47 protein-coding genes, 1 pseudogene and 1 riboswitch (1 of these 49 running past the window's edge) are annotated in these 57,671 nt (G+C 50.8%); of the genes and pseudogenes, 8 read left to right on the plus strand and 40 right to left on the minus strand.

Annotated features, from left to right (window positions below):
- Positions 1-888 (minus strand): ISAs1 family transposase (locus B5E84_RS12605; RefSeq protein ID WP_143469220.1); only part of this gene is annotated, 888 nt, incomplete at its 3' end.
- 202 nt (positions 889-1,090) lie between these two features.
- Between B5E84_RS12605 and B5E84_RS12610 the strand changes: the two genes are divergently transcribed.
- Positions 1,091-1,912 (plus strand): metallophosphoesterase, encoded by an 822-nt coding sequence (locus tag B5E84_RS12610; protein WP_087223287.1) that lies wholly within the window; start codon positions 1,091-1,093, stop codon positions 1,910-1,912.
- On the opposite strand, the gene B5E84_RS12615 is transcribed toward B5E84_RS12610, so the two are convergent.
- The 16 genes from B5E84_RS12615 to B5E84_RS12690 form a co-directional block, all read right to left on the minus strand.
- Positions 1,893-2,732: an alpha/beta hydrolase family protein gene (locus tag B5E84_RS12615; protein ID WP_087223289.1), complete on the minus strand. Its 840-nt coding sequence runs from the start codon at positions 2,730-2,732 to the stop codon at positions 1,893-1,895. The genes B5E84_RS12610 and B5E84_RS12615 overlap by 20 nt on opposite strands.
- Entirely contained in the window at positions 2,729-2,947 is a 219-nt protein-coding gene (locus B5E84_RS12620) for an acyl carrier protein (RefSeq protein ID WP_087223291.1), read from the minus strand. The genes B5E84_RS12615 and B5E84_RS12620 overlap by 4 nt, the downstream gene beginning before the upstream one ends.
- On the minus strand, positions 2,928-3,947 hold the full coding sequence (locus B5E84_RS12625) for an acyltransferase family protein (protein WP_087223293.1): 1,020 nt from the start codon (positions 3,945-3,947) through the stop codon (positions 2,928-2,930). The genes B5E84_RS12620 and B5E84_RS12625 overlap by 20 nt, the downstream gene beginning before the upstream one ends.
- 1 nt (position 3,948) lies before the next feature.
- Positions 3,949-5,370 carry a hypothetical protein gene (locus tag B5E84_RS12630; protein ID WP_087223294.1) on the minus strand — a complete coding sequence of 474 codons (1,422 nt, stop codon included), beginning with the start codon at positions 5,368-5,370 and terminating at the stop codon, positions 3,949-3,951.
- The gene (locus B5E84_RS12635) at positions 5,363-6,478 is read right to left on the minus strand and encodes a glycosyltransferase family 1 protein (RefSeq protein WP_087223296.1); all 1,116 of its coding nucleotides are present in this window, start codon (positions 6,476-6,478) and stop codon (positions 5,363-5,365) included. Before B5E84_RS12635 ends, B5E84_RS12630 begins: the two co-directional genes overlap by 8 nt.
- A gap of 1 nt (position 6,479) precedes the next feature.
- Positions 6,480-7,532 (minus strand): glycosyltransferase, encoded by a 1,053-nt coding sequence (locus B5E84_RS12640; protein WP_087223298.1) that lies wholly within the window; start codon positions 7,530-7,532, stop codon positions 6,480-6,482.
- On the minus strand, positions 7,533-8,618 hold the full coding sequence (locus tag B5E84_RS12645; RefSeq protein WP_162612862.1) for a glycosyltransferase: 1,086 nt from the start codon (positions 8,616-8,618) through the stop codon (positions 7,533-7,535).
- Positions 8,619-8,634: 16 nt separating this feature from the next.
- Positions 8,635-9,717: an EpsG family protein gene (locus B5E84_RS12650; protein ID WP_087223302.1), complete on the minus strand. Its 1,083-nt coding sequence runs from the start codon at positions 9,715-9,717 to the stop codon at positions 8,635-8,637.
- Positions 9,718-9,723: 6 nt separating this feature from the next.
- Positions 9,724-10,434, minus strand: a complete 711-nt coding sequence (locus B5E84_RS12655) for a YveK family protein (protein WP_087223304.1) — start codon at positions 10,432-10,434, stop codon at positions 9,724-9,726.
- The gene (locus tag B5E84_RS12660; protein ID WP_087223306.1) at positions 10,406-12,127 is read right to left on the minus strand and encodes a CpsD/CapB family tyrosine-protein kinase; all 1,722 of its coding nucleotides are present in this window, start codon (positions 12,125-12,127) and stop codon (positions 10,406-10,408) included. Before B5E84_RS12660 ends, B5E84_RS12655 begins: the two co-directional genes overlap by 29 nt.
- Positions 12,128-12,130: 3 nt before the next feature.
- Positions 12,131-13,576 carry a class I adenylate-forming enzyme family protein gene (locus tag B5E84_RS12665; RefSeq protein ID WP_087223308.1) on the minus strand — a complete coding sequence of 482 codons (1,446 nt, stop codon included), beginning with the start codon at positions 13,574-13,576 and terminating at the stop codon, positions 12,131-12,133.
- Positions 13,573-14,088, minus strand: a complete 516-nt coding sequence (locus B5E84_RS12670) for an acyltransferase (protein ID WP_087223310.1) — start codon at positions 14,086-14,088, stop codon at positions 13,573-13,575. Before B5E84_RS12670 ends, B5E84_RS12665 begins: the two co-directional genes overlap by 4 nt.
- Positions 14,075-15,094: a glycosyltransferase family 8 protein gene (locus B5E84_RS12675; RefSeq protein ID WP_087223312.1), complete on the minus strand. Its 1,020-nt coding sequence runs from the start codon at positions 15,092-15,094 to the stop codon at positions 14,075-14,077. Before B5E84_RS12675 ends, B5E84_RS12670 begins: the two co-directional genes overlap by 14 nt.
- A gap of 15 nt (positions 15,095-15,109) precedes the next feature.
- Positions 15,110-16,423, minus strand: coding sequence for a UDP-glucose dehydrogenase family protein (locus B5E84_RS12680; RefSeq protein ID WP_087223314.1), 1,314 nt, complete (start codon positions 16,421-16,423; stop codon positions 15,110-15,112).
- Positions 16,424-16,478: 55 nt separating this feature from the next.
- Entirely contained in the window at positions 16,479-17,930 is a 1,452-nt protein-coding gene (locus B5E84_RS12685; protein WP_087223316.1) for a sugar transferase, read from the minus strand.
- A gap of 307 nt (positions 17,931-18,237) precedes the next feature.
- Entirely contained in the window at positions 18,238-19,095 is an 858-nt protein-coding gene (locus B5E84_RS12690) for a tyrosine-type recombinase/integrase (RefSeq protein WP_087223318.1), read from the minus strand.
- A 324-nt stretch (positions 19,096-19,419) separates the two neighbouring features.
- Here B5E84_RS12690 and B5E84_RS12695 point away from each other — a divergent pair, with 324 nt between their 5' ends.
- Genes B5E84_RS12695 through B5E84_RS12705 form a run of 3 tightly spaced genes read left to right on the plus strand, consistent with a single transcriptional unit; the run spans position 19,420 to position 22,253 of the window.
- Positions 19,420-20,466 (plus strand): ABC transporter substrate-binding protein, encoded by a 1,047-nt coding sequence (locus B5E84_RS12695; RefSeq protein WP_087223320.1) that lies wholly within the window; start codon positions 19,420-19,422, stop codon positions 20,464-20,466.
- A 24-nt stretch (positions 20,467-20,490) separates the two neighbouring features.
- Positions 20,491-21,459: an ABC transporter permease gene (locus B5E84_RS12700; RefSeq protein ID WP_204248585.1), complete on the plus strand. Its 969-nt coding sequence runs from the start codon at positions 20,491-20,493 to the stop codon at positions 21,457-21,459.
- Positions 21,456-22,253, plus strand: a complete 798-nt coding sequence (locus B5E84_RS12705; RefSeq protein ID WP_087223322.1) for an ABC transporter ATP-binding protein — start codon at positions 21,456-21,458, stop codon at positions 22,251-22,253. The genes B5E84_RS12700 and B5E84_RS12705 overlap by 4 nt, the downstream gene beginning before the upstream one ends.
- A gap of 112 nt (positions 22,254-22,365) precedes the next feature.
- Here the strand turns inward: B5E84_RS12705 and spoVT are convergent, their stop codons facing one another.
- From spoVT to B5E84_RS12745, 8 genes are all read right to left on the minus strand, one after another.
- Positions 22,366-22,914, minus strand: coding sequence for a stage V sporulation protein T (spoVT, locus tag B5E84_RS12710; protein WP_087223324.1), 549 nt, complete (start codon positions 22,912-22,914; stop codon positions 22,366-22,368).
- Between the two features lie 89 nt (positions 22,915-23,003).
- Positions 23,004-24,512, minus strand: coding sequence for a Na+/H+ antiporter NhaC family protein (locus B5E84_RS12715; RefSeq protein WP_087223326.1), 1,509 nt, complete (start codon positions 24,510-24,512; stop codon positions 23,004-23,006).
- An 18-nt stretch (positions 24,513-24,530) separates the two neighbouring features.
- Positions 24,531-28,085, minus strand: coding sequence for a transcription-repair coupling factor (gene mfd, locus B5E84_RS12720; protein WP_087223328.1), 3,555 nt, complete (start codon positions 28,083-28,085; stop codon positions 24,531-24,533).
- An 11-nt stretch (positions 28,086-28,096) separates the two neighbouring features.
- Positions 28,097-28,663 (minus strand): aminoacyl-tRNA hydrolase, encoded by a 567-nt coding sequence (gene pth / locus B5E84_RS12725; protein ID WP_087223330.1) that lies wholly within the window; start codon positions 28,661-28,663, stop codon positions 28,097-28,099.
- A gap of 342 nt (positions 28,664-29,005) precedes the next feature.
- Positions 29,006-30,202 (minus strand): M20 metallopeptidase family protein, encoded by a 1,197-nt coding sequence (locus B5E84_RS12730; protein ID WP_087223332.1) that lies wholly within the window; start codon positions 30,200-30,202, stop codon positions 29,006-29,008.
- 253 nt (positions 30,203-30,455) lie between these two features.
- Positions 30,456-31,958: a cardiolipin synthase gene (gene cls / locus B5E84_RS12735; RefSeq protein WP_087223334.1), complete on the minus strand. Its 1,503-nt coding sequence runs from the start codon at positions 31,956-31,958 to the stop codon at positions 30,456-30,458.
- A gap of 207 nt (positions 31,959-32,165) precedes the next feature.
- Positions 32,166-32,855: a response regulator transcription factor gene (locus B5E84_RS12740; protein WP_087223336.1), complete on the minus strand. Its 690-nt coding sequence runs from the start codon at positions 32,853-32,855 to the stop codon at positions 32,166-32,168.
- Entirely contained in the window at positions 32,852-34,345 is a 1,494-nt protein-coding gene (locus B5E84_RS12745; RefSeq protein WP_087223338.1) for a sensor histidine kinase, read from the minus strand. The genes B5E84_RS12740 and B5E84_RS12745 overlap by 4 nt, the downstream gene beginning before the upstream one ends.
- Positions 34,346-34,758: 413 nt before the next feature.
- On the opposite strand from B5E84_RS12745, the pseudogene B5E84_RS21225 reads away from it, so the two are divergent.
- Both B5E84_RS21225 and B5E84_RS12755 read left to right on the plus strand, forming a co-directional pair.
- Positions 34,759-35,118, plus strand: a pseudogene (locus tag B5E84_RS21225) (SPFH domain-containing protein); the annotation flags it as partial.
- Between the two features lie 80 nt (positions 35,119-35,198).
- Positions 35,199-35,846, plus strand: coding sequence for an SPFH domain-containing protein (locus B5E84_RS12755; RefSeq protein WP_275533078.1), 648 nt, complete (start codon positions 35,199-35,201; stop codon positions 35,844-35,846).
- 180 nt (positions 35,847-36,026) lie between these two features.
- Here the strand turns inward: B5E84_RS12755 and B5E84_RS12760 are convergent, their stop codons facing one another.
- The 4 genes from B5E84_RS12760 to B5E84_RS12780 all read right to left on the minus strand — a co-directional run bounded on the left by B5E84_RS12760 (position 36,027) and on the right by B5E84_RS12780 (position 41,487).
- Positions 36,027-37,949 carry a leucine-rich repeat domain-containing protein gene (locus B5E84_RS12760; RefSeq protein ID WP_087223343.1) on the minus strand — a complete coding sequence of 641 codons (1,923 nt, stop codon included), beginning with the start codon at positions 37,947-37,949 and terminating at the stop codon, positions 36,027-36,029.
- A 14-nt stretch (positions 37,950-37,963) separates the two neighbouring features.
- Positions 37,964-38,698, minus strand: coding sequence for a hypothetical protein (locus B5E84_RS12765; RefSeq protein ID WP_087223345.1), 735 nt, complete (start codon positions 38,696-38,698; stop codon positions 37,964-37,966).
- Between the two features lie 325 nt (positions 38,699-39,023).
- Positions 39,024-40,289, minus strand: a complete 1,266-nt coding sequence (locus B5E84_RS12775; protein ID WP_087223348.1) for an SLC13 family permease — start codon at positions 40,287-40,289, stop codon at positions 39,024-39,026.
- A 43-nt stretch (positions 40,290-40,332) separates the two neighbouring features.
- Positions 40,333-41,487, minus strand: coding sequence for a 2-methylaconitate cis-trans isomerase PrpF family protein (locus B5E84_RS12780; RefSeq protein ID WP_087223350.1), 1,155 nt, complete (start codon positions 41,485-41,487; stop codon positions 40,333-40,335).
- 480 nt (positions 41,488-41,967) lie between these two features.
- Here B5E84_RS12780 and B5E84_RS12785 point away from each other — a divergent pair, with 480 nt between their 5' ends.
- On the plus strand, positions 41,968-42,933 hold the full coding sequence (locus B5E84_RS12785) for a LysR family transcriptional regulator (RefSeq protein ID WP_087223396.1): 966 nt from the start codon (positions 41,968-41,970) through the stop codon (positions 42,931-42,933).
- 218 nt (positions 42,934-43,151) lie between these two features.
- Complete coding sequence (nagB, locus tag B5E84_RS12790) at positions 43,152-43,895, plus strand: glucosamine-6-phosphate deaminase (RefSeq protein WP_087223352.1); 744 nt, start codon at positions 43,152-43,154, stop codon at positions 43,893-43,895.
- 289 nt (positions 43,896-44,184) lie between these two features.
- Here the strand turns inward: nagB and fsa are convergent, their stop codons facing one another.
- From fsa to atpF, 11 genes are all read right to left on the minus strand, one after another.
- The gene (fsa, locus tag B5E84_RS12795; protein WP_087223354.1) at positions 44,185-44,838 is read right to left on the minus strand and encodes a fructose-6-phosphate aldolase; all 654 of its coding nucleotides are present in this window, start codon (positions 44,836-44,838) and stop codon (positions 44,185-44,187) included.
- Positions 44,839-44,892: 54 nt separating this feature from the next.
- Complete coding sequence (metK, locus tag B5E84_RS12800) at positions 44,893-46,080, minus strand: methionine adenosyltransferase (RefSeq protein ID WP_087223356.1); 1,188 nt, start codon at positions 46,078-46,080, stop codon at positions 44,893-44,895.
- A 118-nt stretch (positions 46,081-46,198) separates the two neighbouring features.
- Positions 46,199-46,336: riboswitch (SAM riboswitch) on the minus strand.
- Between the two features lie 74 nt (positions 46,337-46,410).
- On the minus strand, positions 46,411-47,703 hold the full coding sequence (locus tag B5E84_RS12805) for a UDP-N-acetylglucosamine 1-carboxyvinyltransferase (RefSeq protein WP_087223357.1): 1,293 nt from the start codon (positions 47,701-47,703) through the stop codon (positions 46,411-46,413).
- 234 nt (positions 47,704-47,937) lie between these two features.
- The gene (locus B5E84_RS12810) at positions 47,938-50,412 is read right to left on the minus strand and encodes a hypothetical protein (RefSeq protein ID WP_087223359.1); all 2,475 of its coding nucleotides are present in this window, start codon (positions 50,410-50,412) and stop codon (positions 47,938-47,940) included.
- Between the two features lie 17 nt (positions 50,413-50,429).
- The gene (locus tag B5E84_RS12815) at positions 50,430-51,359 is read right to left on the minus strand and encodes a nucleotidyltransferase family protein (protein WP_087223360.1); all 930 of its coding nucleotides are present in this window, start codon (positions 51,357-51,359) and stop codon (positions 50,430-50,432) included.
- A 1,167-nt stretch (positions 51,360-52,526) separates the two neighbouring features.
- On the minus strand, positions 52,527-52,925 hold the full coding sequence (atpC, locus tag B5E84_RS12820; RefSeq protein WP_087223362.1) for an ATP synthase F1 subunit epsilon: 399 nt from the start codon (positions 52,923-52,925) through the stop codon (positions 52,527-52,529).
- A gap of 11 nt (positions 52,926-52,936) precedes the next feature.
- Positions 52,937-54,328, minus strand: a complete 1,392-nt coding sequence (atpD, locus tag B5E84_RS12825) for a F0F1 ATP synthase subunit beta (RefSeq protein ID WP_087223364.1) — start codon at positions 54,326-54,328, stop codon at positions 52,937-52,939.
- 18 nt (positions 54,329-54,346) lie between these two features.
- Positions 54,347-55,204 (minus strand): ATP synthase F1 subunit gamma, encoded by an 858-nt coding sequence (gene atpG / locus B5E84_RS12830; protein WP_087223366.1) that lies wholly within the window; start codon positions 55,202-55,204, stop codon positions 54,347-54,349.
- Positions 55,205-55,218: 14 nt separating this feature from the next.
- Complete coding sequence (atpA, locus tag B5E84_RS12835; RefSeq protein WP_087223368.1) at positions 55,219-56,721, minus strand: F0F1 ATP synthase subunit alpha; 1,503 nt, start codon at positions 56,719-56,721, stop codon at positions 55,219-55,221.
- A gap of 68 nt (positions 56,722-56,789) precedes the next feature.
- The gene (gene atpH, locus B5E84_RS12840) at positions 56,790-57,338 is read right to left on the minus strand and encodes an ATP synthase F1 subunit delta (protein WP_087223370.1); all 549 of its coding nucleotides are present in this window, start codon (positions 57,336-57,338) and stop codon (positions 56,790-56,792) included.
- Positions 57,326-57,671, minus strand: partial view of a F0F1 ATP synthase subunit B gene (gene atpF / locus B5E84_RS12845; protein ID WP_087223372.1) — the 3' portion only. It continues 170 nt past the right edge of the window; 346 of the gene's 516 nt are visible here — the last part of the coding sequence; its start codon lies off the right edge, out of view; the stop codon is at positions 57,326-57,328. The genes atpH and atpF overlap by 13 nt, the downstream gene beginning before the upstream one ends.

Consider the following 57,671-nt stretch of genomic DNA (forward strand, 5'->3'; position numbering starts at 1 on the left):
CCAATGACCCCTTACGGCTCGCGCGGCGTCTTCTATCTCTGTTGACAGGCTGCTTATAAAATATCTTTCCTCTATTTGCTCCTTCCCGTCTGCCCCCTTTATCGTGTTCCGCGTCAATAAAATGCTTTTCAGTCCTGGCCATGCCTTTTTCTGGCTTAACCAACCTATATCTTCTGTCTGCCAGTACTCCCTCTTTTCGACTTTCCCTCTTGCTTTTTCCACTGTCTTTTTATAGGCGCATTTTTCCCGTAGCTCCGGGTCTGAGAAATAAAGTCTCACATCTTCATACAAGCTCCCCTGATTCCCTTTTAACGCCAACACATAGTCCGCCCGTTTCTGTCTAATTTTCTTCGCGATTTCCGTCTGCGTCCCCATGGCGTCCGTTGTGATGATACATCCTTTTATCGTTAGACTGTCCAGCAGTTCGGGGATGGCCATGATTTCATTTGTCTTTTCCTCTACCCGTTTTTGACCCAGGCAAAAGCCGTTCTCATCCACAGCACTGACAATATGGTTCCCTTTCTGGTTTTTATTTCCATTTCCCCTTTGGGTTTTTCCGTCAATGGCAAGCAGTTTCCTGATTTTTTCTCCTTCCTCACGATTCAGCATTTCGTTCCATTTTTTCTGGAATTGCTCCAAAAATTCCGACGGCACCATCGCAAATACCCTCTGGATTGTATCATGGGAGGGAATCCCATTGGGAAGTTCCAAATAATTTCGCAGAAATTTCTCGTGCTCCTTTCCAAACACTTCCATTTCCACCCAGTCATCCGCATTTGCAAGCATAGCGAAAAAAACGAGCAGGATAATATCCTTCATTTTATGCAGAACCTTTTTCTCCTGTCTAAGATCCGTCACCGTACCTACAAAATCTAACACTTCTTTCATAACATCCCATCCTTTTTTCTTTTAGTATACCAGAAAAAAGACGGATGTTCATAATTTGTTCATTCGTGCGTTTGTCGTGGGCGGGGAGTTGGGGGATTTCAAGACAGAACTTTCTAGCTTTCTAGCGATTGTCCGCCATCCCCTTGCCAAAAGAATTATTTCCCTGTAAAATAATTTTGTCAATTTATTAAAGGAGAAGAATATGTTGTCACTGCGTCGTATTTGTCAAATATTAATTATCATAGCGATCCTTACAATAGTGATCTTAGGCTTTCATTCCCCGTTAGAAACCACTTTCTATACATTTTCCAATTCTAAACTGCCAGACGCTTTCAATGGCTATAAAATTGTATTGTTGACGGACTTTCATTTAAAGGAATTTGGCGATCATGAATCCGTCCTGGTACAAAAAGTTGCTGATTGTAAGCCAGACCTAATTTTATTGGGAGGCGATTTTATAGATGAAAAACACACCTCCCTTTCTCCTTTAAACGATTTGTTAAAAGGAATCCACACACTGGCTCCTATTTATTTTGTCAGTGGAAATCATGAATTCGATAAGTCTACAGGAGAGCCCATTCTTCAATACGCAGAAATGCAGGCGCTTTTTTCCCAATACGGCGTTCAAGACATTGATGACCAGACAATCACCCTTATCAAAGATTCCGACAGCATTCAGCTCACCGGCCGAAAATGGCGTTCCACCAATCCGGCCAGAGGGCTTTCACCTGCTGATGATAATACCTTTCATCTATTATTGTTTCATGGTGGAAATTTTTTTGATCAGCTGTCGCCTTACGGATATGATCTTATCCTGTCTGGCCATACGCATGGAGGTATTGTGCGCTTGCCTTTTTTAGGTGGAGTATTCTCAAACACCGGATCACTTTTTCCCAAATATGACGCCGGATTGTTTCATCAAGGGAGTAGCTCCATCATTATCAGCCGAGGGCTTGGAGATGCGCGAATTCCCCGTTTTAACAATCCGCCGGAAATTGTCTGTATTACTCTTTATCAAAAATAGGAAAAATTTGCTCTAATATTGATAAAATCTGTTCCCCATGGTAGTCCCCCAGTTTTCCATGCGTCCCATGGGGATTTTCATACAGAAAGACGTCTCCACCAAGCGTCTCCACGTTGCTCTTATAATTTCTCACCTGATCAATAGACATATACTCGTCATCTGTGCCATTTACCATAATGGTCGGAATTTGTGCGAGCTTTTGTATGGAATCAATGGGACTATTGTTTTTTGCCCACAGAATCTCACTTTCTTTTTCTTCATCACTGATTCCCGTGAGTTTTTTTTCTGTTGCAGACCATTTTCCCGGAACATGATCCAGTGCGCGGCAAAATATATCTTCTAAATCAGGAGATGATGCCATTGATATTATTATTTGGGGACCCGTTTCCCCGTACGCCCCCATATAAAAGGAAAACATTCCGCCTAAAGATACCCCGTACATTCCAAAACGCTCCGCATCACAAACTTCCATCTTATCAATATCTTTTAGGATTCCCTCCACCTTTTCCTTGCTGCCCGTGATCATTTCATGGATGTAGATGTTCTTCCCATAATCTTGTTCTTCGTGTCCGTAAAGATCAAACGTAACAACCGCATATCCTTTATTATAAAAATTTTGTGCAGCCTGCTCCATATCTCTATGGTTTCCCCCCAAGCCATGGCAGAGTATTATAACCGGTTCATCTGTACAGTCGCCATGCTCGGCCATATAATACACCATATCTCCTGTTGTTTTCTGCTCTAAGTGAAATGTTTCCTTTTCACAGCCTGCCAGTCCTATCGTCACACAAATGCCGAGTAACAGAAATAATCGTTTCATTTCGATAAAATCAGGTCCTCAATATCACCAAGCGTATCTATTTGGTTAAGCTCCCTTTCTGAAATTCGGATGCCAAACGCATCTTCAATTTGACATATAAATTGAAAAAATTCAAGGGAGCTTAATTCCATATCTGCCATAACAGATGTTTCCCTATCAAATTCTATATTTTCCTGACAACTCATTTTTGCAATTTCAATAATTTTTTCTAACATTTTTTATTCCTCCTAAAAACTTTTTTAAACAAATACATCCGCAAGATATAAAGCATCCGCGAAGAATCAGCTGAAACAAACTTCCTGCAAGACTTTCCTCTCCAACCAGCCGAAACAAATATTTCCATGGTACAACAGCGCCTTCAAAAGAATGTATACACAAAATCCACATCGTATATCTGCCAATCGTCCCCAATTTTTCAATAAATCTATTTTCAACACGGCTCAGTTGGACTCCTGCCTTGATAATGAGAAACGCGCCGCAAAGACTACTTAACACAGCGGGCATTCCGTTTCCGAAACGATAAGTTGCAAGATCACAAATTGTTTCCCGACTGGACAGATACCCTATGCTGAGCCATATAAGCGCTAAAACGCTCCCCCAGATAACCGGAATCTTCTTTTCCAGTAATTTCTCTTTCTTCATTATATAACCCACATATATAAATAACTGAGCAATCATTCCCTGTGCAATCTGGAAAGGCAATTTATAAGACAATACCATTGTTCCCACCCAGCAGATTCCTATAGATACAAGTCCCCTTGTACGTTTATTTTCAATTTGAATCAACCCATAAAATATCATCCACCCCACCATAAGTGCGAACACAAACCACATAGCACCTATACGTGAATAATTTCCTGAAATCACAAGCAACGACTGCTTTAGGAAAAGTGTACGCCATTCATCCAGATTATGTATCGCCATACGATGAACAAACCCCACCACATTAATCAAAAACATTACGATTAAATATGGTTTCAGCAAAGACTTTGCGCTAAAAACAATCCCGTCTTTTAAAGATCTTTTTTTTAACCAGTATCCACTCGTTATAAAAAATAACGGCATTAATACGGAATACGCCAATCTCCAAAAAACACTCTGTTCCACTTCTGCCAGTTCTGTATGAACACTGTGCCGAAACACAACCATCAAAATTCCTACGCCTTTCAGCAAATCAAACATCGTAAGACTTATTATTTTTTTCCTTATTTTCATTTTAAACTCTTACTATTCCTTTCATCTTATCCCAAGCAGAGATAAATTCCCGTCTTCCCAAAAACAGATAAACGCCGTAACTCACCAGATAGCCGCCAAATGCCTGCACCGGCGTCAATTTCCAGCTGAAGAATACAAATAAGCTTACCAGTAAAAGTTCCTGTAGCGCCAATTTTCCTATTTTTATGTTCAGGTACCGTTTCACCATACATTCTGTAAGAAAACTCTTTAACGCATACAGCCCCATAATGGATACCACCGCCCAATCCACACTTCTCAATACATATACGGTAATCCATGTAACAAACACACTGATTAACAATGATACCATATTTGCATACAGCATATATTTCTGCCCTCCCCACACCTTTAGATAAGTACAGGAAAGCACTGCTGTCCGAACCTCATAAATACATAGCGGCAGCAAAACGGCCAAATATTTTATGCTGTCCGAATATTGAGGCAGCCATAAACTTAAACTATAGCTTACCGGAACATAGGCCAAAAGAGTGCCCAGCAATGGTTTCGTCATTAATTCCCGCAATGGTTTATACAAATCATTTGCTTTACCTGGTTCCAAACGACGCAGAGCCGGAAAAATTACAATGCTTACTGCAGTAATGCACGTCACTAACATATTTGCCATACTAAAGGACAGTGAAATTTTGCCAAAAACAATCGTCCCATACTCTCGTTCGATTGCAAACCGTACCACCCCAATCATCATCTGCCCCAGGAAACTGGCAATCGAAATACTGAATCCCGTTCGGATTAATTCCGTTTCCAAACAAAAGGCCTCGTACAGTTTACACGGTTTTGCTGCCACAATTTCCCGGCATAGCCATGCCGTGTATAACAAAAACACTCCGTTACTGACTATTTCAGCAATTATAAACACACAAAAATTATTTTTTCCTATTACTATACAGATAGCAGCAAGAACTAAAAACAAAATTCTTTCTCCAGAATACGCTCTGGCATATTCTGCGATTCGATTGGAGGCCTGAAGTATCGTCTGAAACTGAAATCGCGTCACCCTTAGGATCATATAAACTGTCGCGCCCATTAGAATCACATATCTGGCAGAATCCCCCTTTACCTGCGGCAAAACAACTCCCAAAAACAGAGCCGCAACAACAAGTTCATGCAAAACAATCCCTCTAACTTGAGAGGATACAGCCCCCCGATCCAGATCGTGATAATTCGCACCACCGTATTTGATATAAAGGCCTTCACACCAGCCTAAAGAAGAATACTGGAGATATGTAGTATAAAAATGATACAGCTGCCAATAGCTGTACGCTTGTATCGTCATAACTTTCGGCATTACCATGGTAAGGATCAGCGTTGTTATAATTTGGATCATATTGGCCCCTACCGCAAATACCACATTCTTAACAAATAAATGCACCTGCTTATTCATGATTCTTTACTGCGTTCCTATAGAAATCGTCCAGTTCTCCCGCTGCTTTATGAATATCATAAAGTCCATTTTTCATGGTCTCCCCATGACATCGAATCCCGGATTTTAACATCTCATCCACTTTTTCTGCCCAGCGCTCCGGCGATTCATTAAGACTCATAAAACAGATTCCGCCTGTCACATCCGTTTTGCGATCCACCCGATCTGAGGCCAAAATTGCTCGGCTCGCCGCTTGAGCCTCCAACAGAACAACTGGAAGACCTTCATAAAGAGAAGGAAATACAAATATATCCATCGCCGATAAAAGGCGATAAATATCTTGCCGGCTGCCAGCAAAGCGTACGTTTTTCGAAGGAAAGTCCCGTTCAGCTTTTCTCATAATCCTTTCCAATTCCGGTCCATTTCCTGCTAATAACAATTTAGAATCAGGGTGAATGCAGAGAAATTTCTTGAAAATTTCCAAAAGAAAATCATGGTTCTTTTGTTCCGTGAACCGGCCCACATGACCTATCACAATTCCTGTTCCCAAATTTAATTCCTGACGCACTGCATTGGCCGTTTCCTGATCTTCAGAAAACAGTTCCAAATCAATCGCATTATAAAGAAGAAAGGCCCTCTGTTTTCCCTTTTTTCCAAATAAATATTCTGCTGCATCTTCGCCGCAAGCAAAATAATTCGTCGCTGTTATACGGGATAACAGCTTACACAAACCATGAATCACTTTCTTCGCCCCGCTATCCTTTAACGCAAGATGTGAATGAGAAATCAACACCTTGGCTCCAGCGGCCCTGCCCAACAGGTTTGTCACAAAGCACATCAACGTCATGTGAGAGTGTACAATCTGAATTTGATTCATTTTTAAAATATGATAAACTTGAAGACAGCTTCGCAACGGATGTTTTCTTTTTTGCGGCACCTGATGAATATGGAATCCTAATGCTTCAAATTTTTTCTTCATATCCGGTTCAGGCGGATTATAGGTGATATAGTGAAGTTCATATAACTCCCGGTTTATATTGGAAAAATAATTATAGATTACTGCCTCTACCCCGCCGGCAGTTAACGCTCCCACAATATGGGCAATTTTTATTTTTTTCTGTTCTTCCATATTATCCAGTCCTCTTTATCATCCTTCTTGCCTTTACCAAAATTCGGATTACTGCTATTTTGTGATGTTTTAGGAAAAAAACAAATATTCTTTGTTCCCTTGAAAGCAACCTGTAATTTACATTTTCAAAGGCAGTTTTATAGGGTTCTTGATCCAGTGCATTCAAAATTTTTCTTTTCACTGTACAATAATCCATCGGATTGCTTTTATTAAAATAATACAATCGCATTCCGGAATACATTCTGGTACAAATATGAGCCTGCAATGCCTCTCTGTATTCTGTTGGAAGATGATACTTTTCTATAATCTTCTCCTGACATCGAAACATAATTTCGTTATAAAACATAACTTTAGGATTATACGCATTAGTAACGGAACTATTCAAATGCCTGTAATGATACAATGCCTGTTTCACATAATACATACGGGAAGTACACTGCAATATTTCTGTTACAAAAATGGTATCCTGTCCCTTCCGCGCCTCAGGCTCAAACCATAAATCATGCTCTCGAACCAGGGCAGTCCGAAACATTTTGCTCCAAATCGTATTTGTCTCATAATGAATTTCTTTATTATTAACCGTGAAAATATTAAATGGCGCAATCCTTAAGCTTTTTATCCACTCCTCACCCAGAAAGCCCGAGTGGCCCTTTAAGCTTTTCTGAATGGAAATTTCCGGAAATTCATTATAGTAATCAAAAAACAGAATATCTGCATCTACACGATCTGCTGTTTTCGTTAAAATTTCTACATACTGTTTTTCTACCCAATCATCTGGATCAATAAACACAATCCAGTCACCAACTGCTGCCCTCATCCCTGCATTCCGGGCCTCCGATACTCCTTTGTTGGTTTGATGAATTACCGAAAACTGTCCGCTATTTCGGACATATTCGTCACATATAGCCCCGCACTGATCAGGAGAGCCATCGTCAACTAAAATAACTTCAAAATTTTGAAACGTTTGTTCTTTCAAACTGTCCAGGCATTGGCGGAGATAACTTTCTTTTATTTTATATATAGGTACAATAATGCTCAAAAAACATCTGTTCATCTACTTTCCTCCGTGCAGGAGCTTTCTGTACAAGGCTTTATACGAATTAGCCATCTGTTCAGCCGTAAATCTCCTCTTTACTGTTTCCTGAGCGTTTCGCGCAATTTTTCTCCAATCATATTTTCCTGACTGTATTCCCTGAAGAATCTCAGCGAAACGCTCTGCCGAGTCGCACAGAAAACCATCTTCTCCATCGCAGATTACTTCTCTCATACCAGGAATGGGAGCTACAATACATATTTTTTTCAAATACATAGCCTCTAACAGAGCAATGGGTAATCCCTCCCATGCCGAAAGCAAAACAAATATGTCGCTTTCGTTTAGGTACTTCAACGCGTCATTCTGATCTGTCCATCCTGTAATCTCAATATTATCCGACTGTAGTTCCTCTCTCAGTTCGCCATCTCCAATCCAAAGGAAATGATGTCCAGGATGCCTGACTGCAATCTGTTGAAAACGATGGGGCTGCTTTTGCACGCAAATTCTTCCCATAGTTGCTATTTTGAATGAGTCTGAATCAAGATTCGGGAAACGAGGTTCCGGAAAGTTTTTTTGTTGTAATTCTATTCCATTATTAATGTACATCGAATTTAAAGTTACCTTCCTCGAGATCTCCCATTCCCCTTTCGAACAGCAAATAGTAAATCCCCCCTTTTTCGCAGCAGCCTTTTCCAGGTAATAATATATTTTCCTTCGAAGAACGGGATCGTCCAATTTTAAAAACGGATAACCATGAGGCGTATACAACACTTGGTATTTCGTCATATTTATTGCCCATCTCCCAATAAATCCAGATTTGGCGGAATGCAAATGAATAATATCTGGATTAATCTTTTTAACAATTCTACGAATCTCCACAAAGTTTAACAAATCTCCCCACCCTATTTTCCTGCCCGCGTGCTGCATTTCCATAATGTGTATACGGCTATCCAGCTGTTCTCTGTAATTTGGGGGTGTTTGCGGACGCAATGAACATAAAAGATACGTATCAAATTCATCGCAGGTTCTGCACAGTAGCGAGCTTACCATTGTATACACGCCGCCACCAAAAGCCTCTACAATATGGAGTACCTTTGCTTTTTCCAAATTATGATCCCTCCCATCAATATTTAAAAAATACTGTGTGATACGGAAGAACCCCATACCATTGATTTTTATACACATCATACAGGAGCTTACTCGCATATAATCCGATTATAAGAATTACAATCCCCCACTTCCACTTCTGATCTTTTTCCCTTTTTACAAAAAAGGGAAGACTAAAGATCTGCACTACAGCAAACCCTTCTGCGATTCTCAAGACCTGTGGCAGTACAGCCGACAGCAAAAGAATCATGCACGGTAGCATCGACATTACCGCAAAAAAACCTGCTTTCTCCATTTCTCCATTCTTCAAAAAGTTTTGTCTCCGTTCCAAACGGTTTAAACAACACAAATGAACCGCAAAAATAACCAGCGCCGTCATAAAGCCAATCATATAAAAATTGTTCTGATTATATAAGCTATCAAAATACCAAGCAAATCTGGTAAAACGAACCAATAACGGCACCAAAATTTTAACTATTGGAAGACCGATACAATATAAGGCAAAACCTTTTAACATCGTTGCAGAATGATATCTTCTTCCAGCCAAAAAATAAACCGGAAAATAGATAATGGATGATGTATGAATCAGGGTAGCAACTACCATTAAAATCATGTATGCCCATACCTGTCTTTTTAGCGCATACTTAATCGCAAATACAAACGCACTCATGGCCAGCATTTGCCGTATCTGATTTAAAGAAGTAAAATATTTATTAGTCAAAAAGAACAGCAAAATACTGAATACGATCATATCTGATTGCTGATATATTCCCAGGAAAAAGAATAACAACGTTAAAAATCCCACTACAGCAAACAGCAGCGCAGAGTTTGGAGTTATAGCATAAAGTACACGATTTAAAAGATTAAATAACGGCTCCGAAAATTGTCTGATCCCATGATTGATATAATAATAATACGAATCATAAATCGGCCAATCCGTTCCCACCTGCCCTCGAAACATAGAGTTTATGGCAAACGGCAAAAAAGAACATACCGCTAATAATCTGTATGTCCCCCTTAGCATAGGATAAGGCTTGGTGTTGCAGGCGAGTCGGGCAAAACTTAAAGATATAGCAACCACAATCAAATAGACATACATCGTCCCTTACTCCTTAAAATTAGGAATTACTCCGAGAACCGCTAGCTGTCCATAAAGCTGTACATCCTTCAGAGTTTCTATCCTGAAAGAAAGGACTACCGTCAAAATTCGAATTAAAATATAAACGAATGCTCCTCCGACTGTACAGAAAATAACCGTCAAGCTTCGCTGTTTCGTTGCATCATAGGTTTTTCCCGCTCCTTGAGAATAATCCAATACACGCATGGTATTACTATCTGACAAGTTATTAATCTCCTGCACAAACGCATCTGCTACTGCATTAACTACAGCCACACTGTCCGTCTGTCTTGACGAGTCCGCATAAATTTTTAACACAGCTGTGTTATTCTCATATACATAGGTACTACCCTGTATTACTCGTGCATCTGTGGAAATCATGTCATATATCTGACCTACCGTTAAATGAGTCGGCCCTAAAAGTACCCTGGCCCGCTCTGCTACCTTCCTGGACTTTACAATTTCCGAATACACTTTCAAAGCATTCAAGCCTTGCGCCGACTCGTCATAGGAACCATCCGCGAAACTGTATACCGTAGCCAACGCACGATACGAATTTTCTGGGTTTACATACAGCAACGCTGCCAGAATTCCAATTGCCGTGCCTACCATCGCTGCTACCAGAATGCGAGGAATACTTTTTTTCAATACAATCAGGCAATATCCAAAATCAATACTTATTATTCGACTCAGCTCCATTTTTGTTTCCTCCAGTTTTCATCCGTTTTCTGCTACATACAACCCCAATCCTTAAAATTCCAATTAAAACAATTCCAATCCCGATTGCTGTAACAGACGACAGCATCTTAGCCGAAAATATTCCCTTTTCTTTGTTCTCAGTATCTTCCCTCTCAAAATCATAAGATACGTCAGTCTGCAATTCGAAAGACGGCAGCTCATACATATCTCCATCTTCATCCTCATAAGATAAACGTATCTGAAGCTCTTGATCTCCACCTTGTGTAAAAGTTATGTATTGTTCATCATTCATCTGCCGCCCAATGGATGCCGGTTCCAAAATAATTTCCTGATCCGCAGTCGTTATATTTCCGCTTACAGTCATAATCACTTTTCTGATTTGTTTTTCCCCAGTATTCTCATATTTCAGATCCATCAATGTGGGAATGTAGGCATATACACGATCCGGAATGGTTACTTCTAAAAGTTTCAGCTCTGAACGTTTTGATATATCAATAGAAAAAGCCGTAGAATTACTTCCAATCGTTCCTGTCTGAGAAGCATAGTTAAAGCTACACTCTAAAATCAAATTGCTAAGCAGTTCCTCTTTCACATTTCTGGACACGGTCAACCGGAATATATACGTTTCTGTTTCTCCCGCTTCCAGCCTTTCCGCATAACGCTGATTTACATCCCCTTCCGCCAAATAGACTCCCTCTGTCTTTATGGCTAAAGTTGTTCGTACCTGCGAGGCTGCCAGTGATGGATCCACATTTTTTACCTGCACCGTCAAATCAAATTCTTTCCCCGGCGACACATCTCCCTCTATGTCATATTCTGGTATCATTACAATAGGACAACGGGGATTTCCCATTTGTGCCGTTTGACTCGTTTGCTCTGGCTCCGCATATACTGATACTGATGGTATAAAACACAAAAGCAACAGACATGACAAACCTACCATTTTTTTTAAAATTTGTTTCCAGCTTTTCCATATTCGATTCCAGCCCCGTTTCCTGGTTTCCCTATGGAGATATTCTTTCTTTTCAAAATAGTCAAATCGATTCATATATTGACGATAAACATCCCAACTTGCCTTTGTCGCTATGATTCCGGATATTGGAACCCCCAACTGATCCAATTGTACCTTCACATTCTCAAGCTGTTTCTTTTGGGATTCTTCCATCGCCGCTACAAGAACCACAGAATCTGCCAACGAACACAAAACTTTACTGTCAAGTGTTGCTGATAAGGACGGTGTGTCGATTACAATAAAGTCATATGTCTCATTCAAACTTTGCAGCAGTTCTTTCAACTTGTTGGAACAAAGAATCTTTACTGTATGATCGCCTCCCGCTGTCCCTCCGCCGATATAATGCAGATGCTTGACATTTGTCTGAAACACAATTTCTTCATCCGAGACAGTACCCACAATATAATCGGATAAACCGCGAGCTCCTATTTTTTCATTTAAGTGCTGATGTACTTTTTCTTTACGCATATCCATATCAATCAGCAAGGTTTTTCTTCCTGCCTCGGCAAAAGATACTGCCAGCTCCACCGATACTGCAGTAGCACCCGTTCCAGGACTGCACCCACAAACCGCATATATTTTATGACCATGCTGCATATGATCCATATATAAATTTGTTACCACATGATCATAAGCAGATAGCACTGCCTGACTGGAATTTCTATAAATATTAATTACCATGCTTTAATCCTCTTTTACCTGACACGAGTCATTCCAGATCTGATACTCATTTTCTAATTTGTATCGTTTCAGCTTACCAGTCGCTGTACGAGGCAATTTTTCTTCTCGGTACCAAATATGACGTATTCTCTGACCTGGAGTGCAATCCCTGTTATAAGCCTCTATTCCTTTTTGAATCATTTGGACATTCGTGTCTGGCTCTACGACTATCACTGCACATATTCCGCATTGAGGGACATAGACTACAGCAGCCTCCTGAACTCCCTTTATCTGGTTTAATGCGCTATCTATATCTTCTGCATGAATCTTTTCGCCGTTTTCAATGACAATCGTATCCCGAATTCTCCCAAGAATCATGGCCCTTCCTTCCTGATCGATTTGACCGGCATCTCCTGTCCAAAAGCACCCGTCTTCTAGCACAAGCTCTGTATCTTCTGGCCTTTTATAATATCCCTCCATACAAAATGGAAGTTTTACCCCCAATTCTCCGGTATCTCTCAATACAAATTGTATCGGACCATACGGCCTCAGCCAGTTCTCATCCTCTCCCGGCCGATTGCATGATATAAATCCAGCCGTCTCTGAGGAACCATAAATATTAACAATCTGTATTCCCCTGGCTTTTATTTTATCCGCAGACTCTTTTCGAAAACGGCTGCCTCCCAAAATCACCGCATAAAGCCGCGGCATAATTTTCTCATCCTGAAATAGGAAATCAATCATACTGGGGACTAACATCGCGATATCCGCATCAAATAAAACGGCTTCCTGTTTTAAATACCTCGGTGTCGTTCCAAGACACACCACAGCACCTTTTTTCATAATGTGGAAAATCATTGTCAAAGCATACATATGATGCAACGGTAAGGGAAGAAAAAAACGGTCCGCTTTCTTTCCCGGTAAAACGTTTTCAGCCAAAAGGATATGTTTCACAAAAACCTCTGCCGTCACCACTACTCCCTTGGAACTTTTAGATGTTCCGGAAGTAAAACATAAAAAATCTCCTCCCTGCACTGGCAGTCCTTCCAAACTTCTTCTATCTTTCGCTTGCTCAACAGAAAGAAACCTCTCGACATGATAATTATCGCGGAGAAACTCTAACTCGTCTTCTAACTCCGGAGAAATCATAAGGCATTCTGTATCTGTGTATGCCAGTAAGTGGACTAAATCTTGCTTTCCCAGTCCTGGATCCAATAAAATCAAACTTTTTCCACATAAAAGCAGTGAAAATGCCGTTAAAATCCAAGAATAAGAATTGTAACCTATAATCGCAATTCGTTGATATGTAATCTTTTCACCTATTGCCACACCATACTCCAGATCTTTTAAAAACTCAGAATATCTGACAGGTGTCACCGTATATTTATCAACCGGAAACAAAAATGCCTGTTGTTTCTCATATTTTTCTGACATTTCAATCAACAAATCCCCTAATTTAAAACTGTTCACTGTATCCTCCTTGTATTTTTACTAATTCTTCTTTCAATTGGCTGGACATAATACTGCGGCTGTGTTGTAACTATCGTGTTCTCCGGAATCGGACCATTGATAATGCAGCCTGTTCCAATCACACAGCCATCTCCCACCTGTGCTCCTTTTAAAAATGTCACATTGCTTCCTATCCAGCAGTGATTTCCTATTCGAATTTCTCCCACAGAATACCCTTGTTCTTTTATTGGCCCCGTTTCTGCAAAACGATGATTATGATCATAAATTTTTACATTTTCTCCAAATAATGTTTCATTCCCAATCTGAACATCCCCGCGGCAGCTAATAGAACAGTCATGATTAAAAAAACACCCTGCGCCAATTGTCACAACTCCCGTATCTTCCAACGCTATAGTAAAATTACGGCGAAAGGTAGTTTTTTCTCCCATTCTCAATCGGTTTCCGTAAATTAGTTTCCAAAACAGCTTAATCCAAAATGCCCGAATATGGTAATACGCTTTAATCCATAGCATATTTATTTCTCCCGAATATCTCCGCTCTCAATCTGATGAAAAATGGATAGCAGATTGCATGAAAAAAACCAACTATTGAGACAAAGACTGTCCGAGGCAGTTTTTTCAAAATTTTAATTTGCTTATTTTCTATCCCTTTATCATTGAAAAAAGGAGGCACTTCATCCTTCCAAGGGCTTATATCTTTATATTTTTGAAATTGGTTTGCCATCGGATGGTTTGAATTTTGATACCACGGACGAATCGTACATAAATTTTGAGTAAAATGAACAATTGCCGGCTTTTCCTTGGAATAAGCTATTGCTTTTTCCGAATAGTAAGATGTTGGCTTTCTAAGTCTGTATATCTCCTGATAACTCCAATTCAGAATAACCGTCATCACATTATACTCCGGTGGCAAAATCCCTATCATTCCTCTAAAAACACCATTCAGCACATCCTGATCCGCATATGTCATTCTACGGGAATATTGATTAAAAAACCGTTTTACCGCTCTCTCTGTATTAAATTCTCGGAGAGCTGCAAGATCCACAAGCAGCACTCCGCCATTCACATAGGTTTCCCATGTATTTAACCCAATATTTTTCTTATACTGTCTGCTTATACAATCCTGTACTCCCCGGAATACATATCCTTCCATATTCATTTCAAATAAAGCAGTTATGTTCTGCATAACCAGCGTATCACAATCTAGATATAGCACCTTTTGAATGTACTCCGGTAAAATATCAGCCATAAAAAGCCGGACAAACGCAATGGACGGCCATCTTCCAGAAACAGAAAAATTTCTGTTACACAGTTCATATACATTTAAAACGATACATTCAACATCATATTCTGCCGCTATTTTTATAAGTAATTCTTTATTTTTTTCCTGTATATCGTAGCCTAAAATAAATATTGTTAAATCCTTATTATTCTCTAACAAAGAAATCAAAGAAATTCCCAAGATCCATACATATCCATCATCACAGCTGTAGACCACTACGTTTTTTTCCAAATTCATCTTTCCACTGCCCTTCTACGGTCTACCAATGCTGTAATATTCAACCCCTGCTTTTCTCATGTCCTCCGGCGAATAAATATTGCGTCCATCATATACCAGGGCATTCTTCATCCATATCCCGTATTGTTCTGGCATAATTTCTTTAATTTCCTTCCATTCTGTAAAAATAAAGCAAATATTGGCATCTCTCAGAGCGAACTCCGCATCATCGCAGTAAGTAATACTTCCTTTTTCTATTTTTTTCTGAGAATATTTTTGTTTAAACCCTTTACATCCCACAGGATCGTAGACGTAAAGATCCGCGCCTGCATTTAGCAATAATTCTATATTTTTCAAAGAAGGAGCTGCCCTCAAATCATCGGTACCTGGTTTGAAGGTCAAGCCTAAAATTGCCGTTTTTAAACCCCGAAAACTTAAAAGACGATTCTGGGCCTTTTCAAATAAACGGACGCTCTGTGTTTCATTTACCTCTATCGCAGCACGCACTGTCTTCAGCATATACCCTTTTTGCCTTGCTAAAAAATCAAGTGCTTTTGTATCTTTAGGAAAACACGAACCCCCATACCCGATTCCAGCCTTTAAAAAGTCTTTTCCAATTCTTGTATCATATCCCATTCCCTCTGCCACATCCTGCACATTCGCTCCCACTAATTCACATAAATTCGCAATTTCATTCATGTAAGATATTTTTAAAGCCAGGAAATCATTAGCAGCATACTTAATAATTTCGGCCGATCTACGTGTTACCGACACAATTGGCAAATGAAATGGCTCATATATTTCTCTCAATAATTTCTCTGCCCCCTTGCTGTTTGTACCTATTACAATGCGTCTGGCCTTAAGGGTATCGCGGACAGCCGTTCCCTGGGAAAGGAATTCTGGATTGCTCGCAACTTCTATATGAACATCATTTTTCAAAAAATCTTTAATATATTGCTCTACCTTATCATTTGTGCCCACAGGAACTGTCGATTTAATCACAACTAGACAATCACTTTCCACACTTTCCGCAATTTGACGTGCTACCTGGGTAACATATGATAAATCAGCAGAACCATCTGGCCGTTCCGGGGTCCCGACCCCAATAAATATCACCTGAGCATTTCTATAAGCTGCTGCATAATCTGTGGTATAATCAATTCTCCCTTCCATATAATTCCGCCGCATCATCTCCTCTAATCCATCCTCATAAATTGGCGAAATTCCTTTTTTCATGGTTCTGATTTTCTCTTGATCCGTATCCACACAGATTACTTCATGGCCCATTTCCGCAAAACATACTCCTGATACCAATCCAACATAGCCGGTACCTGCCACTGCTATTCTCATTTGTTTCTCTCTCCTTCATTAAAACATTAAAATATATGGTTGTTCCTATAGCCGATTACATTGCTCCCTCTTTCTTAATAACCGTTTTTACAGTTTTGAATAGTATTTTTATATCTAATCCAAAACTCCACTCCGCAATATATTTTTTATCCAGCTTGACGACCTCCTCAAAATCTGTCACGTTACTCCTTCCGCTCACTTGCCACATACCAGTGATTCCCGGTTTAATAGCCAATCTAGTTCGATGGTGAAGATCGTACTGATTCCACTCATCAACGGTCGGAGGCCGTGTCCCCACCAGACTCATATCTCCTTTAAGCACATTAAAAAACTGAGGGAATTCATCTAAGCTCCTATCGCGAATATAATTTCCAATTCCCTTTCTGATTCTCCCATCCGGCAGTTTTTGACTGCCTATAATCCTCGGATCCCAATCTAGCTTAAACATTCTGCCATCTTTCACCCTGTTCTGAGACAGAAGTTCCTTTTTACGTTCCTCGGCATCCATATACATACTGCGAAACTTGTAAATTTTAAATTTTTTCCCATTTTTCCCTACTCTAATTTGAGAAAAGAATATAGGACCCGGAGACTGAATATAGATCATAGGACCTATAATCAAAATTAGTACCAATGTAATTCCACAACCTACCAACCCGCCGATAATATCCAATACGCGTTTCATCGCTATCTGCTTTACAGTGGCATAGTTCATGCTGGTAGTGAGCACAGTATAGTTTCCAATCCTTTCTACAAATCTCTTATAGTCCCACGTTTCCTGCGCCTTTAACAGCTCTACATGAACAACCACTCCCATTTCTATAAATTGGTTGATCAAGGCATCTAATGAAGTGGTGTTGTTCGGAAGGCTGACTAAAATTTCATCAACCCATTCCCGACAAACATAATCTGTCACATTCTCCCTGTCCGCTACTACCTCGACTCCTTCAATTTTTTCCCCGCGCATATTACAGTCCAGAACAGCAATACCAGTAAGTTGAAACGTTTCATAACTATACTTACAAAGATTGTCTACCACCTCTTTTGCCATTTCCCTCGTAGTGACAATAAGCAGGGATCGGCTTCCCTTTCCAAACCCCTTTTTTTTAAGCCTCTTTTTCCATAGCAAGCGTACAATTGTAGTTAAAACTCCATAAATTCCGCACATCATTAAAAGAGCAGCCCTAGAATACATCTGCCCTTCTTGAATTACAAATAAATAAAATACAGCCAGCAACGTCACCCACGTCACCTGCTTTGCTGTCTCTGCCAGTTCTTTGCTGACTTTTCGTTTCAAAACATTCTTTAACGTTCCTCCGAAAACGACAACTGTATTTTGAAACAGAATTAACACCAGCGCCATATTGCGATACATATAACTTTCATAGGGATTAAGGAAACCATGACGAACAAAATACGCCATTAAAAACGCAATCTGAAGACATAGTAAATCCAACACCATAAAATCCCAATGTTTCATCCAGCCTTGAATGCTTTTTCGGTACATCTCTCTTATCCTCGTTTTACAGAATTCTTAGATTACTGTTTGTCACAGAATTTTTGTTCTGTAATTACAAAAAGAGTTGTCATCCATTTTTTTCATGCTCAAAATAGGGAAAACGACTGAATCATCCTTGAAGTTTAAAGATTTGTATAAGAAATAAACCGACAAGAACTTAAATTTTCTTTGTCGGCCACACTTTGACATTCATACAATTAGAATATATGTATATCTGCTTAATAATTATGCCAGGAGAAACCCTCCTGTTCATTTTTAATACCATTTTATACAACAGAACAAAAATTCCGTTGTATCATGTTACAACCAGCCCCATCCGCTCCATTTGTCTAGCGTGCACAGCTCCGCTCTCTGCCGTATAAATTCTTGTCGTGTCGATACTAGTATGGCCGAGCAGATCTGCTAAGCGCGATAAATCCTTTTCCAAAGTATAATAAATTCTGGCAAACAAATGGCGCAGATTATGTGGAAACACTTTTTCCGGCGCAACATTTGCACTATCGCATAGCGCTTTCATTTCCCGCCAAATATTGGATCTGTTTAAAGGTCTACCATTTTTAGTAATAAAAATTGCCCCTTTGGTTCGTTTTTGTTGTTTCAGATACTCTGCCAACAAAATACATAATCTTTTAGGAAGAAGAACCTTTCTCTGCTTGCCCTTGGAAAAAACGATTGCCCGGCCTGTTTTTACAGACTCCGCTGTAATATATTCCAATTCCGATACACGGATTCCTGTACTGCAAATTGTCTGTATCACTAACGAAAGTCTCAAATTTCCTTGTTTCTGTGCCGTCCGAACTAAACGAATATATTCTTCCTGAGTTAACTCTTTGTCTTCCGAGCAGAAAAGATCTCTTTGACGTTTTAATGGTTTCACTTTTAGATCTTCCCATCCGCAAAAATTGAAATATCCATTTAAAGCAGCCAAAGCTCCATTTACACTTGAAACTGAATATTGCTCAGACAGATGTTTCTTCCAAAGGATTGTCTCCTGTTTCGTCAACACATTCCCTTTAAAAAAAATCATAGCCTCTTTTAAGCTATGAATATATTTGAGAATCGTTGCAGAACTTCTTTCCTGTTCCAGCAAGTAATTTTCATATTCTATAATGAGTTCCAGTGTCAATTTTCGATCTTCTTTTTTTACAAACATAAAAATGATCCCTCCTTATATAAGGTTTTATTATACCAATAAATTGACGGATCATTCCTTTGTTATTCTATCATAGGCCATCTTGGAAATCAAGCGCGAAAATGTACACTCAGACAGAACGTTGCACGTAGCAAATCTGTAAAAAGAGAACTTTTTCATTATTATATTATTAATTGTCCTTTTTCTCAATCAGGATTTCTATTTTATCACGCAAAAGCGTTAAAGCGTTGCGGTTTAAACTGTTGACACGATGTCCAAGTGATGGTATGATACCTACTAAGTCAATTTTATAGAGACAATTTTATAAAAAAGGGGAAATGTACTATGAAAAAAAGAATGACAAAAGCGGCAGCCGTCTCCATGGCTGCGGTAATGGCAGTGATGATGGCCGGTTGCGGAAGCTCCACCTCCAATGACACCCAGGCGGCAGACACCTCCGCAGAGGCTGCTGCGGACACCTCCGCGGCGGGAGATACGGACACCGAGGCGGCAGCCGACGGCACCACCTACAAGATCGGACTGCTCCAGCTGGTGCAGCACGAGGCCCTGGACAAGTGCAACGAGGGCTTTATCGCGGCCCTGGACGCCTCCGGCATCTCCTACGAGGTAGACCAGCAGAACGCGGCGGGCGACACCCCCACCTGCACCACCATCGCTCAGAAATTTGTAAATGACGGCGACGACCTGATTTTCGCCATCGCCACCGGCGCGGCCCAGGCCTGTGCCGCGGAGACAGAGGACATCCCCATCGTTCTCACCGCTGTGACGGACCCGGCTGGTTCCGGACTGGTGGACACCAATGAGGCTCCCGGCGGAAACGTAACGGGTTCCTCCGACTTAACCCCTGTGGCCAAACAGATCGAGCTTTTGACCCAGATTCTCCCGGAAGCCAAGAGCGTAGGCATTCTCTACTGCTCCGCGGAGTCCAACTCCGAGATTCAGGCGCAGTTGGCCCACGAGGCCTGCGAGGCTGCCGGCCTCACCGCCACCGACTACACCGTAGCCACTTCCAATGACATCCAGACTGTGGTGGAGTCCATGGTTGGAAACGTGGATGTGATCTACGCCCCCACAGATAACGTGATCGCGGCCGGTATGCCCACCGTCGCCATGATTGCCAATGCCAACGGACTTCCCACCATCGTAGGCGAGGAGGGAATGTGCACCGCCGGCGGACTGGCCACCTACACCATCGACTACACGGAGCTTGGCAAGGTAGCCGGTGAAATGGCTGTAAAGATTCTCACAGAGGGCGCCTCCCCCGCGGAAATGCCCATCGAGTACTACCCGGACGACAAGCTCCGTCTCGTGGTAAACGAGGAAACGGCGGCTGAGCTGGGCATCGACTTATCCGGACTGAACCTGGAATAAATACGGAAGGATTGGAACTGTACAATGAATATCAATGGTTTAATGGGCTCCCTGCAAAGCGGCGTAGCCCAGGGTGTCCTCTGGGGCATCATGGTACTGGGCGTTTACATCACTTATAAGCTCTTAGACATCCCGGATCTGACGGCAGACGGCAGCTTTACGCTGGGCGGCTGCGTCACCACGGTGGCGATCTTAGCCGGCGTCAACCCGGTTTTAGCCACCCTCATGGGAATGGGAGCCGGATTCTTAGCCGGGGCGGTCACCGGTGTCCTTCACACCTTCTTTGAGATTCCCGCCATCCTGGCCGGAATCCTGACCCAGATCGGGCTCTGGTCCGTAAACCTGCGGATTATGAGTGGAAAGGCCAACAATCCGCTTTTGAAGGCTGACACCACCGTTTCCTTCTTCACCGACAAGCTGGGAATCACCAACTCCCAGGCATCCATGCTGGTAGGCATCCTCTTAGTCATCGCCGTGATTCTGCTCCTCTACTGGTTCTTCGGCACGGAAATCGGCTCCGCCCTGCGGGCCACCGGAGACAATGAGGACATGATCCGCGCCCTGGGCGTGAACACGGGACACACCAAGCTCCTGGCCCTGGCGATTTCCAACGGCCTCATTGGCCTTTCCGGAGCCATGGTGGCACAGATGCAGAAATACGCGGACATCAATATGGGCCGCGGCGCCATCGTCATCGGCCTGGCCGCCATCGTCATCGGCGAGGTGCTCCTTGGCCGCCTGGTGAAGAACTTCGGCTTTAAGCTGTTCTCCGCTGTCATCGGATCCATTGTGTATTTCATGATCCAGGCTCTGGTACTCCGCCTGGGCATGGACGCCAACGACATGAAACTCCTCTCCTCCATCATGGTAGGGGCGGCTCTGGCCATTCCCGTAGCCATGGGCCGGTACCGGCTGAAAAAATCCTACTCCGAGAACGACCTCTACGCAGATGAGCACCGGCACGGGGAGAAAAAGGGAGGACAAAATCAATGATAGAGATTACGCACGTTTCCAAAACCTTTAATAAGGGCACGATCAATGAAAAACGGGCCCTGGATAACCTGAATTTAAAGCTGAACGAGGGCGACTTCGTCACCGTCATCGGCGGAAACGGGGCCGGAAAGTCCACCATGTTAAACGCCATCGCCGGAACCTTTCCCGTGGACTGCGGCAAAATCGTGATCGACGGGGCAAATGTCACCATGGATCCGGAGCACAAGCGGGCCAAATATATCGGCCGCGTATTCCAGGATCCCATGAAGGGCACCTGCGCCGGGATGCAGATCGAGGAAAACCTGGCTCTGGCAAAACGCCGCGGGATGCGGCGGGGCCTGCGCTGGCAGTTAAACGATGAGGAGCGAGCCTTTTATAAGGAGCAGCTGGCCACCCTGGGACTGGGCCTGGAAACCAGGCTCTCCGATAAGGTGGGACTTCTCTCCGGCGGACAGCGCCAGGCTGTGACCCTGCTCATGGCCACCATCCAGAAACCGCGGCTCCTGCTCTTAGACGAGCACACCGCCGCCCTGGACCCGGCCACCGCCTCCAAGGTGCTGCGCCTTACAAGAGAGATCGTGGAAAGCCATCACCTGACCGCCCTCATGGTCACCCACAACATGAAGGACGCCCTCACCATCGGCAACCGCCTGATCATGATGGATCACGGCACCATTATTTACGATGTCAGCGGCGAGGAGAAGAAACAGCTCACGGTGGACGACCTTCTCAGGAAATTTGAGGAGGCCAGCGGAGTAGAGTTCTCCAATGACCGGATGATGCTCTCCAAATGATGGGAGTTTCACGGATCCCTCATATACCCCTTTAGACAAAAACAGGAGATATTCTGATTTGATTTTCAGACCATCTCCTGTTTTTTTATATCCTGTTTTCCGTTTTACGCCCTCAGCTCTCCATCTGCCGTCCCAAAAACCCGGCCGCCGTGGACGCCAGTTTGATCTCCCCGTCCCCGAATTTCACCCGCGGCTCGCGGCTTAAGAGGGCTACGGCGCCGATGGCGTCTCCCTCGCAGATAATGGGGGCGACCACCTGGGCGGTGATTCCCTCCGGTTCTTCCGCGGTGATCGGCACGTAGCTCTTTTCCCCGCCGGAGGCATTGATCACCGAGCGGTCCGTGATGGCCTGCTCCAGCTGATGGCTGATGGGCTTTAAGAGCATATCCTTTTTCGGGCCCCCGGCCACGGCGATCACCTGATCCCGGTCGGTGATGCACACAATTTTCCCCGTGGTCTGGGCCATGGCCTCGGCGTACTGGCTGGCGAAGGCCGTCAGCTCCACCATAGGCGAGTATTTCTTCAGAATAATCTCTCCCTCCCGATCCGTAAATATCTCCAACGGAGTACCTTCCCTCAACCGGAGCGTGCGCCTGATCTCCTTGGGAATGACCACACGGCCCAGATCGTCGATTCTTCTCACAATGCCTGTAGCTTTCATAGTTGTTCCTCCATTTTACACTCTAACATTTATCCTCAATGCTGTCTGTAAATGTAGTATTTGTCAAACGGAGGAATTTATACTTTTTATCAACCCTCGATTTTGGAGCCGGATTTTTTCGCCTTCACCGTCACCACTGCCAGCAGCAAAATCAGGGCTGCCGCTCCCACGAAAATGGCCGCAAAACCATTTCCGGCCAGGCCGCCGGCCAAATAGCCGGCAAGGCAGCAGGCCGCCACGCACAGGGCGTAGGGCAGCTGGGTGGAAACGTGGCTGATGTGGTGGCAGCGCGCTCCCGCGGAGGCCAGAATCGTAGTGTCGGAAATAGGCGACATATGGTCGCCGCATACGGCTCCGGCCAGAATGGACGCCACGCTCAGGGCCAGCATTTCCTGATCCGCCGTGCCTGTCACCGCCAGGGCGATGGGCACCAGGATCCCAAAAGTCCCCCAGGATGTGCCTGTGGAAAAGGAAAGCCCCGCTCCGATGACGAAAAATCCCGCCGGCAAAAGGGCGCCTACCAGGGCGCTGCCGCCCACGGCCTGGCCCACAAAGCCGCCGATATTTAAGTATTCTTCCCCGCAGATGCCGGAAAGGCTCCAGGCCAGGCTCAAAATGATGATGGCCGGCACCATGGATTTCACCCCGGCGGAAATGCTCTCGCACATCTCCGAAAACAGCACCACCCGCCTGGGCAGATAAAGAACCGCCAGGAAAATCAACGTGAAAAACGCTCCCAGCACCAGGCTTTTCGCGGAGTCGCAGCCGGCGAAGGCAGCGGCCGCCGTCTTTCCCTCCAGGATGCCGCCGGTGTAGAGCATGGCGGACACACAGAGGACAATGAGGGCCGCGATGGGAAGGATCAGGTCAATCACCTGTCCCCGGCCCGTCACCAGCTCCCGCTCGCCGTCCGCCGTTTTCTCCTGTCCGTCCGCACGCACCTGGTCCTCGTACCGTTTCATGGCGGAAAAATCCAGCCGTTTCGCCGTCAGATACAGCATAAACGCCAGGGTAAACCAGGCGTAAAGGTTTAAGGGGATGGTCTGTAAAAACAGGCTAAAGCCGTCGATCCCGCTCCCTTCCGGGAGGGAGGAACCCACTGCCGCCGCCCAGCTGGACACCGGGGCAATGATGCAGACGGGGGCCGCCGTGGCGTCAATGATATAAGCCAGTTTGGCGCGGGTCACCTGATATTTGTCCGTCACCGGCCGCATCACCGTCCCCACCGTCAGGCAGTTGAAGTAGTCGTCCACAAAGATCATCGCTCCCAGGGCCGCCGTGGCCAAGAGGGCGCCCCGGCTGCTGCGGATGGTTCTGGACGCCCATTCCCCGTAGGCCTTGGACGCCCCTGAGCGGGTGATCAGGGACACGATGATGCCAAGGAGGGCCAGAAACAGAATGATGTTGATATTCTCTCCCATTCGGTCCCCCATGATTCCAAATGTCACCTCCACCGCCCGCAGGGGGTGAAAGCCGGTACAGAGCAGGCCGCCTGCCAGGATGCCGATCATCAGGGACAGATACACCTCCTTTGTCAGCAGCGCCAACGCGATGGCCGCGGCCGGCGGCACCAGGGACCAAATCGTTCCGGATACCATAACTATGTGTTCTCCTTCCTATTCCTGCTCCGCGGTTTCCGGCCGTTCCACCAGGACGGACAGCTCGCTTAGCAGGATCTTTGTTTTCTCTATCATGGGGTCGCAGTCCCGGTTTTTGTTCCTCTGGTCGATGAAGTGGAACACCGGGGCATCGCCTGCCTGAAATTTCAAATCCCCCCTGTATTTTGCCACCAGCTCCGGGATCCCTTCCACCCGCAGCCGCGCTTTGGGATACATGGTGAGCCGCGCCTCCTGCCGGTTTACATAAACCTCCGTCACGTAGGCGTTGTGGGCCATGGCCTTTAAGGCCGCAATCCGCAGGAGATTCTCCACCGCCTTGGGAATGTCCCCGAACCGGTCCATGAGCTCATCCTGCATATCCATGTATTCATCCTCATTCTCAATGCCAGAAATCCGTTTGTAGATGTCCAGCTTTTGATACTCATTTTTAATATAAGAAGGGGGAATATAGGCGTCGATGTCGCAGTCCACCACCGTCTCGTATTCTTCCTCCTCCGGTTTTTCCCCCTTTAAGGCCTGCACTGCCTGGTTTAACAGCTTGCAATAGAGGTCGTAGCCCACCGCCTCCATGTGGCCGTGCTGCTCCGCCCCCAGGATGTTTCCCGCGCCGCGGATCTCCAGATCCCGCATGGCTATCTTGATGCCGGAGCCCAGCTCCGTAAACTCCCGGATGGCCTGGAGCCGTTTCTCCGCGTCCTCCCGCAGCAGCTTATCCCGGCGGTACATGAGAAAGGCGTAGGCAGTGCGGTTGGAACGGCCCACACGGCCCCTAAGCTGATAGAGCTGGGAAAGGCCCAGCCGGTCCGCGTCGTGGATGATCATGGTGTTGGCGTTGGAAATGTCCAGGCCCGTTTCAATGATGGTGGTGGAGACCAGCACGTCGATCTCCCCGTCCACAAAGTCCAGCATGATCTTTTCCAGCTCCCGCTCGTGCATCTGGCCGTGGGCGAATACCACATTCGCCTCCGGCACCAGCTTCGCCACGTGGTTGGCCACCTCAGCAATGTCGTTGACGCGGTTGTATACATAGTACACCTGACCGCCCCGGGCCATTTCCCTCTGGATCGCCTCCCGCACCATCTCGTCGTTGTACTCCATCACATAGGTCTGGATGGGCACCCGGTCCACCGGCGGCTCCTCCAGCACGCTCATATCCCGGATTCCGATGAGGCTCATGTGAAGCGTCCTGGGAATGGGGGTGGCCGTGAGGGTGAGTACGTCCACGTTTTCCTTTAACTGCTTGATCTTTTCTTTGTGGGCTACGCCGAACCGCTGCTCCTCGTCGATGATGAGAAGGCCCAGATTTTTAAACTGCACGTCCTTGGAGAGAACCCGGTGGGTGCCGATGAGCACGTCCACCATGCCTTTTTTCAGATCCTCCAGGGTCTTTTTCTGCTCCGCCGCCGTGCGGAAACGGGACATTAAATCCACCCGCACGGGAAAATCCTTCATCCGCTGCACGAAGGTGTTGTAGTGCTGCTGGGCCAGAATGGTGGTGGGCACCAGATACACCACCTGCCGGCTCTCCTGAACCGCCTTAAAGGCTGCCCGCAGGGCAATTTCCGTCTTTCCGTACCCCACGTCGCCGCAGATTAAGCGGTCCATGATCTTGCGGCTCTCCATGTCCCGTTTCGTGGCCTCGATGGCCTCCAGCTGGTCGTCCGTCTCCTCGTAGGGAAACATTTCCTCAAACTCCCGCTGCCACACCGTATCCGGGCCGCACTGGAAACCGGAGGAATTCTGCCTGGCGGCGTAGAGCTTTACCAGGTCCTTCGCGATCTCCTTTACAGCTCCCTTGACCCTGGTTTTGGTCTTGGTCCACTGCTCGCCCCCCAGCTTGTTTAATTTGGGGGCCTTGGCGTCGGAGCCGGCGTATTTCTGGATGCCCTCCAGGCGGGTGGCAGGCAGGTAGAGGTTTCCGCCGTCGCCGTACTCGATCTTGATGTAATCCTTGACCACCCTATCCCGCTCGATCTTCTCAATTCCCCGGTAAATGCCCAGGCCGTGATCCTCGTGCACCACGTAATCGCCCACGCTTAACTCGGAAAAGCTCTGGATGCGGCGGCCCTCATAGGCCGTCTTTTTCCGCCGTTTTTTCTTCTTTTCCGCGCCGAACATATCGCCCTCGGTGAGGACGATGAACTTGATCATGGGGTACTCAAAGCCGCGGTGGAGGTTTCCATAGGTCACCAGAATCTCCCCCGGCTGCACCTTCCGCTCCCCGTCGTCGGGACAGAAGGCGGAAAGCTCGTACTCCCGCAGGTCTCCCGCCAGGCGGCTGGCCCTGGTGCGGGAGCCGGAAAGGAGGATGATCCTGTATTTTTCCTTTTTCCACCGCTTTAAATCCTTGATCAGCACTTCAAAGCTGGTCTGGTAGGAATGGATGTTCCTGGCGTTGATGTGGTATTTCTTCTTTATGGATATGCCGGGGAGCTTTTGCTCCAGGGCCGTCAGGCACACCGTCCGTCTCGTCTGGGCCCGGGCCAGCACTTCCTTCACGCCGCAGAGCAGGTCGGTCTGGCCCGGCAGCAGATAGCCTTTTTCCAGCCGGTGGCCCATGCTCTCCCGAAACTCCAGCTCCACCGCCTCGCCTCTCTCCTGAAGCCTGGCCGGCTCATCCAGGAAAATGACCGTCCCTTCCGCCGGAAAATAGTCGAGAAAGGACACGGTTTCTCCGTAGAAATACTGGATGTAGCTGTCCAGCCCATGGGTTTTCCAGCCCTCCCGCAGCCCTTCCAATACCTCGTCCGTCACCGAGCGGAGCCTGTGGCTCTCCTCCGTCTTCATCTGCTCCCGAAGGGTTTTTACCAGTTTCTTCGTCTCTTTTTCAATGCGGTCCGCGCCCTTTTTTAACCGTTCTTTGTCCAGCACCATCTCCGCCGCCGGATAGATGGTGATTTCCTCCATCTGCTCCACGGAACGCTGGCTTTCCAGGTCGAAGGTGCGGATGGAATCCACCTCCGTGTCAAAGAGCTCGACGCGCACCGGCATTTCCTCCGTCAGCGGGAAAATGTCCAGGATGCCGCCGCGGATGGAAAACTGTCCCATGCCGTCCACCTGAGGAGTGCGCTCGTAGCCCAAAGCCACCAGCCGTTCTCTCCACTCGTCCAGATCCAGCTCTTGTCCGACCTGTACGTACATTGTGTGCTCATGGAGTACATTCAGCGGCAGGAGCCGGTCCATGAGGCCGTCCACCGTGGTCACCACCACGCCGCCCTGATCCTCGATGAGGTGGCGGAGTACCTGCAAACGCTGCTTTACCATCAGGTTTCCGTGGATGTCCGCGCTGTAAAACAGCAGGTCCTTGGCCGGGTAGAGCCACGTGTTGGGCTGAAAATACCGGAAATCGTCGTAGATCTCCTGGGCCTTCGTCCCGTCGCTGGTGACCACCAGTTTCCACGGCGTTCCCTTCGCCGCCTCGTACATCAGATGGACCTTCTGGGAATCCATGCAGCCGCTCACCTGAGCCGGCCCCTCTCCCCGTTTTAAGTCCGCGTCCAGATCCTCAAATTCCTTCAGCTCCCACAAAGGGTTTTCAAATACGTCGCTCATGTTTATCCCCGCTATTTCTTCCTGTTGAACCGGTTCATGGCTGCGTCGATGCCGTCCTCCACAATGGCCGCGGCCGCCTCCGCCGCCTCCTTAAAGGCGTCCTCCATCACGGACTGCTCCACCTGGGGGAAACGGCCCAGCACGTAGTCCGCCAGATCCATCCGGTCCGGTTTCGCGCCCACGCCGATCCGCACCCTGGGGAATTCCTGGGTGCCCAGATGGGCGATGATGTTTTTGATGCCGTTGTGGCCGCCGGCGCTGCCTTTGGCCCGCACCCGCAGCTTTCCCACGTCCAGGTCAATATCGTCATACATCACTATAATATGTTCATGATCAATCTTATAGAAATCCGCCGCCGCCCGCACGCTCTCGCCGCTTAAGTTCATGTAGGTCTGGGGTTTCAGGAGAATGACCTTCTCCGCCCCCAGCATTCCCTTTCCGCACAATCCCTTGTGCTTTTTCTCCTTCACGGAAATATTTAACCTGTCCGCCAGCATATCCACGGCGTCAAAGCCGGCGTTGTGGCGGGTGTGCTCATATTCTCTGGTAGGATTTCCAAGTCCAACGATTAAATACATCTTGATCCCTCCGTTTCAAACAATATCCGGCGGCCGTTTTGACCGCGCCTTTTACCCGGCCTGCAAGCGCAGCCCGGTTCTTTTTTGGGTTTCTGGTGTCGGAGCGCGGGGACGCGCTCTGGTAGAGGTCATTATAGCATAGATTTGGGGTTGTGCCAAATGGTTTGATAGGAGGAGAGAAATGCGAGGAGAGAAATAGGTTTTTACAAAAATCGTGTCGGGGCTTTTCCTCAAAAGAGGGGCGGGTTCTGAGATACAAAGGGCGCCCATGCCACTCCCCCGGCACAGGCGCCCATTCCTTCTGTCTTCTATAATATTTCTACACCATTCATACTAAATCCATCACCGCTCCATCCCCAGCATCTCTACCGCATACCGCACCGTGGAAATGGCTCCCGTTTTCAGCACCTTCTCATTTAAGTCAAACTTCGTGTTGTGGTGGGGGGCTCCGTAGCCCTCGGCCTCGTTTTTAATGCCCAGGAACGCGAACACGCCCGGGTAGCGCTCCAGCCAAAGCCGGAAGGATTCGCCGGCGTACCACGGCTCGCAGGATACCACCGTTCCCTCCGGCAGCACTTCCTTCAGCACCCGGTCCGCGATGGCGGCGCAGGCGGAATCGGTCACTGTCGGGCCGCCGATAAAGTCAGGGCCGAACTCTGCCGTGCATTTGTGCATATCCGCGGTGTTTCCCGCCACCTTTTTCGTAAGCTCCAGGCACTTCTTTCCTTCCTCCATGTCAAAGAACCGATACGTTCCCTGGATACGGGCGTTGTCCGGGATCACGTTGGTAGCGTCGCCGCCGTGGAACATGGTCAGCCCCAGCGTCACTGTCTTTCCAGCCGTCACCTGGTTTCCGAAAGCCACACAGAGGTTGTTTAAGAAGTTCGCGCCGCAGAAAATGGGGTTGGCCGCCAGATCCGGGCGGGAACCATGGCCGCTCTTTCCGTGGAACGTCACGTCAATGCGCACCGCCCCGGCCATTCTGGCGCCGGGATCCACGCACATTTTTCCCTCCTCCAGCTCCGCGTACACATGAATGGCCCAGCAATAGTCCACATGGTATTTTTCCAGAGCTTTTAACAGGGCATCCACACCGCTGTTTGGCTCCTCTCCCTCCTCAAAGCAGAACAGCACCGTTCCGCAAAGCTCATCCTTCATCCTGGTGAGCACCTGCATTGCCCCCAGCAGCATGGCCGTGTGGGCGTCGTGGCCGCAGGCGTGGCAGGTGTCCGGCTGCTCCGAGCGGCAGGTTCTTTCTCCTGCCAGATTCGTCTCCGACTCCTCCAGAGGCAGGGCGTCAATATCCGCCCGCAGCGCTACCACATTTCCCGGCCGGCCCGTGTCCAGCTTTACGATGACGCTGGTGGTGGGCACCTCCTCCCAGGGCAGGCCCAGCTTTTCAGCCTCCTCCAGAATGAAAGCGTGAGTCTTATTCTCCTTCATCGCCACCTCCGCAAAGGTGTGAACCTTCCTGCGACAGTCAATGATATAAGGCTCGTACTCATCCGCCAGCTTTAAGATTTTTTCCTTTAAATCCATCGTATTTCCTCCTCAATACACAAATCGGGCCGTTCCTGTCCCGGGATACGGAACGGATTCTGTTGGTTTCGTTCTGATTATATTTATATTATAAAGCTGCTTAATTGTCAAGGTGGTTATGTGTGATTTGTATATGATGGATAGAATTGGTCAGGTTGGATTGTGCATTTTGTCTTGAATAATGGGGCGATTAGGCGTAAAAAAGCGCCCCCTCCAGCCCCCTCCTCAGCCAAAGTCTGACGCTTTCTCTCCCTCACAGCAACGGCGACAAGAGCCTGCTGCACTGTTCCTTCACCCGAATCACCAGGGCACGCTCCCGGTACTCCTCCAGGGTGATCTCGTGGCACTTTTCCAGATCCTCCAAAAAGATCTTCTCCAGCGCCTCCGTGGTGTCCTCGTCGTAAATCACGGCGTTCACCTCAAAATTCAGTTCAAAGCTGCGGATGTCCATGTTGGCGGTGCCGTAGCTGCACACGCGGCCGTCGGTCATGACGCCCTTGGCGTGGAGGAATCCGTTTTCATAGGTATAGCACTTCGCCCCCGCCGCCAGCAGATCCCCCACGTAGGAATAAGAGGCCCAGTACACAAAGGGGTGATCCGGCTTGCAGGGGATCATCAGCCGCACATCCACGCCGGATTTGGCCGCCACCTGCAGGGCGGACAGCACCGCGTCGTCCGGCACAAAATAGGGCGTCTGGATGTAAATGTGCTTTTTCGCCTTGTGAAACAGTTCCAGATAGTTGTTGCGGATCTGCCGGTCCCTGGCATCCGGGCCGCTGGTGATGATCTGGATGCCGCAGGGCAGGTTTAAGCCCTCCAGCAGCCGTTTCCGCTCCTCCTCCACCGGCCGGGGAATGTCAAAATACTCCGCGTGCTTAAAGAGGTTTTCCCGGCAGGCATAGTTCCAGTCCAGGGCAAACCGCACCTGCAGGCTGATCACCGCGTCGCCGTAAAGTTTCAGATGGGTGTCCCGCCAGTATCCGAACTTCGGATCCTTTCCAATGTACTCTTTTCCGATGTTAAAACCGCCCACGTAGCCGATTTTCCCGTCGATTACCACGATTTTCCTGTGATTGCGGTAGTTCACGCGAAGGTTGATACGTCCCAGGGTGGCAGGGAAAAAGGCCCCCACCTTCACGCCGGCCGCCTCCAGCTCCTGCCATTTCTTCTTCGGCATAAACCGGCCGCCCATGCCGTCGTAGAGGATTCGCACCTCCACCCCCTCCTTCACCTTTTCCAGGAGAATGGGGATCAGGGAATCGAACACCTCGTCATTTTTGATAATGTAATACTGGATATGGATAAAATGCTCCGCCCGCCGCAGCTCCCGGCGGAGATCCTCAAACTTTTCCTTTCCATCTGTAAAAATGCGGATATGGTTGTTTAAAGTGAGCACAGCCCCGGAGGTCTCCAGATTGTAGATGACCAGATCCTTATAATCCCGTTCCATGGGCTCCTCCAGGCTCATCTCATGGTGCTTGAAGTAGTTTTCCTGGCTCCTGGCGGAAATGTTCAGCCGGTCCTCCACCTCTTTCACCCGGAACATCTTGTCCTTGTGAAAATCCTGGCAGAGCAAGAGGTAAAACAAAAATCCAAACACCGGCACAAAATACAGCGCCAGCAGCCACGTCCACACCGCCTTCGGGTCCCGCCGCTGGAAAAAGACGATAACCACCGATAAAATCAGGTTGATCACGATCAGGTTGGACAGTGTCCAGTCCCATATTTTCAGCAAATCTTCCACAACCGTATCCATACACGACCACCCTTTCTTTTTAATGGTTTCATCATACCACAGCCGCCCCGCCCCGGCAAGCCGGTCCTAAGGCAGGAAACCGGCAGGAAACCAGAGCCTCACAGCCACGGCCATTTCCTCCAAGATAACAGAAACGCGCGCGGAGCATTCCTGTTAAACAAAAAACAGCGGCCCCATCAGCCGCTGTCTCCTCACATCTCCATTTCCTCACACCTTAAACCGGTATCCCACGCCCCAGATCGTTTCAATATACTGAGGTTTCGCCGTGTTAAACTCGATTTTTTCCCGGATCTTCTTGATATGTACCGTCACCGTGGCAATATCCCCCACAGACTCCATATCCCAGATCTTGGAAAACAGTTCCTCCTTCGTAAACACGTGGTTTGGGTTCTGTGCCAGGAAGGCCAAGAGGTCAAATTCCTTGGTGGTAAAATTCTTCTCCTCCCCGTTCACCCACACCCGCCTGGCTGTCTTGTCGATTTTCAGCCCGCGGATCTCAATCACGTCATTGACAGGAACTCCGCTGCCGATCAGCCGCTCGTACCGGGCCAGGTGCGCCTTCACCCGGGCCACCATCTCACTGGGGCTGAAGGGCTTTGTCATATAGTCGTCAGCCCCCAGGCCCAGGCCGCGGATTTTGTCAATGTCCTCCTTTTTGGCAGACACCATGATAATGGGAGTATTTTTCACCTCCCGCACCCGCCTGCAGATCTCAAACCCGTCCGTCCCCGGCAGCATCAAATCCAGGATAATCAGGTCAAACTCCTCCTCCAGAGCCTTCTTAAGGCCCACGTCCCCGTCTCCGGCGATCTCCACCTCAAAGCCGCTTAACTCCAGATAATCCTTCTCCAGCTCCGCGATGCTCTCCTCATCCTCTATAATCAAAATTTTGCTCATTCCTGTATTACCTCCTGGTACTTTCTAAGGACGAAATGGATCTCCGTCCCCACTCCTTCCTTGCTGGTGGCCCAGATGCGCCCGCCGTGATCCTCAATGATCTTCCTCACAATGGAAAGCCCGATGCCGCTACCTCCCTTGGAGGAATTCCTGGAGGCGTCCGTGCGGTAGAAACGGTCGAAAATATTGGGAAGATCCCTGGCGGCGATCCCCCTGCCGTTGTCCTCGATGCCCACCTGGATGAAATCGCCCACATCCTGGATCCGGATGTTGATGATTCCCTTTTTCTTGTCCATGTATTTGATGGAATTGCCGATGATGTTGTTGATCACCCGTTTCATCTGCTCCGCGTCGGCGATGACCATCACATCCTTGTCCACGTAGTTAAAATACCCCAGCTCAATCCCCCGGGCCTCCATATCCAGCCCCACTTCCTCCACGCAGTCGCCGAAATACTCCGCCACGTTGATCTTGGAGTAGGTATAAGGGATCTTGTTGGTGTCAATCTTGGAGTAGAAGGTCAGCTCGTCGATCAGCCGGTCCATGTCGTTGGCCTTGTTGTAAATGGTGCGGATATACTTGTCCAGCTTCTCCGGCGAGGATGCCACCCCGTCCATAATTCCCTCCACATATCCCTTAATGGCGGTGATGGGGGTCTTTAAGTCATGGGAAATGTTGCTGATCAGCTCCTTGCTCTCCTTGTCGTACTGGACCTTTTCCTCCGCCGATTCCTTCAGCCGGATGCGCATTTGCTCAAAATCCTGGCACAGGAGGCCGATCTCGTCCTCGTCCTCCACCTCCAGGGTAAAATCCAGATTGCCGTCCCGGATGTTCTTCGTGGCCTGCTGCAGCTGGCTTAAGGGCTGTAAAATGGAGCGGTACACCCAGGTCGTCATGGCAACTCCCGTAAAGCAGAGGATCAAAATACCGGAAATGAGCATTTCCCGCAGCATGGACTTCACCTCCGGGATGAGCTCGTCCACCTTGGACACCAGAAATAAACTTCCCCTGCTGCCGTCGGGAAATTCAAAATCCATCTGCTTGAGCAGGTGCTGGCTGTCCCCGTCCAGATAGATGCCTCCCTCGATGTCAACGCCTCCGTTTCCATAGGCAGGGAGCTGGCTGTAAAATTCCTCGCTGTCAGAAAGGGGATTCCCCTCGTAGATGACCTCGTGGTCCTTCCGCACAATGACGTAGGCATACTTGCTCAGCATTTCCTCATTCAATATATCCAAATACGCCGGATCCTCAAAGACCGCGGGATCCGTCTCCATCTGAGTTCGGATCTCCTCCCGGCTGGGTTCCGTCAGGCGGTTAAAAATCTGCATGGAATTGGCGGAGAACACCTCCACCTGATCCGTAAGGCCGTAATTTTTCCTGATCTCACTGGTGGAGTAGCTGCTCAGGCCCATAAAGGCCATAAAAATCAGCAGCATGGGCACCACCGTGACCGTCAGAAAGGACACGGCCAGTCTGGTTCTCAGTTTCATATTTCATTCTCCGATCTTTCATATACTCTGATTATAGCATACTTTGACCGGACCATTTATAAAAGTATTCTAAACTTTGTGATTTCACAGAAAAGACACCTTTTTTTCACATTTTCCCGCTATACTTTTTCCATGAAAAGGAAATACCTTTTCATATACACTTTTTCATTTCCGGCCGGCAGGAATCCCCATCCTGTCGGTTCTCCTTCAGTTTATCCGCGAAGGGACGTTCTTCGTGGAAAGAGAGAGGCTGCCGCGCCGATGCGGCAGCCTCTTTTTGCACGCGTTCCCCGCTCCCGTTTTTCTTTACAATCTCCCTCCCGTCATGTAAAATAACTCCAGAAACAGAGAATGGTCCCGCGGCCAGCCGCGAAACGACAAGACATACGAAATCAGCAAGGAGGTACCATACTATGGCACTGTTTGGAATCGGCGAAAAAGCCAGATCCCAGGGAAAGAAACACTGGACAAACGTAATCAAAAACACCGGCCCCGGCGGGCTCCTGCTCTGGCGGCAGCCGGAGGAAGACTTTAACACCGGTTCCACCCTGATCGTCATGCCGGGAGAATGCGCTGTCTTCGTGTCCGGCGGAAAAAGCGTGGAGGTATTTGAAAGCGGCACCTATCAGCTCTCCACCGGAAATTACCCCTTTCTCACACGGCTTCAGAGCCTGTTTTCCGGCGGGGTCAGCGTTTTTCACTGTGCCGTCTACTTTGTGCGCAAAGCGGACAGCCAGGAGATCCGCTGGGGCACGGAGACTCCCATCCAGGTCCGGGACAAGCGTGGGGCATCCGTACCTCCGCCAGAGCCAGGGGAACCTACAAGGTTCGGATCACCGCTCCTGACGTATTTCTGGAGCGGCTTGTGGGCAGCAATATCCCCTTTCAGCTCCAGGAGGATCTGGAGCAGTATTTCTCCCGCGAGCTGCAGGGTAAAATCAAGGCGGCCGTTTCCCGGTTCCTCAATAACCGGCAGGAAGAACTGATCGGCCTGGACGCCTTTTTAGACGAGATTTCCGCCCAGATTGAGCCCTATATCGACGAGGCCATTTCCGACTACGGATTGAAATGCGTAAACTTCTCCCTGGCGGGCCTGGACATTGACACGGGAAAATACGATGCTCTGGACCGGTCCCACATCGACGCCCTGAACCGGGAAACCCTGGCGCGGGGAGACAAGGCCGCCATGGACGCTCTGGGCGGAGACTGGGGCCGTCAGAAAGCGGCGGACATCCTAGGCGAGCTGGCCCGCAATCCCGGCTCCGGTTCCGCAGGAGCCATGGCCGCCGGCATGGGAATGGGCATGGCCGCCGGAAACGCGTTCGGCGATATGGCAAACCAGCTCTTTTCCCAGGCGGATAAAGCAGCCCAGCCCACCATTTCCTCCTCCCAGGAGGATCCGGTGGAGGTGCTGAGCAAGTTAAAAAAGCTGCTGGACGCAGGGCTGATCGAACAGGACGAATACGACGAAAAAAAGAAAGAGGTTTTAAGCCGGATGTAACCGCCGGAGGTACATACAAAAAGTGTGCGCCGGAACGCGGCTGCGCCAGCAGCCATCTTCCTCTGCGCGGAGTGTGTCTCCCGCCGGAGGCTTTTATACCCCAGGAAACACCGTTTCCCACTACACGAAAAAAGGCTCCGGCAGAGGTTTTTCTCCTCCGCCGGGGCCTTTCCCGTCCTGTCAGCGCACCACGGTCACGTCTGCGCCCAGGGTTTCGTAATTCGACACCGGATTGTCCGTTCCCGTCACCTGCCTGAGGTTTCGCAAAGCCGCCAGGGGTGAAACGTCCGTCACATAGTTGTCGGAAAAATCAATGGTTTCCAGCGCTCCCAGACTTTCCGCAAAGGATAAGTCCGTCAGCCCGTTTTCCCGAATAGAAAGGCGCTTTAAGCCCTTTAACCGGCTCAGGAAATCCAGATGATCCACCAGGCTCACATCGTCCCAGTTCACATAGGAAATCCCGCCTCCGCCGGTCACTGACACATTTTTATAGAGTTTCATGTGGTCTATGTTTAGTTCCTCCAAAACCGTGTTTTCCCCGATTCTGTCAAAATTGATCTCCCCGCTCATTCCTCCCATATTCAGGCGTTTTAACGCAGGCAGATGAAAGATTCCGGAAAGGTCCCCGTAAGTGGACGTTCCAAACAGATCCACCTCCTCTAAGGAGGTCAGCCCTGGAATAAAGCTGTAATCCCATTCCGACGGGCCGAAACTGGTGCAGGTCAGGGATTTTAACCCTGTCAGGCCGGAAAACACGGAAAGGTCTGACACCCGGCAGCCGTCCAGGGTCAGTTTTACAAGCCCGCCCATATTCCTCAGAAAATCCATTCCCTGAAAGCCTTCCAGCGTCAGCTCCTCCATCTGGGTGAGGCCGGAAAGATCCGGCTCCGGGCAGCCGTAGGGCAGATCCAGATGGAGCCGCTTTAAGCCTGTCAGAGCGGACACCGCCGACAGATCCTTCACCTCGTCACAGCTCTCCAGAGAAAGGGATTCCAGCCCGGTACAGCCCCTCAGCGCCCCAAGCTCCAGCATGGCCCCGTTGGAAAGGCTTAAACTGGTAAGCTTTGAAATGCCGGAGACAAAGCCGATGTCCCGCACATTTTCAGAGGCCAGGGACAGCTCCCTCAGCTCCGGCATGGCAGCGAGCACGGAAAAATCCATGGACAGCTCCCGGTCGTTCAGCGCCAGAGACTCGATTCCCTTGCCCTGAACCAGCATTTTCCCATCCGCCAGTTCCCCGTTTACCGTCAGTTTTTTTAATCCCGGCAGCTGTTCGATGCCCGTGAGATCAAAGGCGCTCCCCACAGCGCTGACTTCCTCCAGCCCGGCCGGGTCATCCACCAGGGCAGCCGCCTCCGCCAGACTGTCAAAATATCCCTGGACGCTCCGGATGGGAAGACCCGCCAGGTCTCCCTCATGAAGACGCTGGGTGACGCACAGGCGGGTGAGGCCTGTAAACGCTGGCAGGCAGGATAGATCCGCATCGGAAAAATCATCCCTGGAAAACACTTCCCAGATCAGCTGCTCCTCCGGATCCTCTCCCGGCTCCTCCATGCTGTATCCCACCCTTCTGGTATCCAGCCCCGACAGGATGGAAAGCTGGCGGATCTGGGAAAGATCTTCCGCCCTCAGCTCCTCCACCGGCCTCTCAAACACCGTCTCACAGAAAGCGGCCATCAACGGATCCTCCTTCAGGACTGCCAGGGCGGCGGAAACCACGTCCCCGCCTGTTTCCGGACCTTCAGATAACGCCCCCGGATTCTCCGCTCCGGCCAAAGCTCCCGCGGCCATGGCGGTTTCCTCCTGCTGTTTCGCCTGCTGCCCGCTGAAAATCACCCAGCTGCTCATAGCCCCAAGCAGCACTACCCCCAGGAGAATCAGAACGGCGCTCCGGCTCTTTCCCTGAAACTCCTGTCCCGCTTTTTCCGCCTTTTTCGGCGTATAGGGCGTGTAGTCAATCCGGGGCGCCTGCTGTACCAGCCCCCGCTCTCCCTCCAGCGTATACCTGGTATGGCAGTATTCGCACTCCGCCACATGGGGATTTCTCTCATCCACCTTCAGGGTTCCGCCGCAGGCCGTACACTTTAATTCCGTTATCTTCATACTCTGCCTCCCGTCTATTCCGACGCCTGGGCCATAATCCGGTTGTGAAGGGCCACAACCTCCTCTCTCTGATTTACGGCGTCGTACTCTCTATCCTCGTAAATAAAATAGGGGCTGGTGATCACCGACGGATTGGCGGCCGCCACTGCCTGGATCATATCTCCTGCCGCCTTCTCCGTCACATCCTCAAAATACGCGAATTCTTCCGGATCCCTGGTATAAAGCAGCACCGCTTTGGCGTATCCGCCGTCCGGGCAGAGAAATTTCTCCGTAAAGAAACAGGCAGTCAGGTCCTGAACCCGGTAAATCCGCGGCTCCGCACCCGGCAGTTTCAGATAGTGGGCCGTGAGGAAACCGGCTTTTCTCAAATCCTGCTTTCCGGTTCCGGCAAATCCCAACAGCATGGACTCCGGCTCTCCAAACTCCGCCTCTGCCTGACGGATCTCCGTCTCGGAAAGGCCGCTGCCAGCCATGTAGGCCTGCACCCAGCCGTCGTCCCGTTTCTTCTGTTTCGCGGTTCCCCACAGGGTCAAAAGCGCTCCCGGAAGGATCACAGCTCCTCCCATCACCAGCACCTGGGCCGCTCCCGCGGAGCTCACCAGCGCCGCCAAGGCCGCCCCGCAGACCATCAGCGTCACGCCGCCGGCCGCAATGCCTCTCCCGGCCCCCACCGCTCCGTACATATACTTCAGGGTACTGCCGTCCTTTCTCATTTTTGCCTTCTGTGCCTCATTTGGAATCATTCGCATAAAGATGCTCCTCCTTCAAGTAATTTATTATGCCGCGGCTATTATACCAGACTTTTCTCTCCTTGAACAGAACCTGTCTGTCATTCTCTGAAATCGGGCATTGCAGCCATTTCTCAGCCCATGTAAAAAGTACGGACCGCGGATCGCACCGGCAGACAGCCCGCCCCGCGCGGACGCGTAGCCCGCCAAATGCCTTCCCGTCACGGAAAATGCCGTTTCCCACAGCGCGAAAAGAGCGGCCATATCCCAAAGATACAGCCGCCCCATTTTCACTTCCAATGACGGAATCAGATTATATTTTACCCGTTTGACCTCCGGTTTCCGCCTAGTAAAACAGCCCGCCCAGATTAAAAAGCCCCAGCGCAGAGAAAATCACATTCAAAAACACATTTCCCACGGAAAGCAAAAACAGCGTCCGGAACATTTTATTTAACTCCTCCGTGCTGGTCTCCCTGGCCGCGGAGTAGGAGGACATGATGATGGCGCCGCCGGTGGACAGCGGGCTGATGGCCGCCGCGAAGGAGGTGGCGGTGATGGCGGAGATCAGCTCCACATAGTGGACGCTGCTTCCAAAGGTCTCGCACACCTCCGCCGCGATGGGATACATGGCGGGCATTACCACGCCTGTGGTGGAGCTCACCCAGGAGAGAATGCCGGAAGTAGCCGCCAGAATGGGGGCCGCCGTGCTCTCGCTCATGAACCCGGTGAGGAAATCGGACACCAGGGTAATCCCGCCCAGAGTGTCGATCACGTTGATCAGCACGCCCACGCCGCAGATAAATACGAGAGTGCCCCAGGGAATGCCCTTGATGGCCTTTTTCTCATCCACTGCCCCCAGAAGGATCAGCACGGCGGCCGCCGCGAACGCGAACAGGCCCGTGTCCAGCTTAAACCCGATGCAGCAGACCACCATCACCACGATGGCCCCGATGGTCAGTTTCTGATCCCGGTTAAATTTGGGAATCTCCGACAGCTTTAAGGGGTTGTCCGCCTTTACCTTGTAACCCTTGTAAAGGAAATAGACCACCATCGTAAAGAGAAACCCGGACAGCAGGGTGGTGAGAAACAGGTGCAGGCTGAACCCGCTGTAGCCCAGAGGCTCGGACAGGTTCTTCGCCAGAATGCCCGTCATGGAAAGAATGGACGCGCAGCCCGCGTTGGCTCCCAGCTTGGCGTAAAGGGCGGTGGCCATGGGGTTGATGTCCATCTCAAAGGCCAGATACATGGCAAAGGTGGTCATCAGGATGCCCGCCGCGATGTGGCCCGGTCCGATGGCGGAGATGAACGCGGACAGGAAAAACATGAGAATGGGGATTAACACCGTCCGCTTTCCCACCAGGGCCACCACTTTTTTGGAAAACAAGTCCAGAGTGCCGTTGTTGGACGCCATGCCGAACAGGAAGGTGACTCCCACCAGGGTCACAAACATGGAGCTGCTGAACCCGGCAGTGATCTCCTTTGCCGACATCCCGCCCAAAGTTCCCAGAATAAAGGCAACGCCGATGGAGAGAAACCCCAGGTTTACCTTTTTAATAAAGCCGATGGCCACCACCACCGCCAACACAATCAGCGAAATAACAGAAACATTCATATTCCTATACCTCCATTTCAGTCAACGATTTGCCCCGTCCCCATCAACGGGAAATTCTCGCCACGCCCTCCATGATCAGGTTGGCAGTGCGAAATCCAAAAGTGTCCAGAATCGCCGGAAGTCCCCCCTCCGTCTCATAGTCCACGCCGCATTCCAGAATCCCCCCGGGATGGCCGATGCGGATAAACTGAGGATCCGTTTCCCCTCCGCACACCTGGTTCACCACGCTCCCCGGAATCACCAGGGCCGCCGCCGTGCACATGGCCCCTGTCATAGCGTAGCTGGGATGGGCCTTCTGCATGGACATCATTCGGGAGAGAAGGTCGATTTCCCCCTTCTTAATCACCGTCCCGTCCGACGCCTGATAGTCCTCCGGCTCCGCCACAAAGGTCATTTTCGGAATTCCAGGAGTCTCCCAGGCGGAGTTCCGGTAATCCTTAATAAGGCCCAGTTTCACAGCCGCCAGGCCTCTCACCGCCTCCAGGAGAGCGGACGTTTCCTCGTCCCCGTTGATCTCCTCCGGCAGCTCCCGGCCAGTGAGTCCCAGGTCCTTCGCCCTTGCAAACACCAGGGGATTGGCGGCGTCCACGATGGAGACCTCCACCGGGCCGTACCCCGGCACCTCCAGGACATCCACCTCCCGTCCCGTGGGCAGCAGCCCCCGTCCCAGAGTCCCCGCCGGCTCGATAAATTTCAGCCGGATGGGGGATGCCGTGCCCGGCACTCCCGCGATGGAAAAATCCCCGTCATAGACCACCTTTCCATCCTTCGTCTCCACATCGGCGGCGATGATTTTATCCGTATTTGTATTATAAATCCTTACGGTGGTAATGCCGTCCCCCGCCCGCACCAGTCCTTTTTCAATAGCAAAAGGCCCGACGCCGGAGGAAATGTTTCCGCAGTTTCCCTTATAGCTCACAATGGGCTTATCCACGGACACCTGGGCGAAGGTGTAGTCCACGTCCGCGTCCCCTCTGGCGGACGGCCCCACGATCGCCACCTTGCTGGTGACGGACTGGGAACCGCCCAGGCCGTCGATCTGCTTTTTGTCCGGACTGCCCATCATTCTCAAAAGGATTTCGTCCCAGGTTTCCCGGTCCTTCGGCAGGTCGCTCTCCAGCAAATATACCCCCTTGCTGGTGCCGCCCCGCATGATCACCGCCGGAATGTGAAACTCTGTTCCGCTTTTTACTGTCATCGTCAATCCTCCCCTCTGCCGCGTTTTCCATTTCCATTTATGCAAGGAAACACGGTCAAATCCTGTCCTTTCATTGCGGATGTCTTTCATCCTTTCCATGTTGCTGTGCAGTAGACTGGCCAGATCTATCTTTAGCCCTATTGTAACTCAACTCGATTAATTCGTAAAATTCATATATTTCATTTTTATTATTCTATTTAGCTATTTCTATGTTGATCTTATCTATTTTCTGTGCCTTTATTTAGTAAATATTTACAAAAACAAGCCGTAAAAGCCTGATTTCCAACATTCTTCATATTATTCTAATTTAGAATGATTTTTATAATTTTCAGGCATTTCTTGCTATTTCTACGCCGCCCGGCTATAATAATATCAATCATCAAAAACAGCGGAAAACCGGTTTTGAAGATCCCAAACCGCGGCTGGGATTTCCTGTTTTTTCCTGCATTTTCAACGGAAACATCAGAAAGGGGATTTTACATGGAATTTCGGGAACTGGACTACGTCCTTGCCATCGAAAAGTATCAGAGCATCACAAAGGCCGCCAAGGCCCTTTACATCAGCCAGCCCACCCTGAGCAAATTTCTCATCTCCCTGGAGCGCAGCCTGGGGCAGAAACTGTTCCGCAAGCTGGGAAACAAGTACGTTTTAACCTACGCCGGCGAGCAGTACGTCGCCGCCGCCAAGGAGATCCTGCGTTTAAAATCCAACCTGGACATCCAGCTGGCGGACATTCTGAAACGGGACGTGGGCGTCCTGAACGTGGCCTTTCCCCATATGCGCTGCATCTATATGCTGCCCACCACTCTGCCCGCGTTCCAGGCGGAGCACCCCAACGTCAAGGTGAATATTTTCGAGGGCAGCTCCGATGAAAACGACCGTTTCCTGCTGGACGGAAAGGCCGAGATCGCCTTTTACAGCAAACCGGAGGTGCTCAACCCCCTTTTAGAGTACGAGACCCTGAATAAAGAGGAAATGCTCCTCTGCCTGCGCAAGGGCCACCCCCTGGGGCATTACGCCCAGCCTAATCCCGCCAGCCGCTACCCGCGCCTGGACCCCAGGCTGCTGCAGAACGAGCTGATCCTCCAGCCGCTGTCTGACCAGCGCACCCGCCAAATCACCGACCGCTATTTCAGCGGCATCGGCCTGAAGTTTGAAAACACCATGGACATCAGCAGCCTGCCCGCCATCATGGAGCTGGTGTCCGTCGGCTACGGCGCCGCCTTTATCTTTGAAACCCACCTGATGCACCACCACTTCACCCGCCCCATCGACTGCTACAGCTTCGGCGAACCGAAAACGGTGTCCGACTTCGTGGTGGCCCACCGGCGCGGCAGCTATCTGCCCTCCTGCGCCTACGATTTTATAAAGATTGCCAGAGAACAGGTTACCACCGGCGGCATCGGGGATTTCCGCGCCCGGACAGACGGCCCCGGCGAGCCCTGACGGCGAGCAGGGAAACGCTTTTCCCGCGCCGGTCCCGCCGCGGTCCCCTGCCGTCATCCCATAGAAAGGGATGACGGCAGGGGACCGGCAGGAAGTATGATAATCTAGTTGAAAATCCCCCCATATATGGCTTATAATAGGAGATGATGCTGGACTGGCTCCGGGGGATATAACCACGGGGAGCCGGATCCAAATTTAAAAGTAAAGGAGAACCTGATATGCGAATTTATGAGGTGAAAAACTATGAGGAACTGAGCCGGAAGGCAGCCAACATCATCGCCGCGCAGATCCTGATGAAACCGAACTGCGTACTGGGCCTGGCTACCGGTTCCACGCCTGTGGGAGCTTACAAGGAACTGATCAAAAAATACGAGAGCGGAGATCTGGACTTCTCCCAGGTTTCCTCTGTAAACCTGGACGAGTACAAGGGACTCTCCGGCGATAACGACCAGAGCTACCGTTACTTCATGAATCACAACCTGTTCGACCACGTAAATATTGACAAGAACCGCACCCACGTTCCCAATGGCTTAGAGCCCGACGCTGACAAGGCCTGCGCCGACTACAACGCTTTAATCCGCTCCATGGGCGGCATTGACTTACAGCTCTTAGGCATCGGCGGAAACGGCCACATCGGTTTCAACGAGCCCTGCGAGGAGTTTATCTGCGATACCCACTGCGTATCCTTAGCCCAGAGCACCATCGAGGCAAACGCCCGTTTCTTCGCCTCCATCGACGAGGTTCCGAAGTCTGCCTACACCATGGGCATTGGAAACATTATGGCGGCAAAGCAGGTTCTCTTACTGGCCTCCGGAAAAGGCAAGGCACAGGCTGTCTATGATTCCTGCTTTGGCCCGGTGACGCCTCACGTTCCCGCTTCCGTATTACAGCTCCACCAGGATGCCGTAATCATCGCCGACAGCGACGCTCTGTCCCTGGCGAAGGAGAAAGGCGTATTCTAAAAACATAGGAATGAAACTCCAGACGCCGCGGCGTTTGGGCATGAGAAAAGGAGAGGGAAAACCGCACCAGGTTTTTGCCTCTCCTTTTCCTGTTTTTCCAGAAATTCTCAAAATGCCGCGATTAAAAGACCGGCGGCGTTCTCCCCGTCGTTTCCAGTTTCCCATTACCTCAAAACAGCCCGGCCCCGCCAAAAACCACAGCGAAAATCCACAAACAACAAGGGCCACAGCTCACGCCATGGCCCCTGCGAAACCGTCTGTCTTTTTATACACGCCTGTGTCTGCCGTTTTACTCCCCAAACACCGCCCGGTAATCCGCCTGGAACTTCTCAATTCCCTGATCCGTCAGCGGATGTTTCGTCATCTGCACCAGCACCTGATAGGGCACGGTGGCGATGTCCGCGCCGGCTCTCGCGCAGTCGATCACGTGGATCGGATTGCGGATGCTGGCGGCGATGATCTGAGTCTCGATGTCGTGCATCATAAAAATCTCCGTGATCTGGTCGATTAAGTCGATGCCCGGCATGGAAATGTCATCCAGCCTGCCTAAAAACGGGGAAACGTAGGTCGCGCCTGCTCTGGCCGCCAGAAGGGCCTGGGCCGCGTTAAAAATCAAGGTCACGTTCGTCCGGATTCCGTCGGCGCTCAGCACCTTCACTGCCTTTAAGCCCTCTACGGTCATGGGGATCTTCACCACCATATTGGGATGGATGGCCGCGATCTCCCGGCCCTCCCGGATCATTCCCTCCGCGTCAGTGGTGGTGGCTTTCACCTCGCCGCTGATGGGGCCGTCCACGATGGAGGCGATCTCCGCGATCACCTGCTTAAAATCCCTTCCCTCTTTCGCGATCAGGGACGGATTTGTGGTAACGCCGCAGATAATGCCCATGTCGTTCGCTTTTCTGATCTCGTCTACATTTGCTGTGTCAATAAAAAATCTCATGTCAGTTTCCCCTTTCCTAAGCGTTATCAGTTGTAACCTGGTTCCGGCTCTTTCTTACAGATAGCTCTTTAACAGCTCTGCCTTGTCCAGCCGCTCCCACGGAAGATCCAGATCGTTTCTTCCAAAGTGGCCGTAAGCAGCCGTCTGCTTGTAAATCGGACGGCGCAGATCCAGCATTTTGATAATGCCCGCCGGACGCAGGTCAAAGTTCTCCCTGATGATCTCCACCAGTTTCTCATCGCTCACCTTTCCGGTGCCGTAGGTATCCACCATGATGGAGGTGGGATGGGCCACGCCGATGGCGTAGGAGAGCTGAATCTCGCACTTGTCCGCCAGTCCTGCCGCGACGATGTTCTTCGCCACATAGCGGGCCGCGTAAGCCGCGGAACGGTCTACCTTCGTGCAGTCCTTTCCAGAGAAGGCGCCGCCGCCGTGACGGGCGTATCCGCCGTAGGTGTCTACGATGATCTTACGTCCCGTGAGGCCGCTGTCTCCCTGAGGTCCGCCGATGACGAAACGGCCGGTGGGATTGATAAAGATCTTCGTATCCCCGTCGATCATGTCAGCCGCAACCACCGCGTCAATCACGTATTTCCGAATATCCTCGTGAATCTGCTCCTGAGTCACCGCCGCGTCGTGCTGAGTGGAAATAACAATGGCCTCCAGGCGCTTCGGCTTTCCGTCCTCGCCGTACTCCACCGTCACCTGGCTCTTGCCGTCGGGACGAAGGTAGGACAGGGTGCCGTTCTTTCTCACCTCAGTCAGGCGGCGCACCAGCTTGTGGGCCAGAGCGATGGCGTAGGGCATATACTCCTCCGTCTCATTGGTGGCAAAGCCGAACATCATGCCCTGGTCTCCGGCGCCGATGGCGTCGATCTCCTCGTCAGACATGGTGTGCTCCTTCGCCTCCAGAGCCTTATCCACGCCCAGGGCGATGTCCGCGGACTGCTCGTCAATGGCCGTAATCACGCCGCAGGTATCGCAGTCAAAGCCGTATTTTGCCCGGTCGTAGCCGATCTCCCGCACCGTCTCCCGCACGATTTTCTGAATGTCCACGTAAGCCTTCGTGGTGATCTCGCCCATCACCAGCACCAGGCCGGTGGTCACAGCCGTCTCACAGGCCACGCGGCTCATGGGATCCTGCTCCATCAGCGCGTCTAAGATGGCATCGGAAATGGCGTCGCAGATTTTATCCGGATGTCCCTCTGTTACGGACTCGGATGTAAACAGTAATTTCTCCATTGAACAGTTTTCCTCCTATGATTCCTCCGCAGCCAGCCGTTTTCTCTCATTTTCCAGGCCGCGGGCAAAAAGAAAAGTCCGTACAGCAATACGGACTTGACTATCTCTGCATCAATTCCTCTTATTGCTCGATTTGTAGGGCAAACGCCCTATGTCCTCGCTCAGGCTGGCACCTTCCGCCCCTCACGCGCTCGCGCTTAGACGGGGTTGCCGTGACTTCATAGACCCTCTCTGTCTCCATCACTCTGAATAAGGGATATATACGTACTTTTCAGTTTTATCAGTTACTCGCAGAAGTATATTATACTATTCCGCTGGGTTTGTCAATAGTTAGCCTACCCTTAATTGGAATTTCCTAAGCGCCTTGTCGGAGTCCACCTTCTCGATCACCGCGCCCAGGGCCTGAAGTTTCTCCTCGAAACACTCATAGCCTCTCTGGATATAGCCAATCTCGTCCACCACGGTGTAGCCCTCCGCCGCCAGACCGGCGATCACCAGGGCAGCGCCCGCCCTCAGATCCGGGGCCTCCACCTGGGCTCCCGTAAATCCGGGGACGCCGTCGATCACGGCCACGTTTCCTTCCACCTTGATGTTTCCGCCCATGCGGGCCAGCTCGTCCACGTACTTAAACCGGTTCTCGAAAATGCTCTCCGTCACCATGCTGGTGCCGTCCGCCAGAGCCAGGGTCACCGCCATCTGAGGCTGCATATCCGTGGGGAAACCGGGATAGGGCAGAGTTTTGATATTGGTAGGCCGCTGTTTCGGCTTTCCAACCACCCGCACCGCGTCGTCAAACTCGATGATCTCGCAGCCGATCTCCGCCAGTTTCGCGGAAATCGCCTCCAGATGTTTCGGAATCACGTTTTTCACCATCACGTCGCCTCTGGTAGCCGCCGCGGCGCACATAAAGGTGCCCGCCTCGATCTGATCGGGGATCACGGAATACTCCGTGCCGTGAAGGCGGTCTACCCCCTTGATGCGGATCACGTCCGTGCCGGCGCCCTTGATATTGGCTCCCATGCTGTTTAAAAAGTTGGCCACGTCCACCACGTGAGGCTCTTTGGCCACGTTTTCCAGAATGGTCTGGCCCTCTGCCAGGGCCGCTGCCATCATAATATTGATGGTGGCGCCCACGGAAACCACGTCCAGGTAAATGTGGCTGCCCACCAGATCAATGGCGTGGGCCACCACGGAACCCTTCACAATCTCCACCTTCGCCCCCAGGGCGCGGAACCCCTTCAGATGCTGGTCGATGGGCCGGCTGCCGATATTGCAGCCGCCGGGAAGGGGCACCTCAGCGCTCTTGTACTTTCCAAGAAGCGCCCCAATAAAGTAATAGGAGGCGCGAATCCTGCGGATAAACTCGTCATCCACGGAAACCTCCTTGATGTTCTTCGCGTTGATTCTCACCGTATGGCGGTCGATGCGCTCCACGGAGGCGCCGATCTCCTCAATGGCCTCCAGCAGCACGTTAATATCTCTCACATCAGGCAGATTGTCGATCACCACGTCGTCATCCGTCATGATCGCCGCCGCCAGAATTCCAAGAGCGGCATTCTTCGCGCCGCTGATGTTGACCTCGCCAACCAGCGGATTGCCGCCTTTCATAATAAACTGTTCCATCCCTTAACCTCGAAAAATATGATCTATATCAATGAAGGGGACAAACGGCCTTCTGCCTCTGCCATCCCCTGTCCAAACTTCCGCGCCGCCTGCCGCGGCGCCGTGTCTGCAAGCTGTTTTCTCTTGTGCCTTCTACGTTGCAAATATGATTATAACATAAGATTTTCATTTGTAAAGTACACAAAGCCGGACGTAACCGCCCGGCTCTGCTCAAATTGATATAGAAATTTATATTCACTCTGTAAAGAGGCCGCACACAAAGTCGTTCCCGCGGGAGGCGAAATAGGTTCCCGCGTCCTGCAGCCCCATCTTTCTGGAGGTGCCCGTGGCCGGATCCTGGATGGTCACGTTGTACTGGTCATAGCCAATGATCAGCTCACAGCTCCCGTCCGGCCCCAGTGCCGCCGCGGGACAGCCCATTCCCACATAGTAAAGAGCCTGCTGGAGCGTCAGCCCCCGGCCATCCATGAGCCAGAATCCGGTTCCGTACTCCCCGTCCTCCGAGAAGGTGGCCAGCTGCCCCAAAATCCTGCCTGCCAGCGTATCCCATTCCCGGATCGTCCTCATATTCGGCCGCGTCACCCGGTTCCAGACGATCCGTCCACTCTCGTCCGTCACGTATCCCATGGCGTCATAGCAGGCCGCGACAGCCTCCGCCAGCCCATCGGTGACCTGGAGGAGCTTTCCGTTTCCGTAGGCCCGGTAAACCGTTTCCGCCTTCCGCCCGCCGGACTTTAAATCCAGAGTGTCGGACACGTCGTAAGCCACGTTTCTCGGCGCGCTCACCCGCACCCGGCTGCCTGCCTTCACCTCCGTGTCCAGCTGGACAAAATACAGCTTTTTCCGATCCTCCGACGCGTACCAGCCGATGCCCTCCAGTTTCGGGACACCCACCTCCACATTGCAGACGATGATGTCCTCTCCGGCTTTCTGATAGCTGTTGGCCCCTGTCTTGGCCAGCTGTTCTAAGTGAACCCGCCCTTCCGTGACCCGCACGCCGGAGACGTAGAGGCCCTCCTTTCCATATTCCGTCTCCACATTCAGATTGTCATCCACGATCTTCAAGCCGTAAACCGGCAGGCCGATGACACGGTTCCCGCTCATCCACTGCCCATTCTGTTCCGCCATGCCGTAAATAAAGTCATTTTCCACAAATCCCAGGGCCCTGAGCACTTCCCCGTCCCTGGCGTGGATGTCCTGTCTCGTCCCTGTCTCCAGGTTCATCAGGTGAATGGTCTCCGCCCCGTACCGGTCCGGCCCGTCCTGCCACGCCAGACGGCTCTGATCCTGACTGACGGCCCAGGTTCCCTCCGTCAGGCCGCTGGCCGTCACCAGATACTCGTTGCTGTTTAAATCCACGGCGTACACCGCCCCGTCCAGGTAAACGTAAAACATTCCGTTTGCCCCCAGTTTCGCCAGGCGGCTGATGTCCATGGCCAGCTCCTCATAAGGCTTGCTTGCGGGGAAGAAGAAACGCTCCTCCAAAATCCCCTTCTCCTCCTGATAGCGGTAAAACGCCGCTCCCACGGCCCCCTCGTGAACGCCCCGGTTCATATAGCCGTAGACCAGGAAATCCACATTTCCGCTGTCATCCACATTCAGTACCCGGATGTCGTGGCGGTTATAATTATTCCTAAGCTCCGTCCGGTCCTCACCCCGGAAGGAGAACAGCCGCACCAGATAGGGCCTGCTCCCGTCCCACTCGTACCGCCAAAGATCCCGGCTGCTCACAAACGCCCTGTATTTGCCGTTCTGGCTTTTCTTTACGGAAATGGCGTCGTCTGTGGAAATCCCCAGGAGAATGCGTTTTCCGCTCACCTCGTCTCCGCCGCCGGAAAATACCTCGTTCATGGTGCGGTCATAGCTCATCATATAAATGCGCTGGCTGTCCCATTTCATGGTGAAATTCTCCGTCACCTCATAAATCCGGTCCACACTGCCGGACTCCGCCGCCATATAGGTCAGCTCCACATTTCCCATGATGCCGTCCAACTGCTTTAGGGTCAGCCGTTTTTCCCCCACCGGCTGGATGTCTAAGCCTCCCCAGGTGATCTGGTCAAACTCCGACTGCAGGGTCACGTGGCCCAGAGTCGTATTATCCGCGCTCTGGCTGGGCTCCAGATAGGTGGTCAGCTCCCGCGCTGCCTCATAGTCAAAAGTCTTTTCCGAGAAATCCGCCGCCAGATCCACCATCTCCTGGGCCTTCGTGTCCTGCGTCCACAGAATCCTGGTGTAATACCGGGCCTCCCGGCCATCGTCCAGGCCCACATACAGACAGAGCTGGTACTGTTTATCCTGGGAAATCAGGTTCTGCACGGGCAGCTCCGCCCGCACTCCGTCCTCCCCGTTTTCCCAGGTGTTCACCGTGGTCCGTTCCACCAGCTGCTGCTGGTCCAGGCTGCGGATCTCATACCGGATTCCCGACACCTCTCCGGCGTAGCCGGAAATGACCACCGGCAGCACACGGTCCTGAGGCAGAATCGTCAATGAGTCGGCGGCCCCCGTCATGTCCTGGACATAGCCGCAGAGCGGGTTCATCTCTCTCCCCATGGTCTCCGTATGCACCACCGGCAAAGTGGCCTCCTCCATGGAAACGTATACCCGCTCGTCCTCCCTGTTCAGGATATTTTGGGTCAGCACAAAATACACAGCAATCGCCGCAATAAAAACGCAGAGCAGGATTCCTGCTTTTTTCTTCAATCGACTCATAGATTCTCCACTCTCTCTTATTTTTCAAACAGCCGTTCCGGATATACGCCATCGGCGATCAGGCTCCGGATGGATGATACCACCGTCTCCTTGTCCTCCTTGTAGGTGACGCCAAACCACTTGTCTCTCGTCTCCAGCACAGCCACTTTCGCCCGGCCTTCCTTCACCAGCTTGTCGATGATCTTCGGCAGAAGGTACTCCGCCTTCACATCGCCCTCCTTAAGGCCCGCTAAAAACTCCGGGAATCCCTTTTCCAGCTCGTCCATAAAGCTGGCCGGCAGCCCCCACATATTCATGGAAACGTGCTGATCCGCCTGCACCTTTACCGGACTGCCCTGCTCGTCCTGGGCCTGCATCGTCCCGTCCTCATTCATGCGGATCTCGTAGGTCTCCGTCACGTCCTTTAAACTCCCGTCTTCGTTCAGCACGCACACGCCGCGGGTCACCGTGCCGTTGTCACTTAAGGTGTTGCGCAGGATGAAACCGCCCATACACATATCGTACACCTGGCCGTCCTCGTCCATGTGTTCCACCATGTAGTCGTGGATTTTCTGGAATCCCTCTTTTCCATAGTAGTCATCGGCGTTGATCACCAGGAACGGGCCGTTCACCAGCTTTTTCGCTGACAGCACCGCCTGGCCTGTCCCCCAGGGCTTTTTCCTTCCCTCCGGCACGGAAAATCCCTCCGGCAGGTCAGAGATCTCCTGGAATGCGTACTCCACCTTGGCCACCTTCTCGATCCGATTTCCGATGATCTCCCGGAAATCCTTTTCCAGGTCTTTGCGGATGATGAACACGATCTTGTCAAAACCGGCCTTCAACGCATCGTAAATGGAGTAGTCCATAATAATTTCCCCGTTGGGGCCCACCGGCTCCAGCTGCTTAATTCCTCCTCCAAACCGGCTGCCGATTCCAGCCGCCATGATCACTAACGCAGTTTCTTTCATTTTTACCTCCCGCTGCCGTCCGCAGCTTTATCCTTTTTGTCCGCCCAGCGCAGACACCCGCCGGGGACTCCGTTTTCCCACCGGCCTGCTTTGCCTGCGGGCATAGTTTTTCTTATTTTAACTGAAAAAACGGGGAAGCGCAAGCCGGGGAGGATTAAGGTTTTCTTAAAAAAGCGGATAAAATGGGGGATCTGGACGGTTTCTTGATGAATATGAAAAATTTATAAATTATTTTCCGGTTTTTCCAACAGCGATTGTCCGAAGGCTCCGCAATGCCGGGGCCGAAAATTGGTTTTTTTGTCTGAATCAGGCATGTCAAAACACATACAACGGAAAGGGCGAAATGACCGTGTGCAATCAAAACACAATCAAAACAAAGTTTCATGTATCTTGTCAATCCTGTCTGCATATGCTATAATGCCAGTAGGCAAAAAGATAAAACAAGTCCATGTAGGACGACAAAGCGAAACCCCCAAAGTGCCAGCTCTGGGGGTTTCTTTTCCGTATGCGGTGGAACAAACCGGGGCTAGTTACCGACTATTTGTCGCCGTCTAACCACTTGATGACGTAGTGGCAAACCACGCCACCCGCAACAGCGACCAGAAAAGATAAAACAAATTCCATGTAAGACACCTCCTTCCTGTTCCCAGTATCGGAGGCGGTAACACCAGCATGATAACATAGCGAAAGTAATCCAGCAATTAAAACGCGGGCCTGGTAAGCACAGCACGGAAACTCAAGCTTTATGTATCTTGTCAACCTTTTCCGCATATGCTATAATGCCAGTAGGCTAAAGAGATGTGAGTTTTCCATATGGATGACTGACAAACGAAAACCCCGGAGATGCTGCTCCGGGGTTTTCTATTCCATTTGAGTATGGCGGCTTAGACCATAGGCTGGTTACCGACTACTTATCGCTGTCCAGCCATTTGCAAACGAGATGGCTAATCACGCCTGCCGCGACTGCGATAATCAGAGATGTGATTGTTTCCATATGGACACCTCCTTCCTGTTCCCAGTATCGGAGGCGGTAACACCTGCATGATAACACCGCCACACCCCCTCTGCAATGAAAACGCGCACTCCACATCGCGCCGATCACACCCTCACCAAAAAAGGAGAGCCCGCCGGCCCATGCGCCATACGGTCTCTCCTTTTCCTATTCTCTTACTTTCGCGTATCCAGCCGAACCAGAGCCCGCTTTAAAGCCGCCTCGGCGCGAGCCACGTCGATCTCGGCGCTCCGCTCCTTCAGCCGCCGTTCCGCGCGGTTCTTCGATTCCTCCGCCCGTCCGTAGTCGATCTCCTCCGGCCACTCCACCACCTCAGCCAGAATGGTCACCTGCTCCGGCAGAATCTCCGCGAACCCGGCGATGAGCGCCGCCTCCCGTTTCCCTTCCGCCTCGTGGATGGTCAGAATTCCCGGAGCCACGATCGCCGTCAGCGGGATGTGCTCCTTATAGATTCCGATATTCCCTTCCGTGGTAGTAAACTCCACCATGGAGGCCTCTCCGCTGTAAAACTCCCGCTCCGGGGTAATGACCGTGATTTTCATCATCTCCGCCATATTCCCACCCCCTATTTCACGCGGGCAAGGACGTCGTCAATGTTTCCTGCGTTGAGGAAATAGCTCTCCGGAATGTCGTCATGCTTTCCTTCCAGGATCTCCTTAAAGCCCTGGATCGTCTCGGAAACCGGCACATACCGTCCCGGCAGGCCGGTAAACTGTCCCGCCACGAAGAAGGGCTGAGACAGGAATCTCTGTACCTTTCTCGCTCTGGATACCACCAGCTTGTCCTCCTCGGAAAGCTCGTCCATACCCAGCATGGCGATAATATCCTGCAGCTCCTTATATCTCTGCAGCACCTCCTGCACCCCGCGGGCCACCCGGTAGTGCTCCTCTCCCACGATCCTGGGATCCAGAATCCTGGAGGTGGACTCCAGCGGATCCACCGCCGGATAGATTCCCAGCTCCACGATGGAACGGGAAAGTACCGTCGTAGCGTCCAGATGGGCAAAGGTGTTAGCCGGAGCCGGGTCCGTCAGGTCGTCCGCCGGCACGTAAACCGCCTGTACAGAGGTGATAGAACCGTTCTTCGTGGAAGTGATTCTCTCCTGAAGGGCGCCCATCTCCGTCTGCAGCGTAGGCTGATAACCTACTGCGGAAGGCATACGGCCAAGGAGGGCCGACACCTCAGAACCAGCCTGGGTGAAACGGAAAATATTGTCAATAAAGAGCAGTACATCCTTTCCGGATGTGTCACGGAAGTATTCCGCCATGGTCAGTCCCGTCAGGCCCACTCTCATACGGGCTCCCGGCGGCTCGTTCATCTGTCCGAACACCATGGTGGTCTTATCAATAACCCCCGATTCCTGCATCTCATAGTAAAGGTCATTTCCCTCACGGGTACGCTCGCCCACTCCCGTAAATACGGAGTAGCCGCCGTGCTCTGTAGCCACGTTTCGGATCAGCTCCTGGATCAACACCGTTTTTCCCACTCCGGCGCCGCCGAACAGGCCGATCTTTCCGCCCTTCTGATAGGGGCAGAGCAGGTCTACCACTTTGATTCCCGTCTCCAGGATCTCCTGCTCCGTGGACTGCTCCTCAAAGGTGGGAGCTTTTCTGTGGATGGGATGGTACTCCTCCACCTCCGGCTGGGGCTTGTTGTCAATCGCCTCTCCCAGGACGTTGAAAATGCGTCCCAGAGTCTTTTCTCCAACCGGCACGGAAATGGGACCTCCCGTCGCCCTGGCCTCCATACCGCGGACAAGGCCATCCGTGGAGCCCATGGCGATACATCTCACAGTATCATCGCCCAGATGCTGGGATACCTCCGCCACCAGACGGCTGCCGTCCTTCATGGTGATCTCCACGGCATCGTTGATCTCCGGGAGCTTTCCCTGGCTGAATTTTATATCCAGAACGGCGCTGATAATCTGTGTGATCTTACCAATGTTCATTTCTGCCATTTTGTTTCTCCTTTTTCCTTACGAAATTGCGTTGGCTCCCGCAATGATCTCCGTCAGCTCCTGGGTGATGGAACCCTGGCGCGCCCGGTTGTACTGGAGGCTCAGCTCCTCGATCATCTCCTCGGCGTTGCTGGTAGCGGAGTCCATGGCCGTCATACGCGCCCCGTTCTCACTGGCCACCGCCTCCAAAAGGGCGCCGTAAATCATGCTGCTCATGTACTTCGGCACCAGCTGATCCAGCACCGCCGTCTCGTTTGGCTCGTAGTTCATAAGCACTGCCGGGCCGCCGTCCGTCTCCCCGGTTTCAAATTCCACCGGCAAAAGCTTGATCAGGGCCGGTTTCTGGGACACCGTGTTTTTAAACACCGTGTAGGCCAGATAAATCTCTCCGATATTCCCCTTTTCAAACTCCGACAGCAGCACCGACGTGATCTCCTGGGCGTCCTGATACTCCGGCTCCTCGATCACTTCCGGATAGTCTCCCGCAATCTCGTATCCCTTTCTGGCAAGCCCGTCCTTCCCCTTGTTTCCAATGGCGTAGATGGAGGTCCTGCCGCTTGGGAACCGCTCGTCCCCTGCGATCATACGGATGATATTGTTATTGTATCCCCCTGCCAGGCCCCGGTTGGAGGTGATGGCGATCACCGCCTTCCGGTCCGAGGCACCGGCCTTCAGATACTTATGATCCATATTTCCCGACTTCGCCAGCATGGAGCTGACGGTCTGATACATCATATTAAAGTAAGGTTTGGAATTTTCGGCCTTCGTTCTGGACTTCTGCAGCTTTACCGTAGAAACCAGTTTCATCGCCTTCGTAATCTGCTCCGTGCTCTGGATGCTGCTACGCCTGCGCTTTATATCTCTCATGGATGCCATAATTCTTCACCGCCTTATCTCTCTGCCTTGCACTCACTGATCGCCTTTGTCAAAAGCTCCTCCATCTCCGGTTTCAGCTCCTTCGTGTCGCGGATGGAGGCCGGAATCTCCGGATACTTCTTGTCAATAAACTTGAACAGATCGCGCTCAAATGCCAGGATGTCCTCCACCGGCACGTCCAAAAGCAGTTTCCGCGTCACCGCGAAAATGATCATCACCTGATATTCCACCGGCATGGGCTGATACTGCCCCTGCTTTAACACCTCGCGGATGCGCTCGCCCTGGGCCAGCTGCTCCTTCGTGCTGGAATCCAGCTCCGAGCCAAACTGGGCAAAGGACGCCAGCTCCCGGTACTGGGCCAGCTCCACACGGATGGGAGCCGCGATTTTCTTGATGGCCTTGATCTGAGCCGCGCCGCCTACGCGGGACACGGACAGTCCGGCGTTGATGGCCGGGCGGAAACCGGAGTTGAACGCCTCCGTCTCCAGGTAGATCTGGCCGTCCGTGATGGAAATCACGTTGGTGGGGATGTAGGCGGAAACGTCTCCCGCCTGGGTCTCGATGATCGGCAGAGCCGTCAGGGAGCCGCCTCCCAGATCGTCCGACAGCTTGGACGCCCGCTCCAGAAGTCTGGAGTGGAGATAGAATACATCTCCCGGATAAGCCTCACGTCCCGGCGGTCTCTTAAGCAGCAGGGACAGGGTACGGTAAGCGGCCGCGTGCTTGGTTAAATCGTCGTAAATCACCAGCACGTCCCCGCCGTTCTCCATCCACTCCTCGCCGATGGCGCAGCCGGAATAGGGCGCAATATACTGAAGGGGTGCCAGGTCAGACGCCGTGGAAACAACCACGGTGGTGTAGTCCATAGCCCCGTACTCCTCAAAGGTCTTTACAATGTTCGCCACGGTGGACGCCTTCTGTCCGATGGCCACGTAAATGCAGTGAACGCCCTGGCCCTTCTGGTTGATGATGGTGTCCACGGCAATGGCCGTCTTTCCTGTCTGGCGGTCGCCGATAATCAGCTCACGCTGGCCTCTACCGATGGGGATCATGGCGTCGATGGCCTTGATTCCCGTCTGAAGGGGGGTGTCCACGGATTTTCTCTCGATTACGCCGTGCGCCACGCGCTCGATCCGGCGGTATTTATCGGTCTCAATCGGTCCTTTGCCGTCAATGGGCTGTCCGAGAGCATTGACCACGCGGCCCGTCAGGGCATCGCCCACAGGCACCTCCACCACGCGGCCGGTGGTCTTTACCAGATCCCCTTCGCTGATGGGGCTGGAATCGCCAAGCAGCACGGCGCCCACGTTGTCCTCCTCCAGGTTCAGCACCATGCCGTAGATCTCTCCCGGAAACTCCAGAAGCTCTCCCTGCATGGCATTCTCCAGGCCGTGGATTCTGGCGATGCCGTCCGCCACCTGGATGACCGTGCCCACATCGGACACCTCCAGCTTGGCGGAGTATCTCTCTATCTGCTCCTTAATGACCGAACTGATCTCCTCTGGTCTTAAATTCATAATTCAGTTCGCACCTTTCCTGCCGTCCGCAGCCTGCGGACAGCATATTTTCAGTCCACGCAGCCGTCCTAGGCCAGCTGCAGTTTCATCAGCTCCCGCTTCATCTCATAAAGCTGGGTCCGGATGCTGCTGTCCACCACCCGGTCACCGATGCGGATGACCAGGCCGCCGATGAGCTCCGGTTTTACGGAATACTTCATTTCAAACTCCACATAGGACGTGGTCTCCAGGAGCCGTTTCTCCAGGCGGGCTTTCTGCTCGTCCCGCAGCTCCACGGCGCTCTCCACGCTGGCCACGCCAATGTGTTTATACTCCTTCACGTCCCCGATGAAGGTGCTGATGATGTTTAACAGGTCCTTCTGCCGCCCCTTTTCCACGATGGCGGTAAGAAATCCCATCCACTCGTCGGAGATCCTTCCGGAGAACACCGACTGCAGCATTTCCAGTTTTTCCTCCCGGACCAGCTTTGGATGGTTTAGCAGCTCCAAAAGCTCCCCATTGGAATCAAATACCTCGTATAACCCTTTGGCCTCCTCAAACAGGGTATCCATCAGGTCCTTCTCACGGGCTACCTCAAACAGCGCATCGCTGTATACCTTCGATACTAGCTTCGCCATGTACTCTCACCCATTTCCTTCAAAGTCTCGTCGATCAGAGCGTCCTGGATTTTCACATCCATAGATGCCGCCACCGCTTTGCCTGCCATCAGGGATGCGATGGAAACCACATCCTGCTTGAGGTCGTCGATGGCTTTCTTTCTCTCCAGCTCGATCTCCCGGTTGGCCCGTTCCATGATCCTGGCCGCTTCCACCCTGGCTGCCTCCACGATCTCGGTCTCCTGCGCCTTTGCCTTTCTGCGCGCCGCCTCCAGGATCTCATCAGCCTCCTTTTTCACGTCCTTAAGCTTTGCCTCGTACTCACTTTTCAGCGCCTCAGCGTCCGCCTGGCTC

The sequence above is a fragment of the Lachnoclostridium sp. An14 genome (assembly GCF_002160755.1).
In the GTDB taxonomy this organism is placed as follows: domain Bacteria; phylum Bacillota; class Clostridia; order Lachnospirales; family Lachnospiraceae; genus Lachnoclostridium_A.

Coding starts and splice junctions, on each gene's coding strand:
- B5E84_RS12610 (WP_087223287.1), top strand. CDS start 1,091: ATGTTGTCACTGCGTCGTATTTGTCAAATATTAATTATCATAGCGATC.
- B5E84_RS12615 (WP_087223289.1), bottom strand. CDS start 2,732: ATGAAACGATTATTTCTGTTACTCGGCATTTGTGTGACGATAGGACTG.
- B5E84_RS12620 (WP_087223291.1), bottom strand. CDS start 2,947: ATGTTAGAAAAAATTATTGAAATTGCAAAAATGAGTTGTCAGGAAAAT.
- B5E84_RS12625 (WP_087223293.1), bottom strand. CDS start 3,947: ATGAAAATAAGGAAAAAAATAATAAGTCTTACGATGTTTGATTTGCTG.
- B5E84_RS12630 (WP_087223294.1), bottom strand. CDS start 5,370: ATGAATAAGCAGGTGCATTTATTTGTTAAGAATGTGGTATTTGCGGTA.
- B5E84_RS12635 (WP_087223296.1), bottom strand. CDS start 6,478: ATGGAAGAACAGAAAAAAATAAAAATTGCCCATATTGTGGGAGCGTTA.
- B5E84_RS12640 (WP_087223298.1), bottom strand. CDS start 7,532: ATGAACAGATGTTTTTTGAGCATTATTGTACCTATATATAAAATAAAA.
- B5E84_RS12650 (WP_087223302.1), bottom strand. CDS start 9,717: ATGTATGTCTATTTGATTGTGGTTGCTATATCTTTAAGTTTTGCCCGA.
- B5E84_RS12655 (WP_087223304.1), bottom strand. CDS start 10,434: ATGGAGCTGAGTCGAATAATAAGTATTGATTTTGGATATTGCCTGATT.
- B5E84_RS12660 (WP_087223306.1), bottom strand. CDS start 12,127: ATGGTAATTAATATTTATAGAAATTCCAGTCAGGCAGTGCTATCTGCT.
- B5E84_RS12670 (WP_087223310.1), bottom strand. CDS start 14,088: ATGCTATGGATTAAAGCGTATTACCATATTCGGGCATTTTGGATTAAG.
- B5E84_RS12675 (WP_087223312.1), bottom strand. CDS start 15,094: ATGAATTTGGAAAAAAACGTAGTGGTCTACAGCTGTGATGATGGATAT.
- B5E84_RS12680 (WP_087223314.1), bottom strand. CDS start 16,423: ATGAGAATAGCAGTGGCAGGTACCGGCTATGTTGGATTGGTATCAGGA.
- B5E84_RS12685 (WP_087223316.1), bottom strand. CDS start 17,930: ATGTACCGAAAAAGCATTCAAGGCTGGATGAAACATTGGGATTTTATG.
- B5E84_RS12690 (WP_087223318.1), bottom strand. CDS start 19,095: ATGTTTGTAAAAAAAGAAGATCGAAAATTGACACTGGAACTCATTATA.
- B5E84_RS12695 (WP_087223320.1), top strand. CDS start 19,420: ATGAAAAAAAGAATGACAAAAGCGGCAGCCGTCTCCATGGCTGCGGTA.
- B5E84_RS12700 (WP_204248585.1), top strand. CDS start 20,491: ATGAATATCAATGGTTTAATGGGCTCCCTGCAAAGCGGCGTAGCCCAG.
- B5E84_RS12705 (WP_087223322.1), top strand. CDS start 21,456: ATGATAGAGATTACGCACGTTTCCAAAACCTTTAATAAGGGCACGATC.
- spoVT (WP_087223324.1), bottom strand. CDS start 22,914: ATGAAAGCTACAGGCATTGTGAGAAGAATCGACGATCTGGGCCGTGTG.
- B5E84_RS12715 (WP_087223326.1), bottom strand. CDS start 24,512: ATGGTATCCGGAACGATTTGGTCCCTGGTGCCGCCGGCCGCGGCCATC.
- mfd (WP_087223328.1), bottom strand. CDS start 28,085: ATGAGCGACGTATTTGAAAACCCTTTGTGGGAGCTGAAGGAATTTGAG.
- pth (WP_087223330.1), bottom strand. CDS start 28,663: ATGTATTTAATCGTTGGACTTGGAAATCCTACCAGAGAATATGAGCAC.
- B5E84_RS12730 (WP_087223332.1), bottom strand. CDS start 30,202: ATGGATTTAAAGGAAAAAATCTTAAAGCTGGCGGATGAGTACGAGCCT.
- cls (WP_087223334.1), bottom strand. CDS start 31,958: ATGGATACGGTTGTGGAAGATTTGCTGAAAATATGGGACTGGACACTG.
- B5E84_RS12740 (WP_087223336.1), bottom strand. CDS start 32,855: ATGAGCAAAATTTTGATTATAGAGGATGAGGAGAGCATCGCGGAGCTG.
- B5E84_RS12745 (WP_087223338.1), bottom strand. CDS start 34,345: ATGAAACTGAGAACCAGACTGGCCGTGTCCTTTCTGACGGTCACGGTG.
- B5E84_RS12760 (WP_087223343.1), bottom strand. CDS start 37,949: ATGAAGATAACGGAATTAAAGTGTACGGCCTGCGGCGGAACCCTGAAG.
- B5E84_RS12765 (WP_087223345.1), bottom strand. CDS start 38,698: ATGCGAATGATTCCAAATGAGGCACAGAAGGCAAAAATGAGAAAGGAC.
- B5E84_RS12775 (WP_087223348.1), bottom strand. CDS start 40,289: ATGAATGTTTCTGTTATTTCGCTGATTGTGTTGGCGGTGGTGGTGGCC.
- B5E84_RS12780 (WP_087223350.1), bottom strand. CDS start 41,487: ATGACAGTAAAAAGCGGAACAGAGTTTCACATTCCGGCGGTGATCATG.
- B5E84_RS12785 (WP_087223396.1), top strand. CDS start 41,968: ATGGAATTTCGGGAACTGGACTACGTCCTTGCCATCGAAAAGTATCAG.
- nagB (WP_087223352.1), top strand. CDS start 43,152: ATGCGAATTTATGAGGTGAAAAACTATGAGGAACTGAGCCGGAAGGCA.
- fsa (WP_087223354.1), bottom strand. CDS start 44,838: ATGAGATTTTTTATTGACACAGCAAATGTAGACGAGATCAGAAAAGCG.
- metK (WP_087223356.1), bottom strand. CDS start 46,080: ATGGAGAAATTACTGTTTACATCCGAGTCCGTAACAGAGGGACATCCG.
- B5E84_RS12805 (WP_087223357.1), bottom strand. CDS start 47,703: ATGGAACAGTTTATTATGAAAGGCGGCAATCCGCTGGTTGGCGAGGTC.
- B5E84_RS12810 (WP_087223359.1), bottom strand. CDS start 50,412: ATGAGTCGATTGAAGAAAAAAGCAGGAATCCTGCTCTGCGTTTTTATT.
- B5E84_RS12815 (WP_087223360.1), bottom strand. CDS start 51,359: ATGAAAGAAACTGCGTTAGTGATCATGGCGGCTGGAATCGGCAGCCGG.
- atpC (WP_087223362.1), bottom strand. CDS start 52,925: ATGGCGGAGATGATGAAAATCACGGTCATTACCCCGGAGCGGGAGTTT.
- atpD (WP_087223364.1), bottom strand. CDS start 54,328: ATGGCAGAAATGAACATTGGTAAGATCACACAGATTATCAGCGCCGTT.
- atpG (WP_087223366.1), bottom strand. CDS start 55,204: ATGGCATCCATGAGAGATATAAAGCGCAGGCGTAGCAGCATCCAGAGC.
- atpA (WP_087223368.1), bottom strand. CDS start 56,721: ATGAATTTAAGACCAGAGGAGATCAGTTCGGTCATTAAGGAGCAGATA.
- atpH (WP_087223370.1), bottom strand. CDS start 57,338: ATGGCGAAGCTAGTATCGAAGGTATACAGCGATGCGCTGTTTGAGGTA.